This window comes from Sandaracinobacteroides sp., assembly GCF_057137845.1.
This window is the reverse complement of record NZ_DBNHFX010000166.1, coordinates 1-50,821: the sequence shown is the minus strand read 5'-3', so window position 1 is coordinate 50,821 and position 50,821 is coordinate 1. Positions and strand designations below refer to the sequence as shown.

The following is a 50,821-nucleotide window of genomic DNA, read 5'->3' as shown; positions in this document are numbered from 1 at the left end:
TGGTGCGGTCGAGAAGACTCGAACTTCCACGGCCTTTCGGCCACAGCGACCTCAACGCTGCGCGTCTACCAGTTCCGCCACGACCGCACGCCGATGTTCCAAGCGGGGGTTGCCCGCCAACTGGTGAGCGGCGGCACTAGCAGGCGCCGCCCGCCTGTTCAAGCGGGCATTTGCCCAAATCCGCAAACCGGTTTCAGCCCGCCTTGCGAACGAAAACGGTGCCGGCCGAATAGCCTGCGCCAAAACTGCAGATCAGCCCGGTATCGCCCGGATGCAGGTCGGTACCGTGCAGGTGGAATGCAATGATCGAACCAGCAGAAGATGTATTGGCATAGGTATCCAGCACGGTCGGGCTTTCGTCGGGGCTTGCCTCGTGGCCCAGCACCCGTTCGGCGATCAGCCGGTTCATGCCCGCATTGGCCTGATGCAGCCACAGACGGCGCAGGCCGGTGGCCTTGATTCCCAGTTCCTCCATGTGGCCGGTGATCATGTCGGCCACCATCGGCACCACTTCACGGAACACGCGGCGGCCTTCCTGCCGGAACAGCTTGTCGGGCTTGCCGACGCCTTCGGGGGCCGCGCGGTTCAGGAAGCCGAAGTTGTTGCGGATGTTGTTGGAAAACACCGTCTTCAGCCGGGTGCCCAGGATTTCCCAGTGGCTGGCCGGCGCCACCTCGCGGGCCTCGACCAGAATGGCGGTCGCCACGTCGCCGAAGATGAAATGGCTGTCCCGGTCGCGCCAGTTCAGGTGGCCCGAACAAACTTCGGGGTTCACCACCAGCACGCTTTTCGCATGCCCGGCGCGGATGAAATCGGCCGCCGTCTGGATGCCGAAGGTCGCCGACGAGCAGGCGACGTTCATGTCGAAGGCGAACCCCTCGATGCCGAGTGCTGCCTGCACTTCGATCGCGATCGCGGGGTAGGCGCGTTGCAGGTTCGAACAGGCGCACAGCACCGCATCCACGTCGGCCGGGGCGCGGCCGGCGGCTTCCAGCGCCTGCCGGGCTGCCTTTACCGCGATTTCCGCCAGCACCGACAATTCTTCGTCGGCCCGCTCGGGGATGCGGGGGCACATCAGTTCCGGATCGAGGATCGGGGCCTTCGACAGCACATACCGCGCCTTGATTCCGCTCGCCTTTTCGATGAACTCTACAGAAGATGGCTGCAACGCCGCCACCGCGCCTGCGGCGATCGCTTCGGCATTGGCGGCGTTGAACTGCCCGACATAGCGATTGAAGCTTTCAACCAGCTCGGCGTTCGAGATGCTGTCGGCCGGTGTGAACAGGCCGGTCGCGGAAATGACGGGGGTAGTCATCGAATCCTCCTCGCGCCCGCCATGTCAGACGGCGACGGGCGCTGCGATATGCGGGTGCGGGTCATAGCCGGTGATGGAAACATGCTCCACCGTATAGGAGAACATGTCCGCCGCCGGTGCAAGCGAAAGCGCCGGAAACGGCCTGGGGTCGCGCGCAAGCTGGGTTTCAACCAGATGCGCATGGTTCAGATACAGATGGACATCCGCCCCCATCCAGATGATCTCTCCGGGCAGAAGGCCCGCCTGATCGGCCAGCATCCGCACCATTAGCGCCGCCTCGAAGATATTGAACGGGAAGCCAAGGCCAAGGTCGCAACTGCGCTGATAGAGGATGCCCGAAAGCTTCCCCGCCCCTGACGCCTGCGGCTCGACGAAATACTGGTAGGTCATGTGGCACGGCGGCAACGCCATGTCGGCAAGTTCGGCGACGTTCCAGCCGGTGAAGATGTGCCGCCTGCTGGCCGGATTGTCGCGCAGGCCCTGCACCAAAGCCGCGATCTGGTCGTGCGTGGCGCCATCCGGCCCCAGCCATCGCCGCCACTGCTTGCCATAAACGGGGCCAAGATCCCCCCACCGGGCAGCAAAATCCGCATCGGCCAGAATGCGGGCCTCGAAAGTGTCGCGGTCCAGCCGCTCTCCGGTTTCGCGGATGTAGCGATCCAGCGGCCAGTCGGTCCAGATGTGGACGCCCTGTTCCACCAGCGGGCGGATGTTGGTGTCGCCTGACAGGAACCAGATCAGCTCCTTCAGCGCCGACTTCCAGAACACCCGTTTGGTCGTCAGCAGCGGGATGGTTCCATCCGACAGGTCGAACCGCAGCATCGCCCCGAACAGCGCCCGCGTGCCGACGCCGGTGCGGTCGCGCCGCTCGCTCCCTTGCGTCCAGACGCGGTGCATGAGGTCGAGGACGGCGGCTTCCGGATGCGATTGCATGATGCCCTGCTAGCCTGCCGAACGCCCGCCGTCCACGCCCGGTCCCATACGCGCGCGCCAATGCACATTCTGCCGCACCCATGCCGCTGCACCGGAAAACCGCTTGTATCGCCAACGCTTGGCTGTTCTAAGGCGGGCGGGGCCGGAATCGACGACAACCTTCACAGGTCGCGGGGGCAGTTTGCATTTCATTCGTCCGGCTTTGCCGATCGTGGCCGTTTGCGCCCGACCGGCGATTGCATCCCACAGGCGTCAGCGATGACCCCGGATCAACTGATCGGCGCGATGGCGCTGCTCGCGGTGCTGACGCGGGAATTGCTGTGGCTGTCGGCGGCAGGGATCGCGCTCTCCAGCCTCGATGATCTCGCTGTCGATCTGCTGTGGCTGGCATGTGTCGCCTTCGCGCCGTCGCCGCCGCTGCCACCGCCACCCGCGCAGCCGGGCCGCTTTGCGATTCTGGTGCCCGCGTGGGACGAATCGGCGGTTATCCAGCCTATGCTGCGGCACCTCCTCGCAACGCTCGATCACCCGAATACCCGCATTTTCGTCGGCTGCTATCCGAACGACCCGGCAACGCTTGCCGCAGTCGGCAGCGTCGACGATCCGCGAATCGAACTGGTGGTGCATGACAGGCCCGGCCCCACCACCAAGGCCGACTGCCTGAACCGGCTGTGGCGCGCCGTCGAAGCGCACGAGCAGGCGTCAGGGCTGCCGGTCAAGGCAGTCGTGCTGCACGATGCCGAAGACGTGGTCCACCCGCGTTCGCTCGACCTCTATGACCGTATGATCCCCGGCCTTGCCATGGTGCAACTGCCGGTGATGCCGCTTGCCGACCCGCGTTCGCGCTGGGTTTCCGGCCACTATATCGATGAATTCGCCGAAACCCACTGCAAGGACATGATGGTGCGCGCACTGCTCGATGCGCCGGTGCCTTCGGCCGGCGTCGGCACTGCGATCGATTGTGCTGCGCTGCGGCGGATCGCAGGGCCGGACGGCCAGCCCTTCGATGCCAACAGCCTGACCGAAGACTATGAGATCGGGCACAGGTTGCATCGTCTGGGCCTTCGCGGAAGGATGCTGCGTGTCCGGGTGGACGGCGCACTTGTGGCGACCCGCGAATATTTCCCGGCCGATCTCGAATCGGCTATCCGCCAGAAATCCCGCTGGCTGACCGGCATCGCCCTCTCCGGCTGGGACAGGCTTGGCTGGCATGGCACGTGGCGGGCGCGCTGGATGCTGATGCGTGACCGCAAGGGCCTGTTCACTGCGGCCGTCACCATGACGGCCTACGCCGCCGGCCTGCTGCTGATCAGCCAGCAGGCGTTGCGGGTGTCGCTTGCGGCGGAAACCGGCGTGTCGCTGCCGCCGCTGCTGCACAATGACGACGGGCTTCTGAAACTGATGCTGTGGCTGAACGCCGGCATTCTGGGCTGGCGGCTGCTGTTGCGCGCCTGCTTTACTTCGGCTGCGAATGGCTGGCGCGAAGGGCTGCGCGCCATTCCGCGCGCAGTCGTCGGCAACGCCATCAATTTCCTTGCCGCGCTGCGGGCGATCGACAGATACCGCGCCTCGCTCGACACGCCGACGGCACCGCACTGGGACAAGACCGCACACCGTTTCCCGGAAACGGCGGTGCCGCATGACTGAAAACACCGGCAACCGCGGGCGAGCCATGCGCGTCTATCAGATGGCGCTGATCCTTGCCGTCGGCTGGTTTGCAGGCCGCCTGCCCGCACTGACGGCCGCCAACACGCAGGAACAATCGGCCCTCGCACAGGCGTTCGGCATGGGCGCCGCAACCGCCGCGCCTGCACCCGCCCGGCCAGCCGACATGGCGGTCGTCGCCGATGTTGCAGCGCGCGTCGCAGCCGATGTCGCCGACCAGACCATCCGCCGGCTGCTCGCCGCCGGGTGGGCACCGCCGTCCACCAGCGCAACCGCCCGGCAAACGCACGCGGCGGGCGACACGCCGACGCCCGAACGGGTGCAGATCGTCCGCATCGTTGCCGAACAGCCAGCCCGGCCCGCCCCATTCTGGAGCCTGCCGCCCGCGCCTTCGGTTGCGGCGGCAGCGCCTGCCGCTACCCCGGCACCAGTTCCTGTGCCCGCCGAAACCGCCGCCACGCGGCACGCCCATGCGCTTGCATCATCGGCCTATGCGGTGTTGCAGGCCGGCGATCGGCGCCGGGCATCGTCGTTGCTGGCCGAGGCGCTGGCCGCCGCGCCCGGCGCCCCGCAGGCAGGGCAATGGGCGGCCGACCGGCAGCAACTGAACCGGCGCTGGCATGTCGGCGGCTATGTGCTTTCCCGCACCGGCGGAGTGCAGGATCCGCTTGCGGCGTCGCCCGTGCTCGGCGGCGGTCAGGCAGGCGTCGCCGTCGGCTATGTCGTCGATCCGCTGTCGCCGACGCGCGTTTCGGTGATCGGCCGGCTGACGGCGGCTGCCGGTCTCAATGGTGCGATGGATCGCGAAACCACCGAAGCGGCGCTGGGGCTTCGGGTGCAGCCGTTTGCGAAGCTGCCGCTTGCCGTCGATGTCGAACGGCGCTTCGCCCTTGGCCTCTATTCGCGCAACGCCTGGGCCGCGCGCCTGTCCGGTGGTACGACGCAGGATTTCCGCTTCGGGCCGCGCAAGGTATCGGTTGAAGCCTATGGGGAAGCAGGCGCCATCGGCCTCAGGCAGACCGCGCTCTATGCCGGCGCACAGGCCCGCGCCGGAACGCCGCTGATGACGCTGGGGCGGCTCGCCGTCGATGGCGGCGCCGGCCTGTGGACTGCGATCCAGCACGATTACGGGCAGACGGTATCAAGGATCGATCTTGGCCCTTCGGCGCAGTTCCGCGTGAAGCCGTGGCCGTTCCGCGCGCAGGTAGATTATCGCGTGCAGGCCAGCGGCAACGCGCAACCCGGCACTGGCCCGGTCATCACCGTTTCCGGCGAATTCTAGCGACTGGTGCAGCCCGGAGTGGTGGTCCCGACAGGATTCGAACCTGTGGCCTACGGTTTAGGAAACCGCCGCTCTATCCTGCTGAGCTACGGGACCATCCTTTGCATGTGGCCAGAGGCGCCAGGGGCGCGGGCCGGTCACGGCTCCTAGCGGGAAACCGGGACTGGCCGCAAGCCTTGCCCCCCGTAAACCCCGGTTCGGCCGGTTCAGGCGTCTGCGGCTGCGCGCGGGCGGAATGGCAGCGCCTGCACCGGGATGCCGTCGTCGATCAGGTCGATCGCGTCGGCGATGGTTGCTTCGCCGATCAGGCCAGGCTTTCCCGCACCAAGCCCGCCGCTGGCGTGGCGGCTGCGCGCCTCGGTCACGAAACGGTTGCCGACATAATCGCACCCGGCTTCGATTTCGGCCTGCGCCTCGGCCATGCGCTTCAGCGCGGCCTTGCGCTCGGTGTCGGTGACGATCTGGTTGCCCTTGGCGCCGACGGCGGGCGCCATCACCGCCTTGCCCACATCGCACGATGCACAGACCGGGCAGGACACCAACCCACGCCGTTGCTGCTCTTCGAAGTCGGCCGAGGTTCCGAACCATGCTTCGAATACATGGCCGTTACCGCAGCGCAGGTCGAATACGATCATCGGGTGCCCGGCCCGACTTTTGCCGCAGCCAGTGGCCGCGCATGATCAAGGCAGGGGATGCGCGCCCGCGCGTCGGCAACCTGCTGCAAATCGAGATCGGCGATCGCCGTGCCGGGCGCGGTTCCCATGTCCAACAACACTTCGCCCCACGGATTGACCACCAGCGAATGGCCGAAGGTTTCGCGCCCGTCGGCGTGCGTGCCGCACTGGGCGGCTGCCACCACGAAGCATCCGGTTTCGATGGCGCGGGCGCGCAGCAGCACGTGCCAGTGCGCTTCGCCGGTCGGGCGGGTAAAGGCGGCGGGCTGGGCGATCACCTGCGCGCCGGCGCGGGCAAGGGCGGCATGCAGCGCCGGGAACCGCACATCATAACAGATCGCAAGGCCAAGGCGGCCCCACGGCAGATCGGCAAGCTGCACGTCGCTGCCACCCAGAAACGACGCCGATTCGCGATACCGGTCGCCGTTGGGCAGATCGACATCGAACAGGTGCATCTTGTCATAGCGGGCGACGATGCCGCCGTCCGGCCCGATCACGAAGCTGCGGTTGGCAAGGCGCCCGTCCGGGGCGGCAACCGTGTCGCGGATTGCCAGAGAGCCGATCGCGATACAAACGCCGCGTGCGCGCGCAACCGCCGCCAGCGCCGCCAGCACCGGGTCTTCGGCTTCGGTCCGGGCGTGCTGCTTCAGGCGGTCGCTGTTGCGATCCAGAATGCCGCACATTTCCGGCGTGAAGATGATCTCGGCACCCGCATCCGCAAGGCTGTGGGCGGCTGCAGTCAGCTCGTCCGCGCTTCTGGCGGCGTCGATGCCGGTGCATGTCTGGATCAGGCCGACGCGAGTCATGTCGTCAGCAGCGGGTCCAGCCCGCCCGCTTCGTCCAGCGCGATCAGATCGTCCGATCCGCCGATGTGGCGGCCATCGATGAAGATCTGCGGAACCGTCGTCCGCCCGTTCGAGCGCGCCAGCATCTCGGCGCGCTTTTCGCCGCCCATGGTGATGTCGAATTCCTCATAGGCGGCGCCCTTCGATTGCAGCAGCGCCTTCGCACGCGCGCAATAGGGGCACAGCAGTTTCGTGTAGATTTCAATCCTGGGCATGGGCTTCCTGACCTGCTTCCTTGCCAAGATATGTGGCCGGTCCGGCAGGCGCAACCCGCGCATAGACCAGAACATCGACGCTTGCGGCCCCGGCCTTCAGCAGCCGTGCAGCGCAGGCAGCAGCGGTGGCGCCCGTCGTCATCACATCATCGACGAGCACGATCTCGGCGCCCCGGATACGTTCGGTCGCCCACGCATTCACGCTGATCGCGCCTGCAAGATTGGCCAGCCGCTGGTTGCGTCGCAGGCCGCGCGTGCTTCTGGTCGGGCGGACGCGCACCAGCCAATCAGGCCCCAGTTCCGCGCCCCCGGCCCGCGCCAGCGCCCGTGCCAGCAGCAGCGCCTGATTATAGCCGCGACGCGCCAGCCGCCAGCGATGCAGCGGCACTGGCACCAGCACGCGGCCCGGCCCGATCCAGTCGGGCGCAACCCGCGCCATGTCGCGCGCAAGCGTCGGCCCCCAAGCGTGGCGGCCATGCTTGAAGCGGACGACAATCTGCCGGGCCGACCCCTCGTACAGAAAGGGCGATCGCGCCTGCCGGAATGGTGGCGGGTCTTTCGCGCAGCCAAGGCACTCGGCCTCGGCGGCCCAGGCGATCGGCAGCGGGATGGCGCAACGGTTGCATGCCGCCCCGTCGGGCACCGGCAGCGCCGCCCAGCATGGCCCGCACAGCGCCAGCGCCGACGCGACCGGCGTGCCGCAGGCCATGCAGGCGGGCGGCATCAGCAGGTCGGCAAGATAGCCGAACGCCGCCTTCACGCTCTCGACAAATCGGACACCGGGGGCCATGGCGACTGCTCTAGCCACCGGACGCCGCCCTGACGAGATGCCAGACCATCTTCCTTTCGACCCCGTTGCCCGCCGTCGTGCGCGCCGTCGCGCCGCCGGTTTGATCGCCGGCCGCGATCAGCTTCTGCGCCACATCGACGAAGAATTGCGCGCGCGCGCGGAACTGCTTGGCGATCCGCCCGCCGGGCCGGGCCTCAGGATCGGGCTGATGCTGCCGCCTCCAGTGGGCGCCACCGGCCTCGACCCCTGTCCGGCCCTTGCCGACCGCTACGGCGCACGCTGCGGCGAAGAGGATCATCGCCATTTCGCCGACGAAAGCTTCGCCCGCATCACCGCCTTCATGACGCTGCATGGCGTCAACGACCTGCCCGGCGCACTGCTGCTGGCGCGCCGCGCTTTGCGAAAGGGCGGGCGTTTTCAGGCGGCACTTCCGGCAGGGTTTTCGGCGGGCGCCGTCCGCGAGGCGTTTCTTGCCGCCGACATGCAGGCGGGCCGTGGCGTGCCGCCACGCGTCGGGCCGACCGTCGATCCGGCCGAGGCTGCAGCGCTTCTGCAACGTGCAGGCTTTGCGCAGCCTGTTGCCGAAGTGGAAACCATCACGCTGCGCTATCGAACGCTGGCGGATTTCGCCCGTGATGCCCGTGCGCACGGCGATGCTGGCTGGCTTTCCAGCCGCCAGCGCGGCCTGACCACACCGCGCCGCTGGGCGCTGGCCGAAGCCGCATTTGCAGCGAACGCCGGAAACGACGGCCGCATTCCGGTCGAGGTGCAGATCCTCTATCTGTCAGGGATGTCTGGCTGAACTGCCTTCCCGGCATGGAAAAGCGGCGGCGCAATCCCCATCTTTGCCGGTAGCAGCACATGTTGCCGTACAGGTGGACCCAGATATGCAGCCGCCCCAAGCAGACCAATCCCGAATCCGCCTGAAGCGAGCCTATGAACCCGCAACCGTGGAAGACGGCACGCGCGTGCTTGTCGACCGGCTGTGGCCGCGCGGCGTCAGCAAAGCCGAAGCCCGGCTCGATGCGTGGATGAAAGACATCGCCCCCAGCACGGAATTGCGGAAATGGTTCGGGCATGATCCCGCCCTCTGGAGCGAGTTTCAGCGCCGTTACCGGGCGGAACTGCGCCAGCACGCGGGCCTTCTGGACGAACTGCGCGAAATGGCGTCGCAGAACCGGTTGACACTGGTGTTCAGCGCCCACGACGAACAGCACAACGACGCCGTCGTGCTGCGTGATGTGCTGCTGCACGGGGATGGGGCAGCATGACCGGGCGGTTCGAGATTGGCTGACGCGGACGTGCCCAATCCCTTCTTCACCATCGGCCACTCGACGATCGCCATCGACGCGTTTCTGGCCCTCCTGCACCAGCACGGAATCGGCCTGTTGGCCGACATCCGCAAGATGCCGGGCTCGGCCCGCAATCCGCAGTTCAACCAGGATGCCTTGGCGCCTGCGCTTGCGGCGTCGCAGATAGGTTATGAACATATGGCGGCGCTGGGCGGTCTGCGGCCGCACGCTATCGGCGTATCGCCGGAAACCAACGCGCTTTGGCAGAACCAGAGCTTCCACAACTATGCCGACTATGCGCTTTCGGGCGCGTTCCACGAAGCGATACACCACCTGTTAGCCGTGGGCCGCGAACGGCGGGTGGCGCTGATGTGTGCGGAAAGCGTCTGGTGGCGATGCCACCGGCGACTGGTCAGCGACAATCTGCTGGCGGCAGGCGCCGAGGTGTTCCACATCATGGGCACGGGTCGCCTCGACCGTGCGCGACTGACGCCGGGCGCGCAGGTGGGAAATAATGGGCGCGTCACCTATCCGGCAAAACCATGACGGCCGCCGACGAAAAACCGGACGATGAAACACTGGGCGGGCTGCTGCAACGCGTGCGCCAGTGCCGCATCTGCCGCGACCATCCGCGCCACGGTCCGCCGCTGGCGCATGAACCCCGGCCGCTGGTGCAGGCTTCGGTCACCGCGCGCATCTGCATCGCCAGCCAGGCGCCGGGCATCCGGGCGCATGAAAGCGGGCGGCCGTTCAACGATCCGTCCGGCGTGCGCCTGCGGCAGTGGATGGGTGTCAGCGACGCAGAGTTCTACAACCCGGCAGACATTGCGATCGTGCCGATGGGGTTCTGCTTTCCCGGCCTGAATGCCACCGGCAGCGACCTGCCACCACGAAAGGAATGCGCCGAAACATGGCGGCAGGCCCTGTTCGAGCGACTGCCGGCGATCGAACTGCTGCTGCTGATCGGCGCCCATGCGCAACGCTGGCATCTGGGCGCAGCCGGCGCCCGGACGATGGAGGGCACCGTGCTTCGCTCGCACCGGGGCGGGCCCGGCGCCCTGCCCCACATCGTCGCGCTGCCGCACCCTTCATGGCGCAACAGCGGCTGGCTGAAGCGCAACCCGTGGTTCGCCGCCGAACTGGTGCCGGCACTTCAGGTCCGCGTGCGCGAACTGCTGGACTGATGCCTGCTCAGTCGCCCGTCAGGATGCGGTCGATCAACTGTTTCACCGTCGGGATGAAGCCGTTTGAATAAAATGGATCCGTGCGGAAGCGGCAGGCCGAATGGCCGGCGAACATCAGTTCATATTCCGGGTCGGCGCCATGTGCGATCGCCTGCAGGGTCTTCTGGATGCAGAAGCTGCGCGGGTCGGCCAGATAGCCGGTGGTGTGGTCGTCATGGTCCTTCCAGGCGCTGAACGAACAGTGCGACAGGCAGCCCATGCAGTCCGCCTGGTCCTTGCGGATCACCTTCGATTCCTCGACACTGACAAAGACCAGCGTGTCGTCCGGTGTCTTCAGTGCGGTATCGAAGCCGGCGCCGTTCCATTCGCGGGCGCGCTGAAGATCTTCCTTCGAGACATAGTAGGTCTTGCGGCCGACCCCGACGTCCAGCAGGAACTGCCGGTCGCCGTCGGCCTTGGCGGAAAAGCCGATCTGTCGGGCGGAACGTGCCTCGAGGTTGCGCAGGAAGCTGTTGCGCACGGCCGACGAATAGAAACCTGTCGGCGAAAAACGATGCAGCAGCACGTCGTCGTCCTCGAGGGTGGGCAGCCGCGCCTTCCAGACGTCGGGGATCGGGCTTTCCTTGGTCAGCAGCGGGCGCGTCCCGAACTGGAACGCAATTGCGCCCAGTTCCGGGTTGTCGATCCAGTTCTCCCACTCGCGCAGATACCAGACCCCGCCCGCCATCACGATCGGCACGGTGTCGGCGATCCCACCCTCGCGCATGACGGAGCGCAGATCGCGCACGCGGGGATAGGGGTCTTGCGGTTGCAGCGGATCTTCGGCGTTCGACAGCCCGTTGTGGCCGCCGGCAAGCCAGGGATCCTCGTAGACGACGCCGCCCAGCCATTCCGGCGCCTTCGAGTAGGACCGCTTCCACAAGGCGCGGAACGCGCGGCCAGACGAAATGATCGGGTAATAGAAAACGCCGTGGCTCGCTGCGATTTCCGACAGGCGGTAGGGCATGCCGGCGCCGCAGGTGACGCCATGCAGCAGCCCCTTGGTGCCCGACAGCACGCCTTCCAGCACACGCTGCGCGCCGCCCATTTCCCACAGCACGTTAATGTTGATTGCGCCGCGCCCGGCACGGATTTCGTCGCCGGCGATGTCATAGGCGCGGCGCACCTGCTCGATGCCGCCGCGAATGCCATAGTCCACCAGTTCTTCGTGCCGGTCCTCGCGACGGCGGCCTTGATAGACCTGCGGAATGACTTCGCCGTTTTCGTCGTAGCTGTCGGCGTTGACGGCCGAAACTGTGCCGATGCCGCCCGCCTTTGCCCAGGCGCCGGCCGACGCATGGTTGGTTGCCGACACGCCTTTGCCGCCCTCTACCAGCGGAAGGAAGCTCTGTCCGCCGACGCTCAGTGCACTCAGAGCCTTCAACTCAATCTCTCCTTGCAGGAACCCCTGTAGCAGCCTTTGCCATGCGCGGCTGCCGCAAAATTTTCAGGCCGCCGCCCCATCGAAGGCCGCCGAAACCACTGCATTGCGAAGCTCGGCGATGCCGTGCCTTGCTTCGCTGCTGGTGGCCAGCAGCAGCGGGAACGCCGCCGGGCGCGACCGGGCCTCGGTCGACACCTGCTCGACCATCTGCGCCAGCGCAGTCGGCTTGATCTTGTCGCCCTTGGTCAGCACGATCTGGTAGCTGACGGCCGCCTTGTCCAGAAGCTCCATGATGTCGCGATCGACCGGCTTCAGCCCGTGGCGGCAATCGACCAGAACCAGCACGCGCTTCAACGTCGGTCGGCCGCGCAGATAGTCGTTCACCAGCCGCGCCCACTGGCGCACCATGTCCTTGGGCGCTTCGGCATAGCCGTAACCGGGCATATCCACCAGTCGCAGCACCGGCGGATCGCCGACCAGAAACAGGTTCAGTTCCTGCGTCCGTCCGGGCGTGTTGGATGTTCGCGCAAGCCCGCCGCGCCCTGTCAGCGCGTTCAGCAGCGACGATTTCCCGACGTTCGACCGCCCCGCGAACGCGACTTCCGGCAACCCGGCAGGCGGCAGCACATCGAGGCGCGGAGCCGACAGCTCGAACTCCACCGGCCCGGCGAACAGCCGGCGCGCCGCCTCGGTCGCGGCGTCGTCTGGTGCTGGCGCGCCCAACCTAGCGGGCGCCGCCCGGCGCGGGCGCGGGCGCTGGATATTTGCGCAGCAGCACCCACTGCTGCAGGATCGAAAGCAGGTTGTTGACGATCCAGTAGATCTGCAGACCGGCCGCAAACGGCGCCATCATGAACATGAAGATCCACGGCATGAACGAGAACATCTTTTTCTGAATCTCGTCCATCGGCTGCGGGTTCAGCTTGAACTGCAACCACATGGTGATCCCCAGCACGATCGGCAGCACGCCAAGATGCAGGAACCCCGGTGGATCCCACGGAATCAGCCCGAACAGATTGACCGGAGTCAGCGGATCAGGGGCCGACAGATCGTTGATCCACAGAAAGCCGGGCTTGTGGCGGATTTCGACCGTGATCAACAATGTCTTGTACAGCGCGTAAAAGATCGGAATCTGCAACAGGATCGGCAAACAGCCAGCAAGCGGATTGATCTTTTCGCGCTTGTACAGCTCCATCATTTCAAGCTGCTGCTTCTGCTTGTCGTCCTTGTGTTTTTCCTGAATCTCTTTCATCTTTGGCGCAAAGATACGCATCTTCGCCATGCTGGCATATTGCTTGTTGGCGATCGGGAACAGCACCGTCCTGACGATCAGCGTCAGCCCGACGATCGCCAGCGCATAATTGCCCAGCACCCCATACAACCACTGCAACAACGAGAAGATCGGCTGGGCGATGAACCAGAACCAGCCCCAGGCCAGCGCCCGGTCGAACAGCGGCGCGCCAAGCTGGTCGCGCACCTGATTCAGCAGCCGCACTTCCTTGGCGCCCGCGAACAGGTGGCTCGTCGTCGCCGTTGTCTGTCCGGGCGCCACAACCACCGCCTGCTTCATCCAGTCCACCTGATAGCGGTCGTGGTCGGCAGCGGTGAAGCGCGCCTCGATCGCCGATTTCTGGTCGGGGATCAGCGCCGCCAGCCAGTGCCTCTGGGTGATTCCCAGCCAGCCGCCGGTGGACTTGAATGTCTGCGGCCCGTTTTCGCGCAGCTTGTCGAAACTGACATCGCCTTCCTGCAGCGTATCGTTCAACACGCCGATCGGCCCGACGTGCACGTTGAAGCTGTTCTGCTCGTGGCCGGCGCCAGTGCGGTTCACATATCCATAGGCGCGCAGCGTGACCGGCGCCGTGCCGCGATTGACGATCCGCTGCTCTATTTTGAACAGGAAATTCTCGTCGACAGAAAGCGTCTGCTCGAACAGCACGCCGTCGGGAGCGGTCCAGCTCAGCGTCACCGGCTGCCCAACCGTCAGCTTCGGGGCAGACGCCGTCCAGCGCGCGTCGGTCGGCGGCGCGCCCGCGCCCGCCCAGCCAAAGCCCGCGAATTCGGCGTCAGGGGCGCCCGATGGCGCGAACAACCGCACCGGTGGCGAATCGGGATCGATCGTCTGGCGATGGTCCTTCAGCAGAAGGTCGTCGATCCGCGCGCCCACCAGATTGATGGAACCTTGCAGTCGCGGCGTATCGATGACGACACGCGGATTGGCAGCCACCAGTTCGGATACCGGCCGCGTGGCGCCCGCTGCTGCCGGAATGGTGGCAGAAGTCGCGGCGCCGGGCACCTGCACTGCATCGGCCGCCGGCGACTGCGCCTGCTGCTGCACTGCGGTCTCGGGGGGCTTCGGCAGGAACCGCTCGCTCACGAAGGTCCAGCCGAACAACACCAGCGCCGACAGCACGACGGCAAGGATCAGGTTGCGATTCTCGGTCGTCACTCGTCTCTCACTTCGACTTGTCTTGCTTCCACTGGCCCGGCAGCCGCCGGCCGATGAAACAGGTGAAACTCGTGTGGCACCGGGTCATGGCCGCTTCCTCCCCATGGGTGGCAGCGCCCTACCCGCCTGACCGTCAGCCACAGTCCGGCGAACAATCCGTGCCGCCTTAATGCCTCGATGCCGTAATGGGAACAGCTTGGCGAAAATCGGCAGCTTGGCGGCAGCACGACAGAAAAGCTGATCTGCCAGAGCCTGAACAGCAAGGCGACGCCGCGCGCCGGAAGCCCGGACAGTTTCATTGGGCGCCGCCCAGCTTGCGGCGGGCCTTTGCCAGCGCCTTTCGCATGAAGGAAAGCAGTTCCTCGAACGGAAGCTCGTCCGGCAGCGCGCGGGCGATGAACACATGGTCGGCGCCGGAGATCGCCATTTCCGGCATGATCTGCCGGGCGGCTTCCCGCAGCCTGCGCCGCGCGCGGTTGCGGGCAACCGCATTTCCGACCCGGCGACTGACGGTGAAACCAACACGGGGCTGCTCATGCCCAGCAGGCTTCAGCAGCAGCACGAAAGGCGGCAACGCAACACGCACGCCGGAATTGGCCGCCAGATAATCGGCGCGACGGGTGATTCGCCCAATCGAACGACGCGGCTCCAAACGACACGCGGCCGGCGCATGGCCAGCCGCGTTCATATCATCCGGCATCGCTGAAATCCCGGCCGTGGCCGAGAAAACTCGGCTCAGGCCGAGAGGACCTTGCGGCCGCGCGCACGACGGCGGGCCAGCACCTTGCGGCCACCGGGGGTCGCCATGCGGGAGCGGAAGCCATGACGGCGCGCGCGAACGAGCTTGGACGGTTGATAGGTGCGCTTCATAACTCTGCCTCGAAAACGGGGTATCGTGCCGGAAACCGAAAGGTCCCGGCGCGGGGACGGCGGTTCATAAACAAGCGGCTGCCAAAGGTCAACGGCGGCAGAAGCCCTGCACATTTCCGCCGTTTCGCGCTATCGGTCGGCGCATGACCCAGTTCGAACTCTCCGAGGATCAGCAGGCGATCCGCGAATCCGCCCGTCGGTTCACCCAGGCCGAGATCACGCCCAACGCCGCCATGTGGGACGAACAGCATCTGTTCCCGCGCGACGTGGTCCGCAAGGCGGCAGCACTTGGATTCGCCTCGATCTATGTGTCGGAAGAATCCGGCGGGATCGGGCTGGGGCGGCTCGAGTCCGCCCTCATCATGGAGGCGATGGCCTATGGCTGCCCATCGACTTCGGCGTTCATCTCGATCCACAACATGGCAAGCTGGATGATCGACCGGTTCGGCAGCGACCGGCTGAAGCGCAAATATCTGCCGGGCCTTGTGCCGATGGACATCATCGCCAGCTACTGCCTGACGGAACCGGGCGCCGGATCCGACGCCGCCGCCCTGAAGACGACGGCAACGCTGGATGGCGGCCATTATGTCGTCACCGGATCGAAGGCGTTCATATCCGGCGGCGGCGTGAACGACATCTATGTCACGATGGTGCGCACGGGCGGTACGGGCGCGGGCGGCATTTCCTGCCTCGTGATCGAAAAGGACATGCCCGGCGTCAGCTTCGGCGCGAATGAACGCAAGCTTGGATGGCGCAGCCAGCCGACGGCGCAGGTGCATTTCGACGGCGTGCGGGTGCCGGCGGAAAATCTGGTCGGCGAGGAAGGCCAGGGTTTCCGGATCGCAATGGCCGGCCTCGACGGCGGCCGCCTCAATATCGGCGCCTGTTCGCTGGGCGGGGCGCAGCGCGCCATCGACGAAACGCTGGCTTATGTCCGCGAGCGCCGGCAGTTCGGCAAGGCGATCGCCGATTTTCAGGCAACGCAGTTCACGCTGGCCGACATGGAGACCGAGTTGCAGGCGGCGCGCGCGTTGCTCTATCTGGCTGCCGCGAAGGTAACGGCTGGCGCACCCGACCGCACGAAATTCGCGGCGATGGCGAAACGGATGGCGACCGACACCGGATCGGCCGTCGTCGACCGCGCGCTGCAACTGCACGGCGGCTATGGCTATCTGATGGACTTTCCGATCGAGAAGCTGTGGCGCGACCTTCGCGTGCATCGCATCCTCGAGGGCACCAACGAGGTCATGCGCATGATCACTGCACGGGAACTCCTCCGCGCGGACTGACGCGCTACTGATCCTGCACCCGTGACGGCACGTCGCGCCCGCGCGGTTCGCTGCGTGGGCGGTCGGTCTGCATCTGCCGCTGCTCGCGCATGGGGGCGGCCGATGGCGGCGGGATCGAAGGCCGGGATATGGCAGGCGGCACAGGGCGCGGCCCGGCAGTCGACGGCCGATAGCCCGGCGCCATGCCACTGCCACCGCCGCTGCCACCGGGCGCCTGCCAGTTCGGCCTTCCCTGCCATTGGCCCTGACCCTGATTATGGCCCTGACCCTGATTATGGCCCTGCCCCGGATGCTGGCCCTGAACATGGCCGTGATTCTGGCCTTGATTCTGGCCGTGATTCTGGCCGGGCCTGTCGGGCCGCTGCCATCCGGGCCGTGGCGGCGGGTTCGGTTGGCTGGTGCCGGGGCGATAGGACGGCCGATAGCCCGGATAGGGCCGGCCCGACCAGTTTCCCGGCAATGTCACCCAACCGGCGCCAGCGCCCAGCCAGCGGTTTTCCCAGCCGCGCGGCGGGATCGGTGCCCAGCTTGCATAGCCGTTGCTGGAACCCCAGTTCACCCAGCCCGGCCCGAAGCGGGTGTCGGGCACCCAGAACCAGCCGATCCGGCCATCATGGCCCCAGCGCCCGTAATGATAGGTCGCCCAGCCCCACGGCTCGGACGACATCCACATCCGGCCATACCGGACGTCATCGCGCCAATAACCCATGGAATAGGGCTGCCAGCCGGCGGCAATCCCTGCCGGAACGAACACGCGGCCGAAATTGCCGAACACGACCCACTGGCCGTATCCCGAAAGCGGCCCATAGAAATCATCGACCGAACCAGCATCACGGCCCCACCAGCCCACCGGATAGGAACCGGCATAACCGCCATCCAGCGGCGCCTCGGACCAGCCGTAGGGCGACACGCATCCGGCAAGCAGCGCGCCGGCACCAACCGCGATCCAATACTGTTTCATGCCGTCCATTTTGCAACACCGATGTTGAACGGATGCTGACGATCCTGCCACGGATCGCGCGCCGACTGTTGCCAATCCTTGCCCAATGAACCTAGGCATGGCGCGAAACACCAGACGACGGGAGACGATATGGAAATCAGGCGCCTTTCGGCCGCAATCGCAGCGGCCCTGCTGCTGGGTTCGGCCCCCGGCAGCATCGCGCACGCCCAGGCGGCGGCATCCGCCACGGCCCAGAAAGCGGCATCCGCCACGGCCGCAACCGCCGACCAGCGGCTGAAGGCCCTTTACGACGTCGAATATCAGTGGCGCCGCGCCGACGAAGGCCGCCTGCCCGGCACCGGTCCCGAATCGATCGGCGACAGGCTGCCGCGCGTCGATCCGAAATCGCAGGCGGCACGGCTTGCCTATTGGGAAAACGCGCTGAAGCAGCTCGACACCATCCCCTTCGAGCAACTGTCGCCCGCCGAACGTATCAACGCCGCAGTGTTCCGCACGATGCTGAACAACGACGCCGAAGAAGTTCGCTGGAAGCTCTATGAAATCCCCTTCAATGCCGACAGCGCGTTCTGGAGCTGGGTAAGCCCGCTTCCCGGCAAGGGCTTCGCGACCGCCGACCAGTATCGCCGCTACATCAGCCGCCTGCGCGACGTGCCGCGCTATTTCGACGAAAACATCGCCAACATGAAGGCAGGTCTGAAGCGTGGCTTCAGCAACCCCAAGGCAACGCTCGTCGGCCGCGACCGGACGCTTGAACCCTACGTCGCCACGTCCGAGGCAAACCCGCTGTTCGGCCCGTTCAAGGTGATGCCGGCCAATATTCCCGCCGACGAACAGGCGCGGCTGAAGGCTGAGGCAATGGCCGTCATCCGCGACACGGCGGCGCCCGCCTATGCGCGGCTGTTCGATTTCATCCGCAACCAGTATATTCCCAACGCCCGGACGACGATCGGCGCCTCCGAGCTTCCTTCCGGCCGGCAATTCTATGCCTCGCAGGTCCGCGCCTACACGACGACCGACCTGACACCCGCGCAGATCCACGAGATCGGGCTGAAGGAAGTTGCCCGCATCCGGGCCGACATGGAAGCAACGAAGAAGGAAGCCGGGTTCAACGGCAGCCTGAAGGAATTCATCACCTTCCTGAAAACCGACCCGCAATTCTATGCGAAAACGCCGCACGAACTGCTGGCGAATTCGGCCTATGTCGTGATGAAGGCGAACGGGCGCCTGAAAGACTTTTTCAACATGCTGCCGCGCTACCGGCATGGGCTGGTTGCCGTGCCCGCCGACATCGCGCCCATCTACACCAGCGGCCGGGGCGGGCTGGAAAACTGCATGATGAACACCTACGATCTGCCGTCGCGCCCACTCTATTCGCTGCCCGCGCTGACGCTGCATGAATGCACGCCAGGCCACAGCTTTCAGGCGGCCTTGGCGCTGGAAGCCCCTGAGCGCCCGGACTTCCGCAAGCAGCTCTATTTTTCCGGCTATGGCGAAGGCTGGGGCCTCTACACCGAATGGCTGGGCAAGCTGATGGGGATCTATGAAACCCCCTACGAGGAGTTCGGCCGCGAGAGCTATGAAATGTGGCGGGCGGCCCGGCTGGTCGTCGATACCGGCATGCACGAATATGGCTGGACCCGCGACCGCGCGATCCAGTTCATGAAAGACAATACCGCCCTTTCAGACCTTGAAATAACCAACGAGATAGACCGTTACATCAGTTGGCCGGGGCAGGCGCTTGCCTACAAGCTTGGCGAAATCACCATCCGCAAGCTGCGTACGGAAGCCGAGGCAAAGCTTGGCCAGAAGTTCGACCAGCGCCAGTTCCACGACCTGATACTGGGAATGGGCGCAGTGCCACTGGCGGTGCTGGAATCGGAAGTCCGGCGCTGGATCGACGAAACGGCATCCGCCAACGCCAAGAGCTGACGCCACACCACAACGAAAAAGCCGCCCCGGACAGGTTCGTCCGGGGCGGCTTTTTCTTGCGGGTTGTCAGCGTGTCAGGCCGCCAGATCGGCTTCCAGACGGCCCATGTGATAATCGAAATCCCCGAACTGGGTTTCGATGATGGTCAGCCGCTTGAAATAGTGGCCTGCAGCCAGTTCCTGCGTGATGCCGATGCCACCATGGGTTTGCACTGCCCACTGGCCGAGAGCGCGCGCGCCCTTGTTGATCTTGGCCTTGGCCTGGCTCACCCACTTCCTGCGCTCAGGGTCATCGAGGCGCAGCGTGCCCATCAACGTCATCGATGCGGCCTGTTCCGCTTCCATGAACATGTCGACGAGGCGGTGCTGGATCACCTGAAACTCGCCGATCGCCTTGCCGAACTGCTTGCGCTGCTTGGCGTAGTCCAGCGTCAGTTCATGCAGCTTGCGCATCGCGCCGGTTGCCTCGGCGCACTGCGCAACCGCTGCATGATCGACCAGTTGTTCGATCAGCGGCAGCGCCCCGCCTTCGGCGCCCAGCATGGCATCCGGGCCGACCTTGGCATTCTCGAAATACACTTCGCTCGCCATGTAGCCGTCGACGCACGGATAGTCGCGCCGGACCACACCGCTGGCGTTCGCCTCGACGAGGAACAGCGACACGCCGCCCGCTTCGCGCTGGCTGCCGCCGGTGCGGGCAGAAACCAGAAGGTGCGTCGCATAAGGCGCCGCAACCACGACCGCCTTGTGGCCGTTCAGCGTCCACCCCGCGCCGTCGGCCTTTGCCGTCGTCGTCAGGTCGGCAAGGTTGTAGCGGCCCTGCGGCTCATAGAAACCGGCGCCAACCACAATATCGCCAGAAATGATGCCCGGAACCAGTGCTTCGGCCTGTGCTCCGCCCGTCGCAACCAGTGCGCCGGCGCCCAGCACCACGGTCGGGACATACGGCTCGACGGCGATGGCGCGGCCGAGTTCTTCCATCAGCACCATCGTGTCGATCGGCCCGCCGCCAAAGCCGCCATAGGCTTCGGGAAGCGCAGCACCCAGAATGCCAAGCTCCTGGGCGAGCGCCTTCCAGACACCCGGATCACGGCCGCCGTCATGCTTAAGCATGGCGACGCGCTTGTCGAAGTCGTAGTTGTCAGCGAGGTAGCGGCGCAGCGTATCGCGCAGCATTCCCTGCGTTTCAGAGAAATTGAAGTCCAAATCGTCCTCCGTTGAACTGGATGCGAATGCAGGCGGCGATCAGAGGCCGAGCACCATTTTCGCGATGATGTTGCGCTGGATTTCGTTCGAGCCGCCGTAGATCGAAGTCTTGCGCATGTTGAAATAGCTCGGGGCGGCGCGCTGGGCGAAGTCCGGGCCGATCGGATATGCGTTCGATCCTTCAGGGAACTGGCGGAAGTAGGGCGCGGCATAATTGCCGGCTGCTTCCAGCACCAGCTCGGTCAGGCGCTGCTGGATTTCCGTTCCCTTCACCTTCAACAGCGACGATTCCGGCCCCGGCCCCTTGCCCGACGCCTCTCCGGCGAGGGTGCGCAGTTCCGTGAACTCCAGCGCCGACAGATCGGTTTCCAGTTCCACCACCTTGCGGCGGAAGAACGGGTTCGACAGCAGCGGCTGTCCGTTCCCGTCCTGCTGGGCCCTGGCGATGTCCTTCAGCTTCTCGATGCCGCGCTTCGAACGCGCAACGCCGGCGATTCCGGTGCGTTCATGCGCCAGCAGGAACTTGGCGCAGGTCCAGCCCTTGTTTTCTTCGTACACGCGGTTTTCAACGGGAACCTTCACATTATCCAGCCAGACTTCGTTCACCTCGTGCTCGCCGCCAAGCGTGATGATCGGCTTCACGGTGATTCCCGGCGTCTTCATGTCGATCAGCAGGAAGGAAATGCCTTCCTGCTGCTTGGCGCCCGTGTCGGTGCGGACAAGGAAGAAGCCCCAGTCGGCGTGCTGGGCAAGCGTCGTCCAGGTCTTCTGGCCGTTGACGATGTAATATTCGCGGCCGTCCGCTTCCTTCACGCGTTCCGCGCGCGTGCGCAGCGATGCGAGGTCCGAGCCGGCGCCCGGTTCGGAATAGCCCTGACACCACCAGACATTGCCGGACAGGATGCCCGGCAGGTGCTGCGCCTTCTGTTCGGGGGTGCCGAAGGTATAGATCACCGGCCCGACCATGTTGATCCCGAACGGAAGCGGCGGGATCACTTCACCGCGCGCCGATTCCTCCGAGTAGATATAGCGCTGCGTGGCGGTCCAGCCGGTACCGCCATATTCCTTTGGCCACGCAGGCGCCGCCCAGCCCTTTGTCGCCAGAATGCGGTGCCAGGCCAGCATGTCGTCGCGGCCCAGTTCTTCGCCATGCTCTTGCAGATCGCGCAGGTGGGCGGGATAGTTTTCGGCGATGAACGAACGCACTTCGTCGCGGAAGGCGTTTTCATCAGGACTGAACGCAAGATCCATCGAATTCTCCTTGGTTGCTCGTGTCGGCTACCACCGGCTCCCGGTCATTCCTAGCTGCCAATATGGCGCGCCCCGCAGCATTTTTTTGCAGGTTCCGGCAAGCGATGCCAGCCGCCACTGGCGCAAGCGGAATGTTGCGCTAATAGGAACCTCAGCATGTGGCGCCTCTACCAGTTTCCCCTGTGCCCGTTCAGCCGCGCGGTTCGTTTCGCGATGGCCGAAAAGGGCGTGCCCGCCGAACTGGTGCAGGCGCACCCATGGGAACGGCCGGAAACGCTGTCCAGCCTGAACCCCGCCATCCAGACCCCGGTTCTCGAAAACGGCGATCTGGTCCTGTGCGACAGCAGCTCCATCGTCGAGTATCTGGACGAAACCGTCGAGCGGCCGCCGCTGATCGGCGCCGGCGCTGCCGAACGCGCCGAAGCCCGGCGCCTGAACCAGTGGTTCGGCCAGCGCTTCTACCCTGAAGTTACCGCGCCGCTTCTGGCCGAGCGCATGTACAAACGCATCATCACACGCGAAATGCCCGACGGCATCGCCATCCGGAACGCCAACCGCGCATCGGAACTGCACCTGCAATATATCGACGACCTCCTCGACGAGAACCGCTGGCTGGCCGGTCCCACCTTCGGCATCGCCGACATCATGGCAGCCGCGCAGATTTCCGTGGCAGATTATCTGGGCGGCATAGACTGGGGCGGCCATGGTGCGGCAAAAATCTGGTATTCGGCGCTGAAATCACGGCCCAGTTTCCGCGCCATCCTCGCCGACCGGATGGAAGGGATCCGCCCTCCTGCCGACTATGACAAGCTCGATTTCTGAGCAGCTCGCCGCGCAGGCGGCCGAACTCGGGTTCGTCGCCTTCGGCATCGCACCGGCAAACGCCATACCGCTTGCCGCCCGGCGGCTGGAGGACTGGCTGGCCGAAGGTCGCCACGGCGACATGCTGTGGATGGAGGAACGCGCCGGGCAGCGCGGAAGCCCGGCCGGGCTTTGGCCCGAAGTGCAGTCGGTGATGGCACTGGGTTTTCCCTACACGCCGCCGCTTGGCGCGAACCGGCACATCAACCGCCCCGATCGTGCGACGATTTCCGTCTATGCGCAGGGGCGCGACTATCACGACGTGGTGAAATCGCGGCTGAAGGCGCTGGCGCGCTGGTTCGTCGAGCAGACTTCGGCCGAGGTGAAGGTGTTCGTCGATACCGCGCCCGTGATGGAAAAGCCGCTTGCCGAAGCAGCCGGGCTGGGCTGGCAGGGCAAACACAGTTGCGTGCTAAGCCGCAAGGCCGGAAGCTGGCTGTTTCTGGGCGCCATCTACACAACGGCAAACCTTCCGCCGCTGCGCGAACCCGGCACCACCGCAAGCTGCGGCAGTTGCACATCCTGCATCGACTCCTGCCCGACCGGCGCCATTGTTGCGCCGTGGAAGGTCGATGCGCGCCGCTGCATTTCCTATCTCACGATCGAGCACAAAGGCCCGATCGACGAGGAACTGCGCCCGCTTTTGGGGAACCGCGTTTATGGCTGCGACGACTGTCTGGCTGCATGCCCGTGGAATAGCCACGCCAGATACCCCGCAGACCCTGCCCTGCTGCCCCGCGCCGAACTGACCGCGCCACGCCTGGCGGACTTTCTTGCCCTCGACGACGCAGCGTTTCGCGAGGTGTTTTCGGGGTCGCCCATAAAGCGCACGGGGCGCAACCGTTTCGTGCGCAATTGCCTCTATGCGGCTGGAAACAGCGGCCTTGCAGAACTGGTGCCGCATGTCGAGCGGCTGACCGACGACCCCGACCCCGTCGTCGCAGAGGCCGCACACTGGGCGCTTTCCTGCCTGCGCAGCTGAGGTTCCGTCCCGTTACAGCCGTTCAGGCTCGGCGCACGGCGGGTTCGGCGCGCCGCGCTCCCAGTTCGTCACCCGTGTGTCCAGGTCGTCGATCAGCGCCGAAACCTGCTTCAGGCGCGGCCTTTCGGATATCAGGATTTCGCGGAACAGCCGCCCCTTCCAGTGACGGGTGTCCAGCGTCATGCCGGGCACCGCCGAGGCGACGATATCGACCAGCCGTTCGGCCGCATGAATCCTCCCCCACAGATAGTCGTTTTCGCGGTAGGCGCGGCTGAAGAAGGCGGCGAAGGCATTCAGTTGCCAGCCCTTCAGCGTGTTGCGCGTGCCGCCTTCCATCAATGCCACCGCATCATCGGGCGATATCCGATCCACCTTCAGTTCCTCGAAACCGTCGAAGCCGTCGTCGCGGACCAGCGGCAGGATCGCGATGTCGAAGAACGGGAAGCCCAGCCACGCCCGGATCAGCGCCCGGCGCATGCCCCGGTCGAACCCCTGATCCTGCACCGCCGCCACCAGCACCCGGTCGGCATGGGCGTCGAGGTCGGAAAGCCCGAGCGCCGCCGCCATGCGGTCGATCAGCAGGCCGCCCGCTTCGGCACGGTCGTCGTCGGTCTGGCTCTCGACCAACGCGCGGGCGGCTTCGCGAACCGGCGGCACCAGCCCTTCGTGCAGGCCGGCCCGGTGCGCCTCGAACGGGGCGACGGCGCGATGCAGTTCGGCCTTCAGCACTTCGGCCGCCTGTCGCTCGGCTTCGTCGTCGGATGCTGCAATTGCCAGATTCATGTGGCGAATGAAGAAGCGCAGGCGGCGCAGCCGGAAACCGATATCCAGTTGCTTCAGCAGGCGGACATAGCCGCTCCGGTCGGAGGCATTGCCGATTGCCGATTCATGCGCGAAGGCGTCGCGCCGGCGGGCAGCCAATAGCAGCCCGTCGCGCAGGCGACCGGCCTCGTCATGGTCCAGCCCCGCCGCCTGCGACGCCAGCCGCGCGGCTTCTTCCAGCACCAGTTGCAGCTTCAACTGGGCATAGGCGCCAAAGGCAAAGCCTGCTTCGCGCGCTGCAAGCGACTGAATGCGCGAGCGCGCCTGCGCCAGCCGCTCGGCCGTCGGCGGCAGCATGAAAAAGCGCAGGCCGACGCCCTGCAGGATCGCTGCGTCCACCTCGGGGCGCATGGCGTCGATCACCGAACGCATCCTTATCGAATGCGCCGCCAGATGGGCGATTTCCTCAAGGCTGTCGCGGATCGGCTGTTCGCGCGGAATATCGGCCATCGCGCGGAAAATGGTGGTGAAAAACCCCGGCTCGCGGTTGTCGAACATGTCGGTCGGGCCGCCGACACCGGGTTTGGGATCGATATAGACGAAACGCCGGTCCACCTCGCGATGTGCCGGGCGCAAGCGGATCGCAGCGATCGCCGGTCCGAACGGAGCGTTGTTCAGCACGCTGCCGTCGATCAGCGCCACATCCTCAGGCTTGCGGTCTGACTTCAGTTGGCTGGAAACAAAGGCCGCGCGGCCGGGCCAGTCGCGGCCCGCGCGCGCAAGCCTGCGGTCGATTTCGCCGATCGTCGCCGGCGGGAAGGCGCCCGGAAAGCTTGCCGTCGCGCGCGCCGCCAGCAACAGCGCCGGCCGATCGCCGACCGGCCGGCGTGGCGGCAGCGCGTCCTCGGGGGTTCCGGCCATCCGCATCGGCCCGTGGATCATCGTCAGCGCCGGGCTTTCGAAGCTGAACATGCGCCGATGTTCGCGCTCGGTAACGACCGGCGGCGAATTGATCGTCAGTTCCACCCGCCTGCCGTGATAATCTGTCACGGTGACGAACAGGCTCAGCGGCAGGGCCGGCGGCAATAGCGGAGGCCCGGCAGGCGCCGCCTCCATCGCGTCCATCGCCTCGTCCAGCATCGTCGTCAGGCCGTCGCCGGAAAATGGCGGCTCGAACCAGCGGTTGCGCACGAACTGCGCCAGCTTCAGCGTCACTTCGGCGCGAACCTCGGGCACGTCGACAGAAGCGAGGCTGGCCGAATGCCGCGCCGCGAACCATGCGACCGGCTCCTTGTAGAACTGCCGCAGCCGCTTCCAGAATGCGCCGCGCGGGCGGGCTTCGGGATCGAGCAGGTTTTCAACGTCGGCCTTGTCCAGCCACATGTCGGTCAGCGGCTCCAGCGTCTGCCCCTGCGTCAGCGCGTTCGAAAGCAGCACCGCATTCAGCCCGCCCGCCGATGCGCCGGCAAGAATATCGCAGATGATCGCCAGATCGGCGGTGGCCGCGATTTCGCTCAGCAGGTCGTGCCAGACGGTTTCGCTGTCGCCATCCAGCGGTGTGGCCGACTTGCGCGCCTCGCTTGCACGCAGCAGCTTCCACAGTTCCTTGGTGATGCCGTGCATATACACGGCCAGACTGACGCCGCCGTAGCAGACCAGCGCCAGCCGCAGTTCCTTTTCGCGGATCATGCCCCGGTTACGGCAGCTTCGGCGCCGGGCTGCGCGTCGGTCCGCACTGGGTCATGCCCGGCACCTGGTCATACTCCGGGCAGGATCTGGTCCGGCGGGCGATGGCCGTCGGAAAAGGCGCGGATGTTCGCGATCACCTTTTCGCCCATCGCCTGCCGTCCTTCGAACGTGGCCGACGCCATGTGCGGCAGCACCACGACGTTCGGAAGCTTCATCAGCTTTGGCGGGACGGTCGGTTCCGCCTCGAACACGTCCAGCCCGGCGCCGGCGATGCCGCCGCGCGCCAGCGCCTCGATCAGTGCCTCCTCGTCGATCAGGGCGCCGCGTGCGCCGTTGATCAGATAGGCGTGCCGCTGCATCCGCAGCAGCCGCTCGGCGTTGATCAGGTGGTGGGTTTCCGCAGTTTCGGGGCAGTTCAGGCTGACAATGTCCACCCGCTCCAGCATGGCATCGAGCGTCGGCCACCACGTCGCTTCAAGTGACTGTTCCACCGCCTTCGGCAGCCGGTTACGGTTGTGATAGTGGATCGAAAGCCCGAATGCGCGCGCGCGGGCCGCCACCGCCTGACCGATCCGGCCCATGCCGACGATCCCCAGACGCTTGCCGCCGATCCGGTGGCCCAGCATTCCGGTTGGCTTCCAGCCGCCCCATTTCCCGGCCCGCACCAGTTTTTCGCCTTCCGACATCCGCCGTGGAACCGCAAGGATCAGTGCCATCACCAGATCGGCGGTATCCTCGGTCAGCACGCCCGGCGTATTGGTGACGGTGATGCCCTTTGCCCGCGCCGCCGCCAGATCGACATGATCATAGCCCGCGCCGAAACTGGCGATCAGCTTAAGGTCGGGGCCGGCATGATCCAGCAGCGCGGCGTCGATCTGGTCGGTGACGGTCGGCACCAGCACATCCGCCGTGGCGACCGCCGCCAGCAGGTCATCGCGCGTCGGCGGAACATCGCCAAGATTCAGCGACACGTCGAACAGTTCGGCCATGCGTGTCTCGACCGCCTGCGGCAGGCGGCGAGTGACGGTCACGCGGACCTTGCGATCATATTTCTGGAAGCGCGTTGCAGACATGGCTTCATGCTAGGCGCGAGGGCCAAGGTCTTGCAAGCGGCGCATTGCCTTGGCAGGAGGCTGGACATGCGTGCGCTGCCTTTCCTTTCCGCCCTCTGCCTGTGTCTGCCGACCCCTTCCTTCGCCCAACAAGAGGGGGAGCAAGCCGCAGATGCCGCCGCGACGCCGACCAGCAAGGACGCGCTGAAATATCGTTCCGGGCTGCCGGTGCCACGGTTCGGCTCGCTCCGGTCGGGCAAGGCCTATCTGCGCTCGGGGCCGGGCAAGCAATATCCTGTCACCTGGGTGTTCGTGCGGCCGGGCACGCCGCTTGAAATATTGTCGGAATGGAACGTCTGGCGGCGGGTGCGCGATTCCGAAGGCACCGAAGGCTGGATGGACCGCGCCATGCTTTCCACCGACCGCACCATCCAGATCACCCGCCAGACCCGCGAACTGCGCGCCCGCCCTGATCTTTCGTCGCCGGTGGTGCTGCGCGCCGATCCGGGCGTGGTGATGCGCGTGACGATGTGCGCCGACCGCTGGTGCCGTGTCGAGGGGGAGGGACGTTCTGGCTACATCCTGCGCGAACAGGCCTTCGGCATCTATCCGACCGAAACCATCGGCTGAACCCGGCACGGCTGGATGATCCCGGCAACGGTCCTGCTGCTGGCGACCCTGACGCCCATCCTTGCGCTGGTGATGCTGGCGCTTGGCTTCACCATCGTGCGCCAGCGCCGCCAGATCCGCGAACTGGCCTGTGAAGCCCGCCACGACCAACTGACGGGCCTGCCCAACCGGCGCGCACTGGCGGCGCATTGGCCAACCATGCCCGCCGGTTCGGATATCCTGCTGGTCGATCTGGTCGGCTTCAAGGGCGTGAATGACAGCTTCGGCCACATCGTCGGCGATGCGCTGCTGCGCGAAGTGGCCGCCCGGCTTGCGGCTGCAGTGCCGCCGCCGGGCCTCATCGTGCGCTGGGGCGGCGACGAATTCATCGCCGCCGTTCCACCCGGCCGCGCCGGGATCCAGTTGGGGCTGTTCGAACAGGCGCTGGCGATGGCGTTCGACCTGTCGGCAGGTGGAGGCCCCCGCAAGGTGCACATCGGCGCGCGCACCGGCCAGTCCAGCGGCGAGCCGACGCTGGAAGCCGCAATCCGGTCGTCGGCATCACGCCTGATGCATGGCCGGGCGGCCGATCAGGCAGACTGATCCGCGATCACTTCAAGGTCGTGCAGCAGCGCGTGCAGCGCCGTGCCCGCAAGATCCTCGGCGATCAGGCCGGCGCCTAGCCTGCATCCAAGCTCCCCGTGCAGCCAGGATGCCGCCGCCGATGCCTCGAAGCCATCCATGCCCTGCGCCATCAGGCCGGTGATCATCCCGGCCAGCACATCGCCTGACCCGGCGGTCGCCAGCCAGGGCACGGTGTTGCAGGCGATCACCGCCCTGCCGTCGGGTGCGGCAATGCAGCCGTCCGACGCCTTCAGCACCACCGTCGCGCCTGTCCGGCGCGCGGCCTCGCCGGCGCGCTCCAGCCGGTTGCCGGTGATATCGGGAAACAGGCGCGCGAATTCGCCGTCGTGCGGGGTCAGCACCACCGGCCGCGCATGGCGGGCGATCAATCTGGCCAGATGCGCTGCGTCGTCGGCAAACGCAGTCAGGGCGTCGGCGTCCAGCACCAGCGCCCGGCCCGCCTGCAACGCAGCAACGGCCGCCGCGCGCGACTGCGGTCCACCCCCCGGCCCGACGCACCCGGCACGGATCTTTGCGCCCGCCATCAGTTCGCCGAACCCATCCGGTTCCGCCGGGGCCAGCATTACCGCCGTCAGATGCGCTGCATGCACCCGCAGCGCATCGCGATCGCCAACCAGCGTGACCGCCCCCGCCCCGACGCGCAGCGCCGCAGACGCCGCCATGCGGGACGCACCGGTCATGAACTCAGGCCCGGACCAGACCAGCGCCGCCCCGCGCGCATATTTGTGGGTGCCAGCCGCAGGGCGCGGCAGCCGCCACAGCCCGGCGCCGTTCGCGAAAAGCCGGGTGTCTGGTGGCGGCAGGCCGATGTCGGCCACCGTCAGCCGCCCTGCATGGGCCTTGCCAGGCAGCAGAAAATGGCCGGGCTTCGCTGCGTGAAAGCTGATGGTCGCCGTGGCGCGCACGGCGCAGCCCATGATCGCGCCGTTGTCGGCATCGATGCCCGACGGCATATCGACGGCAAGGACCGGCACCCCGGCAGCATTCACGCGCGCCACCATCCGGGCCGCCTTGTCATCGAGCGGGCGGGAAAGGCCCGTGCCGAACAGAGCGTCGATCAGCAGGTCTGCCTTGCCCCAGTCCTCGTCGGTGGCGACAGGCCCATCCCACAGTGCAGCCGCACGCGCGGCATCGCCAGTCAGGCCCACACCCGTTGCGGCAACCGCCACCCGATATCCGCGCTGCCGCAACAATGCTGCGGCAACATGGCCATCGCCGCCGTTGTTGCCGGTGCCGGCCAGCACCAGTATCCGCCCGCCCGTCGGCGCCATACGTGCTGCTTCGTCGGCCACGCAGGCGGCTGCGGCCTGCATCAGCGCAAAACTGTCATTTCCGGCGGCGAACCAGCGCTGCTCGGCTTCGCGCATGGCGGCGGCAGTCAGCAACGGCTGCGCTGGCGGGATGGCGCGTAGGCTGGTCATGCCCCACGGTTACGGCGGCAGGCCATGCCGGCGCAAGGCGGCACTGCCGTGCACATGGCGGCAACAGGCGCACGGCAAAACGCCCGGCACTATGGCCGGGCGTCTGGTTTGCCGAAGCTGAAGGCGGGGCGCTGCGCCCCGACACTTGTTACTTCTTCAGGCCGGAAAGGCCGCCGAAGCGCTTGTTGAACTTGGCCACGCGGCCGCCATCGGAAAGCTTGGCGGCGCCGCCGGTCCAGGCGGGATGGCTCTTGGGGTCGATGTCGAGGGCCAGCGTGTCGCCTTCCTTGCCCCAGGTGGAACGGGTTTCGAAGACGGTTCCGTCGGTCATCTGCACCTTGATGGTGTGATATTCGGGGTGAATGCCAGCCTTGGCCATCGAACGATCCTTGCTAATGGCTGGTTCCGACCAGCCGGGAAAGTGGGGGCGCATACCGGCGAACGCGGCGAATGGCAAGGCCGGGCGGCGATCGGCGGGCCTGCGCCGGGCTTTTCCGGTGCTGGAATCCAGCCTAGGGATACAACTATGCCGATAATTGGAACCGCCATCTCAGACGATCGCGAAAGCGCCGCCAACCGTACCGCCATGGCCGAACTGGTTGCCGAACTGCACGAACGATCCGCCACCATCGCGCTGGGCGGGCCGGAAGCTTCGCGCGCACGCCATGTTGCCCGCGGCAAACTGCTGCCGCGCGAACGTGTGGAGCGCCTGCTGGATCCCGGAACCGCCTTTCTGGAAATCGGCCAGTTCGCCGCCCACGAGGTATATGGCGAAGACGTGCCGGCCGCCGGCCTGATCGCCGGCATCGGCCAGGTCTCTGGCAGGCTGGCGATGATTCTTGCCAACGACGCTACGGTGAAGGGCGGCAGCTATTATCCGCTGACAGTGAAAAAGCACCTGCGGGCACAGGAAATCGCCGCGCAGAACCGGCTTCCCTGCGTGTATCTGGTGGATTCGGGCGGTGCCAACCTGCCCCGCCAGGACGAAGTATTTCCCGATCGCGAACATTTCGGGTGGATCTTCTTCAATCAGGCGAACCTCAGTGCAGCGGGGATCGCGCAGATCGCCGCCGTCATGGGCAGTTGCACGGCGGGCGGCGCCTATGTGCCGGCGATGGCCGATCAGTCGATCATCGTGCAGAATCAGGGGACGATCTTTCTGGGCGGCCCGCCGCTGGTAAAGGCCGCCACCGGCGAGGAAGTGACAGCCGAGGATCTTGGCGGCGGCGACGTGCATGCGCGGCTGTCGGGCGTCGTCGATCATCTGGCCCATGATGACGCGCATGCGCTGGCGCTGGTGCGCGCAGCGCTTGCAACCGTTCCCGCAGGCGAAACCCCGGCCCGCGCCAAAGTGCGGCCACCGCGCTTTGCCGCCACGGACCTGAACGCACTGGCGCCGACCGATACCCGCCACCCGATCGACGTGCATGAAATCATCGCCCGGCTGGTCGACGGTTCCGCGTTCGACGAATTCAAGCCGCTCTATGGTGCAACGCTGGTGACCGGGTTTGCCCATATCGAAGGGGTGCAGGTCGGCATCATCGCCAACAACGGCATCCTGTTTTCCGAATCGGCGCTGAAGGGTGCGCACTTCATCGAACTGTGCTGCCAGCGGAAGATCCCGCTATTGTTCCTGCAGAATATTTCCGGTTTCATGGTTGGCCGCGCCTATGAAAACGAAGGCATCGCCAAACATGGCGCCAAGCTGGTGACGGCAGTGGCGACAGCCGGCGTGCCGAAGATCACCGTGGTGATCGGCGGCAGCTTCGGCGCCGGCAACTACGGCATGTGCGGGCGGGCCTATTCGCCGCGCTTCCTGTGGATGTGGCCGAATGCGCGCATCAGCGTGATGGGTGGCGAGCAGGCGGCAAGCGTGCTGGCGACGGTAAAATCCGGCGGCTTTGCCAACCCGCGCGAGGAAGAAGCCTTCAAGGCCCCCATCCGCGACCAGTATGAACGGCAGGGCAACCCCTATTACGCCAGCGCCCGCCTGTGGGACGACGGCATCATCGCGCCGGAAGACACCCGCCGCGTGATCGCCCTCAGCCTGTCGGCCGCCTTGAACGCCCCCATCGCCGAAACCCGTTTCGGCCTGTTCAGGATGTAGAACATGGTCGACACCAGCACCGACAGCCGCGGCCTCGCCCGCGTGACACTGAACCGGCCCGACAAGCATAACGCCTTCAACGCCGAAACCATCCTTGCACTGACCCGCGCCTTTGCCGCCCTCGCCGACGACCGCGCGGTGCGGGCGATTCTGCTTTCAGGCGAAGGCCCAAGCTTTTGCGCCGGAGCCGACGCGCAGTGGATGCGCGCCTGCGCCACCCTCTCCGACGACGAGAACCGCGCCGACGCCATCCGCCTGTCGGACATGCTGGCAACGATCGACACCTGCCCGAAGCCGGTGATCTGCGTGGCGCACGGCAATGTGTTCGGCGGCGGCGTCGGCCTGGTTGCCTGTGCCGATCTGGTGGTGGTGCAGCGCGGGGCGAGGTTCCGGCTTTCGGAAGTGCGGCTTGGCCTGACGCCAGCCACCATTTCGCCGTTCGTGGTGGCCAAGATCGGCGCTGCGCAGGCACGACGCTGGTTCCTGACCGCCGAAGATTTCGACGCCGAACAGGCGGTCGCGATGGGCCTTGCCCACGTCGCAACCGACACCCCCGATGAACAGGTGGAACATTGGGTTGCGCAACTGCTGCTGGGCGCGCCTGGCGCGATCGCCGACGCCAAGGCCCTCGTCCGCGATGTCGTCGACCGCCCGGTCAGCTTTTCGCTCCGCTCGGACACCGCCGACCGCATCGCTGCACGCCGTTCCAGCGCCGAAGGCCGGGAAGGGCTTTCGGCGTTCCTGGAAAAGCGCAGGCCAGACTGGACCAACGCATGAAGAAGATCCTGATCGCCAACCGGGGCGAAATCGCCTGCCGCATCATTCGCACCGCGCGCCGGATGGGGGTGGCGACGGTCGCCGTCTATTCCGAAGCCGATGCAAGGGCGCTGCACGTTTCGCTGGCCGACGAGGCAGTCGCCATCGGCCCGGCACCGGCGCGCGAAAGCTATCTGCTGCCCGAGCGCATCCTCGAAGCCGCCCGGCAGACCGGGGCCGACGCCATCCATCCGGGCTATGGCTTCCTGTCGGAAAACGCCGACTTCGCCGAGGCAGTCGGTGATGCAGGCCTCAGGTTCATCGGCCCTTCCGCACAGGCGATCCGGGTGATGGGCCTGAAAGATTCGGCCAAATCCAGGATGAAGGCAGCCGGCGTGCCGATCACGCCCGGCTACATGGGCGAAGACCAGTCGCTGCCACGCCTTGAGCGCATGGCCGAAATCATCGGCTATCCGCTGCTGATCAAGGCGGTTGCAGGCGGCGGCGGCAAGGGCATGCGGCCGGTGGCGGCCAAGGCCGAATTCACCGAGGCGCTGCTGGCCGCCAAGCGCGAAGCGGCAGCGGCATTCGGCAACGACGGCGTGATGCTGGAGAAGCTGATCACCCGGCCCCGCCACGTCGAAGTGCAGATCTTCGGCGATCAGCATGGCAATGTCGTCCACCTGCACGAGCGCGACTGCTCGTTGCAGCGGCGCCACCAGAAGGTGATCGAGGAAGCGCCGGCGCCCGGCCTGTCGGAACATCTGCGCCATGTGCTGGGCATCGCCGCAGTCACCGCCGGTCACGCCATCGGCTATGAAAATGCCGGCACCGTCGAGTTCATTCTGGATATGGACGACCTCGACGACCAGGGCGACCCGAAGTTCTATTTCATGGAAATGAACACCCGGCTGCAAGTCGAGCATCCGGTGACCGAAGCCATCACCGGTCTCGACCTGGTCGAATGGCAGATCCGCGTTGCACGCGGCGAACCGCTGCCGCTTGGCCAGGACATGATCGTCCTGAACGGCCATGCCGTCGAAGCACGGCTTTATGCGGAAAACCCCGACAAAGGCTTCCTGCCATCGGTCGGCACGCTGTCGCGGCTGGCGTTCCCGGATGCCGCCCGGATCGACACCGGCGTTGCCCAGGATGCGGAAATCACCGTCCACTACGACCCGATGATCGCCAAGGTGATCACCCATGCCCCCACGCGCGAGGAAGCACTGGCAAGGCTGGTGCGCGCGCTCGACCGGACCGAAGTCGAAGGCGTGCACACCAACCGCGCCTTTCTGGCCCGGCTTGCGGCCCATCCGGCCTTCGTCGCGGCAGAAGTGGATACCGGTTTCATCGCCACCCACGAAGCCGATCTGTTCGCCACCCGCCCTGCCCCGCCGGGCGTGATCGCAGCCGTCGCCGAGTATCTGGCCGGAGGAACGGCTTCGCAAGGGTTTGGCGCGGCGTTCCGGCTGAACCTTCCGGCCGCAACCCACGGCGCCTGCTGGACGCCCGACAGCCAGGAACACCGCTTCACGGTCGGCGACAATGGCATACAGGTCGACGGGGAGCAGCAGGCGCCCGATCGGCAGGCGGTGCTGGTGCCGGTCGATGGCGGCATCGAGGCGCGGCTCAGGGGGGAATCATGGCGCTTGCTGAAGGAAAACCCGGCGTGGTCGGGCGCCAGTGCGGCAGGCCCGTCAGACGGGCAGATCGTCAGCCCGATGCCGGGCAAGGTGATCGGCGTACACGTGAAGGAAGGCGACCGCGTCAGCGCCGGAGACCGGCTGCTGGTGCTGGAAGCCATGAAGATGGAACACCGCCTCGTCGCCCCCTTCGACGGACGGGTCGAACAACTGAACGTCGAGGCGGGCGCGCAGGTCGCCGAAGGCGCGCTGCTGCTGGCGCTCGTACACGAAGACTGACCACCAGACCACAGATCAGGACAGGAACGACATGCTGAACCAGTTGCGCTTCCACCATGGCGAGGAAATCGGAATGCTGCGCGACAGCGTGCGCGCCTTTGCCGAGGCCGAGATCGCCCCGCGCGCCGACGAGATCGACCGCACCAACAGCTTCCCCCGCGATCTGTGGCCGAAGATCGGCGCGCTGGGTCTGCACGGCATCACCGTGCCCGAAGCCGATGGCGGCGCAGGGATGGGCTATCTCGCGCATGTGGTCGCCGTCGAGGAAATCAGCCGGGCGTCCGCCTCGGTCGGGCTTAGCTATGGCGCGCATTCCAACCTCTGCATCAACCAGATCGCCCGCTGGGGAAACGCCGAACAGAAAAGCCGGTATCTGCCCAAACTGATCTCGGGCGAGCATGTCGGCTCGCTTGCGATGTCCGAGCCGGGCGCTGGGTCGGACGTGGTGTCGATGCGCACCAAGGCGGAAAAGCGCAACGACCGCTATGTCCTGAATGGGAACAAGTTCTGGATCACCAACGCCCCGCACGCCGACACGCTGGTCGTCTATGCCAGGACCGACCCCGACGCCGGCCCGCGCGGCATTACCGCGTTCCTGATCGAGCGCGGCATGAAGGGATTTTCCTCCGCGCAAAAGCTCGATAAGCTGGGGATGCGCGGCTCGGATACGGCGGAACTGCTGTTCGAGGACTGCGAAGTGCCCTTCGAGAATGTGCTGGGCGAAGAAGGTCGCGGCGTCGAAGTACTGATGTCCGGCCTCGACTATGAACGCGTCGTGCTGTGCGGCGGCCCGCTGGGCATCATGCAGGCGTGCATGGACGTGGTGCTGCCCTACGTCCACGACCGGCGGCAGTTCGGCAAGGCCATCGGCGAGTTCCAGTTGATGCAGGGCAAGATGGCCGACATGTATGTCGCCCTCTCGACGGCGCGCGCCTATGTCTATGCCGTTGCGCAGGCGTGCGATCGCGGCGAAACCGCGCGCAAGGATGCTGCGGGCGCTATCCTCTATTCCGCCGAACGCGCGACATGGATGGCGCTGGAGGCCATCCAGACGCTGGGCGGCAACGGCTATATCAACGACTATCCGACCGGCAGGCTGCTGCGTGATGCCAAGCTATACGAGATCGGCGCCGGAACCTCGGAAATCCGCCGCTTTCTGATCGGCCGCGAACTGTTCGCGGAAACCGCATAAGGCGGCACAGTGCGGTTGCTTGGCGCAATCCTTGCTGGTGGAACGGCCAGCCGGTTCGGTTCGGATAAGGCACTCGCCGAGATCGACGGCCGCCCGCTGATCGCGCATGTGGCAGACGCCCTGTCGCGCGACTGCGACATGCTGGTGGTCTGCGGGCGGGAATGGGGCGGGCATCATGCGCTTGCCGACCAGCCGTCGCCCGGCCTCGGGCCGATGGGCGGGTTGGTGGCGGCACTTTCCTACGGCCGGCAACAGGGTTTCGATGCAGTGCTGTCGGCCCCGTGCGACGTGTTCGGCCTGCCCGATGATCTGGCGGAACGCCTGTCGCCCGGCCCGGCGGTCGCGCAGGGGCAGTGGCTGGTCGGGCTGTGGCCGACGGCGCTTGCGCCGATGCTGGTTCAGGCCCTGTCGGCCGAGGGGGCGCTGCCGGCGCGCCGTTTCGTCGAACAAAGCGGCGCGCGGGCAGTTGTGTTGCCGCCGTTTCGCAACATCAACCGCCCCGGCGATCTTTGCACCGAAACCGGCGGCTGATCTTCAGGCCGGAGGGTCGGCAATCATTGCGGTGAACTTCACCTGCGCCGCAACCTCGCCGTCGACCAGCGCGCGGCCTTCGAACTTGCAGACGCTGGCACGACGCTGGACGAACCAGCTTTCCAGCCGCAACAGGCAGCCGGGCTCGACCGGTTTGCGGAACTTCGCTTCCTCGATCACCATGAAATAGACCAGCTTTCCCGACCCAGCCAGCCCGAGTGACTCGACCGCGAGGACGCCTGCCGCCTGTGCCAGCGCCTCGACGATGAGGACGCCCGGCATGATCGGCCTGCCCGGAAAATGGCCCTGAAAAAAGCCTTCGTTGATCGTCACCGCCTTGATGGCGGCGATGCGTTCGCCCTCGATCAGCTCTTCGACACGATCGACGAGGAGCATCGGATAGCGATGTGGCAGGCGCGCAAGCACGCCTGCCACATCAAATGCCTTGGCGGACAAGGTCGGCCGCTTACTGCTTGCGCGGCGCCGCTGCTGCCGGCTGGGCCGGTTGCGCGGGCGGCGTCGTCGAAACGCGCGGCAGCGAAGTGTTCAGGCGGGTGATGACGTCGTTCGTCACGTCGATCGACGCCGTGTGCTGCAGCGTCGCGCCTTCGGCGAGCGCGATCGAAGCGCCACGCTCGCGCATCACCTGCGTGATGATCGGGTTTGCCGCGTCGGTGATCTGGCGGATCACATATTGCCGCGACGCCTGGATATCGCCTTCGAGACGGCCGAGTTCCTGCTGCGCCTGCTGCTGCCGCTGGCCGAACGCCTGCGCGCGCTGTTCCAGCGCCGGACCAGTCAGCGACTTGTTCGCCTGCCCGGACTGAATGGCGTCGGCCTCGGTCTTCAGTTGTGTCTGCAGCGTGCTGGCGCGGGCCTGCAGGCCGGTGATCTTGCCCTGAATCTCGGTGCCAGCAGTCTTGCCGGCGGCGCTGTCGTTCACGATGCGGTCCATGTCGACGATCACGATCACCGGCGGCGACAGTTGTTGGGCAACCGCCGGGGCGGCGGCAAACGCCAGAGCAATGGCGGCAGAAGCGGTCTTGAGCATGCTTGTCATCAGAATTGGGTCCCTACGTTGAACTGGAATACCTGGGTGTTGTCGCCCTCGACCTTCTTCAGCACCTTTGCGAGGTCGAAGCGGAACGGACCGAAGGGCGAGTTCCACGACACGCCGACACCGACCGAAACGCGCGGGCTGGCACTGTTGCCATAGGCGAATTCCTTGAAGCCGATGCTGGTGTTGTAGACGATGTTGCCATCGGAATCCTTGATCGGATTGCCGCTGGAATCGAGTTGCGGCGTCTTCGTCGTCGGCTGATCGATGAGGTGCGGGAACTTGACGTTCCAGAGCGCACCGACATCGACGAACACCGACGGCCTGAGGCCCATTTCACGGCCGCCCGAGCCAAGCGGAATTTCCACTTCGGCTTTGGCCCGATACATGAACTTGCCGCCGATCGAATCGTCGCTCCAGCTCTGGCGGTCCTCGACCAGCGGGTCGTCGTAACCCACCTGCTCGCCCTTGCGGTATTTGCGGATCACGCGCGGCCCGACGCCGCGAATGCCGAAGCCGCGAAGATAGGGTTCGCCAAGGAAGAAGCGGTCGGTCAGGCGGACATCCTGGCCGAGACCGATGATATTCCCGGCCTCGCCACCCAGATTCAGCACGAAGCCCGCCGGCAGACGCCAGTAGCGGTCGTAGTTGACGCGCGAGCGCAGATACCGGACCGACCCGCCAAGGCCAGCCAGATCCTGATTGATCACGAAGCGCTGCCCGCGCGTCGGCCGCAGGCGGTTGTCCAGCGTGTCGTTGACGAGGCTGTAACCGATCGACGAAGTGGTGAACCGGCCCAGCGCGTCGCACAGGTAGCGCCCGGCTTTCAGCGGGTCGCAGACCAGTTCGCCGGTCACCGGATCCGCCGAGAAGAACGCGTCCTTGTTCAGCGTCACATTGTCGATCGACAGGCCATACCGCAGTTGCGCCTGCCAATATTCATTCAGCGCCGTGCCAACCCGCAACTGGAAGCCCGTCGTCACCTGTTCGTAGGTGGTCGAGCGATTGCCATCGTTGTTGTAGGTGAAGCTGTTGTAATCGCGGCGGAAAATATTGAAACCAAGTGCAAGGTTCCGGTCGAACAGATACGGCTCCATGAAGCCCACTTCGACCGACTTCGAATAGGAGCTGATATTCGCCGACAGGTTCAGTTGTTGCGCCCGGCCACGGAAGTTCCGCTGCTCGATCGAGAAGCTGAAGATGAAATGCTCGATCGACGAGAAGCCCGCCGACACCTGCAACGACCCGGTCGGGCGTTCCTCGACGTCGATCTGCAGCGCAACCTTGTCGGGCGCGGTGCCCGGCGTCTGCTTCACTTCCAGCTTTTCCTGGAAGAACCCGAGGCTCTGGATACGGTCGCGCGAGCGCTTCACCTTGACCGAGTTGAACGCATCGCCTTCGGCCAGACGGAATTCGCGGCGGATCACTTCGTCGCGGGTGCGGGTATTGCCGTTGATGGTGACCGATTCGACATAGACGCGCGGGGCTTCGTTGATCACGAAGTTGATCCCCATCTCGCGCTTGTCCTTGTCGCGCTCGAAGTTGGGGCGGACGTCGGCAAAGGCATAGCCCAGGAGGCCGACGGCTTCGGTCAGGCTGTCGATGGTGTCTTCGACCTGCTTGGCGTTATACCAGTCGCCTTCCTTCATCGGCAGCAGCTTGCGGAAATCGTCCGCCTGCACGTCGCGGATGTCGCTTTGCAGGTCCACCTTGCCGAACTTGTAGCGGTCGCCTTCCTCGACCACATAGGTCACGATGAAGTCGCGCTTGTCGGGCGTCAGTTCGGCAACCGACGAAACCACGCGGAAATCGGCATAGCCTTCGGTCAGGTAAAATTGCCGCAGCTTCTGCTGGTCATAGGCCAGCCGGTCCGGGTCATAGGTGTCGCGCGACGAGAACAGCCGTGTCAGCCGTGCCTGCTGCGTCGCCATTTCTCCGCGCAGCTTCTTGTCCGAGAAATGGTCGTTGCCGATGATGTTGATCTGGCGGACCTTCGATTTCGGGCCTTCCGAAATCTCGAAGATCAGGTCCACGCGGTTCTGTTCGAGCTGGACGATCTTCGGCTCGATCTTGGCAGAGAACCGGCCGCCGCGACGATAAAGTTCGAGGATGCGGGCCACATCGGCGCGCACCCGCGAGCGTGTATAAATCTGCCGTGGCGCAACCTTGATCTCGCCACGGATCTTGTCTTCCTTGATGCGCTTGGCGCCTTCGATGATCACCCGGTTGATCACCGGGTTTTCGCGCACCTGGATGGTGATGTTGCCGTCGCCGTCGTCGCGGATCTGCACATCGGCGAACAGCTCGGTCTCGAACAGATCCTTCAGCGCGCGATCGAGGCGGACGCGGTCGTATGTTTCACCGACACGCAGGTCGATGTAGGTGCGGACGGTGTCGGCCTCGAGCCGCTCGTTGCCGACGATGTTCAGCGAGCGCAGCACGCGCGCGGCCTCTGCGGGCGCAGGCTGCGCCGCCGCCGGTGCCGCTGCCTGTGCAGGATTCGGATTCTGGACCGGACTTTGGGCAGCCGCCTGCGCCAGGGCCGGCGTCACCGCGACAGCCACCGACGCAAGCAGCATCGGCAGCAGGGCCGCGCGCCGGAGCATGGTCATCCTGTCCGGGCCTTGGCCCGCTGCCACCTTATTGATCGTCACGTTAAACCCGGTTTCCTGCTACGAAGTCAGCTGACGACGCTTGCAAGCCGTTCCCACAGTCCGATCGATTGCAGATCATTCCACGTGAGGAAGAGCATCAACGACATCAGCAGCGCAAATCCCGACATGAACGCCCATTCCTGCACCCTCGGATCGAGCGGTCGACGCCGGATTCCTTCAAGCGCGTAGAGGAACAGATGCCCTCCGTCCAGCATCGGGATTGGCAGCAGGTTGATGAACCCGAGGTTTATCGACACCAGCGCGATGAAACTGATCAGCGCCGGCAGCCCCATCGTCGCGCTCTGCCCTGAAAACTGGGCGATTTTCACCGGCCCGCCCAGTTCGGCAACGTTGCGGTGCCCGGTGATCACCTGCAGAATCGTGTCCCACATCATGCGGGTGGTGTCGATCGTCTCGACGACGGCCCAGCGCAGCGCCTGCACCGGCCCGTGCCTGACGACCACCAGATCGCCCGACGCCACGCCCAGCACGCCATGCCGGAACTCGTTGCCGAAGCGATCCTCGCTCTCCACCACTTTCGGGGTGACGGCAATTGTCTTCATCTGCGCCCCGCGCTCGACCTCGATCTCGAGCGGCGTTCCCGGATTGATGGTGATGACTCGCGCCACGTCCTCGAACCGTTCGACGCTGGCGCCGCCGACCGCCAGCATCCGGTCGCCCGGTTGCAGCCCGGCCTGTTGCGCGGGGGATCCAGGCATCACCTGCCCGATCACCGGCGGCGTGATCTGGTGCCCATAAGTCATGAAAAAGACGGTGAAGATCAGGATCGCGAACAGGAAATTGATGGCAGGCCCCGCAGCGACCACCAGCGCCCGCTGCCACAGCGGCCTGAAGTGGAACAGGTCGGCGCGATCTTCGGGCGCTATGCGATCAGCCAGCGACGGGTCGGGCTGGCTGGCGCCATTGGCGTCGCCGGCGAACTTGGCGTAGCCACCCATCGGGATCGCGCCCAGTTTCCACCGAGTGCCGTTGCCATCCGTCCAGCCGATTATTTCAGGACCGAAACCAACAGCGAAGGTTTCCACCCGGATTCCGAACAGCCGCGCCACGCCGTAATGGCCGAATTCGTGCACAAAAACGAGAAGGCCGATGACGATCGCAAAAACTGCGACGGTGTAAAGCAGGCCCGGAGATGCCAGTGTTTCCATGTTGAAACGATTATCCCGCCAGCCTGCTCCCCGCAAATCGGGATTTATGGTTAAGTTCAACAAAGTGTAGCGCGCGTGAACGTGCCTCGCTGTCGGCGGCAGCCACGTCCGCAAGCGTCTCCGGGCTGAACGGCCGCAGCGCCGCCAGTGTTTCAGCAACGATGTCGGTGATGGCAAGGAACGGCAGCCGCTCGTCCAGGAACGCAGCTACCGCCACCTCGTTGGCGGCGTTCAGCACGCAGGGGCGGCACCTTCCCTGCGCCAGCGCCTGTTCCGCCAGCGCCAGCGCCGGAAACCGATCGCGGTCCGGCTCCTCGAACTCAAGGCGTCCGACTGCGGCAAGGTTCAGCTTCTGCGCCGGCGTCGCGATCCGTTCGGGCCACGCCAGCGCATGGGCGATCGGCACGCGCATGTCGGCCGGCCCAAGCTGCGCCAGCACCGACCCGTCGACATATTCGACAAGGCCGTGCACCAGGCTTTGCGGGTGCACCAGCACGCCAAGCTGTTCGGGCTTCAGGCCGAACAGGTGCAGCGCTTCGATCAGCTCCAGCCCCTTGTTCATCAGCGTCGCCGAATCGACGGAAATCTTCGCGCCCATCGACCATGTCGGGTGGCGGACCGCCTGTGCCGGAGTCACGGCTTCCATTTCCGCCTTCGTCCATGTGCGGAACGGCCCGCCCGACGCAGTAAGCACCACGCGCGACACCCGCTCGCGGCTTTCGAGCACCTGAAAGACGGCGTTGTGCTCGCTGTCGACGGGAAGCAGCGACGCCCCCGTCCGCTGCGCGACACCCGTCATCAGGCTGCCTGCGCAGACCAGCGCCTCCTTGTTGGCGAGCGCGACCGACGTTCCTTCCTCGAGGGCGGCGAGCGTCGGCGGCAAGCCGGCGGCGCCGACGATCGCGGCCACCACCAGATCGGCCTCCATGCGGGCCGCATCCTCGACGGCCGCAGCACCAGCCGCGACGGCGATGCCGCTACCGGCAAGCGCGTCGAACAAGGATTGAAGCGCCGTTTCATCGGCAATGACCGCAGCCCTTGCGCGATGCTTTCGTGCAAGTTCGGCCAGCTTCTGCCAGTCACGCCCCGCCGTCAGCGCGACGATTTCGAACCGTTCGGGGTTGCGGGCCACCAGGTCCAGCGTCGAAGCGCCGATCGACCCGGTCGCCCCCAGGATCGTCAGACGTTTCACGCAAGCCACCCCTGTTGCCACAGCACCCACTGCACCGGCGGCCGGGTGACGGCCCACAAACCAACGAGGCAGGCGACGGGAACCAGCCCGTCCACCCGGTCCATGATGCCGCCGTGGCCCGGCAGCAGCTTGCCGGAATCCTTGACGCCCGCACGCCGCTTCAGCCAGCTTTCAAAGAAATCGCCCGACTGCGCGACGACCGCCAGCAGCGCCCCCAGAATCAGCATCAGCGTCCACGTCTGTTCCCAGTCGCGCCATACGGCGAAGGCAGCGGAAAACAGCCCGGCCCCGATCATGCCGCCGATCAGCCCGGCCCATGTCTTGTTCGGGCTGGCGGCAGGCCAGATCCTTGGCCCGCCGATCGCGCGCCCGGTGAAATAGGCCAGAATGTCGGTCGCCCATACGAGGCCCATCGCCCACAGCACCAGATCAAGCCCATCGTGCTGCTGGCGCATCGCGATCAGCGCGACGGCCGGCAGCCCGGCATACAGCAAGCCAGAACCCAGCCAGCCGCCGCCACGCCTGCCCGCCAGCAGCATCAGCAGCAACGCCGCCGAGATCAGCGCGCCGATTGCAATGCGCGGCTCGCCCCAATGTGTGATGGCGGAAACGGCAAGCAACACGGCGGCGGCGACAAGGCGCCAAGGCTTGCCGACCGCGTGCATCGCCGCCCATTCCCAAAGGATCATCACCACGCCCAGCGCGATCATCGCCGAAAACGCCAGCCCGCCCATCCAGATGTTGCCAAGCGCCACCGCCGCCAGCAGCACACCGACGGCGACGCGCGGCCAGAGGTCGGATTTTTTCGCAGCCGGTTGCTCAGCGTCCGCCATAGCGGCGCTCCCGCGATGCGAAGGCCTCGGCGGCCTCGCGCAGCGTATCTTCGTCGAAATCGGGCCATAAGGTCGGCGTGAACCACAGTTCGGCATAAGCCGCCTGCCACAGCAGGAAATTCGACAGCCGCTGTTCGCCCGATGTGCGGATGATCAGATCGACCGGAGGCAGGTCTGCGGTGTCGAGGCAGCCGCCGATCAGCGCCGGATCGATATCCCGCGGGGCCACTGCACCTGCTGCGATGCGCTCGCCGATCGACCGCATCGCCCGCGCCAGCTCATCCTGCCCGCCGTAATTCAGCGCCACCACCAGCCGGAAACGGCTGTTTCCGCTGGTCGCCGCAAGGGCGTTTTCCAGCCGCTCCACCACGTCGCCCTTCAGCGAACGCCAGTCGCCGATCAGCCCCAGACGGGCGCCGTTCGCGTGCAGTTCCTCAAGTTCGGCCAGCAGATGATGGCGAAGCAGGCTCATCAGGTCCGAGACTTCGTCGGCGGGCCTGCTCCAGTTTTCGGACGAAAATGCGTAGAGCGTCAGTGTTTCGATGCCCAGCCGGGGGGCAGCCCGCACGATCCGGCGCACGGCATCGACCCCGGCGCGATGCCCCGCCACCCGTGGCAGCCGCCGGGCCTTCGCCCAGCGGCCGTTCCCGTCCATGATGATGGCAACATGGCGCGGCCCGCCATCGACGGGCGACAGTTCGCCACGGGCGGCCGGGCTTTCAGGCTGCGCCGCCGGGCGCGCGGAACCGGGCCACTTCACTTGCCGAGAATTTCCTTTTCCTTGGTCGTCGCAGCCTGATCGACGTCGGCGATGGCCTTGTCGGTCAGCTTCTGCACATCGCCTTCCAGACGCTTCAGTTCGTCCTGGCTGATCTGGCCCTTTTTCTCGGCGGTTTTCAGCACGTCGTTGCCGTCGCGCCGGACGTTGCGGATCGCCACCCGCGCCTTCTCGGCATACTGGGTTGCCAGTTTCGCCAGTTCACGGCGGCGTTCTTCCGTCAGGTCGGGGATGGGCAGCCGCAGCGTCTGCCCTTCCGAGATCGGGTTCAGCCCGAGGCCGGCCGAACGAATCGCCTTTTCCACCGGCTGCACGTTCGACTTGTCCCACACCTGCACCGCCAGCATCCGCGGCTCGGGCGCCGTCACGGTCGCGACCTGATTGAGCGGTATGTTGGCGCCATACACCTCGACCGTCACCGGATCGAGCAGCGTCGTCGAGGCGCGGCCGGTGCGCAGCCCACCAAGATCGTTCTTCAGCGTTTCCACTGCGCCCTTCATGCGGCGCTCCAGATCGGATTTAGTGGCGTTCGCGTCGAAATCAGCCATGTCAATTTCCTCGAAACCTTGTGGGCGTGCGCCGCCCGCTTCGCAAGTGCCCGTCAGGCGCGGGCGTCGTCTCCGACTGTCGTCGACACTCCCGTGCCCGACAGCACCCGTGCCAGATTGCCTTCCTCGCGGATATTGAAAACCACGATCGGGATGCGGTTGTCGCGGCAAAGCGCGATGGCGGCGGCATCCATCACTTTCAGATTGTCGGCCAGCACGCGGCCAAAGCCGATGCGATCATAGCGCACCGCTTCCGGGCTGCCCTTGGGATCGCGATCATAGACGCCGTCGACCGATGTTCCCTTGAACAGCGCATCGCAGCGCATTTCGGCGGCCCTGAGTGCAGCGCCGGTGTCTGTTGTGAAATAGGGGCTGCCGGTTCCGGCCGCGAAGATCACCACCCGGCCCTTTTCCAGATGCCGTTCGGCGCGGCGGCGGATATATGGCTCGCAGACCGAAGCCATCGGAATGGCCGACATCACGCGGGTTTCAACGCCAAGCTGTTCCAGCGCATCCTGCATGGCAAGCGCGTTCATCACGGTTGCCAGCATGCCCATGTAATCGGCGGTTGCGCGGTCCATTCCCTTGGCAGCGCCCGCCATGCCGCGAAAGATGTTGCCACCTCCGATGACGAGGCAGAGTTCCAGTCCCTGCGCCTTGGCTGCACGGACTTCGCCGGCCACACGGGCGACGGTGGCGGGATCGATCCCGAACGCCTGATCACCCATCGCCGCCTCGCCCGACAGCTTCAACAGGATACGCTTGAAGGGCGGGCTGGACATGTTTTGCCTTTGGTTGTTGGGGTCGCTGGCTCCGGGGCTTAGCCGCCCCGGCCTCCGGCCTCAAGCCCGAAGGCGGCGCCGCGCCGCAGGTCGTGCCTTTGGCGCGGCGTTCGCGTCAGGCAGTGCCGGCCGCCGCCGCTACTTCGGCGGCAAAGTCGGACTCGGCCTTCTCGATGCCCTCGCCAAGCTGGAAGCGAACGAACTTCGCCACCATCAGGTTGCCCGACAGACGCTTCGCTTCCGAGGCAATGAAGTCGGCCACCTTCGACTTGCCGTCGATCACGAACACCTGGCTCAGCAGCGCTTGTTCGCCGGCGAACTTCTTCACTGCGCCGTCGACCATCTTTTCGATGATATCGGCAGGCTTGCCGGAACCGGCGGCCTTTTCAGCCGCGATCGCGCGCTCGCGCTCGAGGAGGGCGGGGTCGATGTGCTCGATCGAAAGCGCCAGCGGGTTGGCGGCGGCCACATGCATCGCCACCTGCTTGCCGATCGTCATCAGCGCGTCCTTGTCGGCGATGTCGCTGTCGATCGCGACCAGCACGCCGATCTTGCCAAGGCCCGAGGCCGCAGCGTTATGCACATACGACGCAACGATGCCGGTTGCTTCCAGCACTTCGGCGCGACGCAGCACCTGCTGCTCGCCGATGGTGGCGATGTTGTGGGTCAGCACGTCCTGCACGCTGCCGCCGCCGGCGGGATAGGCCGCGGCCAGCAGGTCGTCGACATTGCCGCCCTTTTCCAGCGCCAGTTCGGCGATTTCGCGAACGAAGCCCTGAAATTGCGCGTTCTTGGCAACGAAGTCGGTTTCGGCGTTCACTTCGACGACTGCGCCGCGATTGCCGGAAACGGCTACGCCGACCAGTCCTTCGGCTGCGGTGCGGCTTGCCTTTTTGGCGGCCGAGGCAAGACCCTTGGCGCGCAGCCAGTCGATCGCCTTTTCGATTTCACCCTCGACTTCGACGAGCGCCTTCTTCGCGTCCATCATGCCCGCACCGGTCAGGTCGCGAAGCTCCTTGACGAGAGCAGCGGTGATGTTGGCCATGGCTTGGCTCCTTCATGTAGGGAAGGGGACCACGCACCGCGCGGCCCCTTCAGGTCAGCAGGCGGCACCCGAACGGCGGGCGCCGCGATGATCCGGGGCTGATCAGGCGCCCAGTGCGGCGTCCGCTTCCGGCTCGGCCTGGGCGCCGAGGTCGACACCGAGGTCGGCCATGCGGCCCTGCTTGCCGGAAAGCACGGCGTCGGCCACCGCATCGCAGTAAAGCTGGATGGCGCGGCTGGCGTCGTCGTTGCCGGGCACCGGGAAGGCGATGTTCGACGGATCGGTGTTGGAATCCAGAATGGCGATCACCGGGATGCCAAGCACATTGGCTTCCTTGATGGCCAGTTCTTCCTTGTTCACGTCGACCACGAACATCAGGTCAGGCAGGCCGTTCATGTCGCGGATGCCGCCCAGCGACGCTTCGAACTTGTCGCGCTCGCGGGTCATCTTCAGCACTTCCTTCTTGGTGAAGCCGTGCGTGTCGCCCGAAAGCTGCTCTTCCAGCGTCTTGTAGCGCCGGATCGAGGCAGAGATCGTCTTCCAGTTGGTGAGCATGCCGCCCAGCCAGCGATGGTTGACGTAATACTGGCCCGAACGACGGGCGGCGTCGGCCACCGGTTCCTGCGCCTGGCGCTTGGTGCCGACGAACAGCACCTTGCCGCCCGCTGCCGCAGTGGCGCGCACGAAATCCAGCGCGCGCGAAAACAGCGGCACGGTCTGCGAAAGGTCGAGAATGTGAACGCCGTTGCGCTCACCGAAGATGTAGGGCTTCATCTTCGGGTTCCAGCGGTGGGTCTGGTGGCCGAAATGCGCGCCAGCTTCCAGCAGCGCCTGCATCGACACGTCAGGTGTCGTCATGGTCTTGTCTCCTAACCGGTTGCTCCGCCGCGAAGGTAAGCCCGGCATGTGGCACGGGCACCGGAAGGTTTCCCCTCGCGTGTGGGATGGCTGGCGGCCCTAAAGCCCGGGCCCGCGAAAGTCAAGATTGCACAGGCCCGGCGACGGGCGCACAAGGAACGGGATGCGCCTTGCCCGCCGCCTGCGTATGTCCGCCAGCCTCCGCCAGCTTGGCCCCGGCCTGATTACCGGCGCCGCCGACGACGATCCATCCGGCATCGCCACCTATTCGCAGGCAGGCGCCCGCTATGGCTTCATGCTGTTGTGGACGATGCTGCTCTGCTACCCGCTGATGTCGGCGGTGCAGACGGTCAGCGCCCGGATCGGCCGGGTAACGGGGCGCGGGCTGGCGGCGAACATGGCAGAAGTCCTGCCGCGCCCGCTGATGCTGGGGCTGGTGGTGCTGCTGTTCATCGCCAACACCTTCAATATCGCCGCCGACCTTGCAGTGATGGGAGACGTGGCGCGGCTGATCACCGGGCTTCCCGCACGCTGGATGACGATCGGCTTCACCATCCTTTCGTTAACGCTACAACTGTTCGTGCCCTACCCACGCTACGCCAGCTTTCTGAAATGGCTGACGCTAAGCCTGTTCGCCTATTTCGGCGTGCTGTTTCTGGTGAAGGTCGATTGGGCGCAGGTGGCAGGCGGGCTGCTGGTGCCGCGCATTCCGGGCACCGGCGCGCTGACGATGATCGTCGCCTTGTTCGGCACGACGATCAGCCCCTACCTGTTCTTCTGGCAGAGCGCGCAGGAAGTCGAGGAAATGGGCCGGCACAAGGAAACGCCCCTCGTCCGCGACGTCGCTCCGGCGCGGGCGGAATACCGCCGCATCCGGTTCGACACGCTGGCCGGGATGGCGATCTCCAATCTGGTGTCGATGGCGATCATCATCGCCACGGCAACCACCCTGCACGCACATGGCAAATTCGACATCCAGACTGCGACCGATGCGGCGAACGCTCTCAGGCCGATCGCCGGAGACTATGCCTTTTTCCTGTTCAGCGTCGGCATCATCGGCACCGGCCTGCTGGCGGTTCCCGTGCTGGCCGGTTCGGCCGCCTATGCGGTGGGCGAATCGCAGGGCTGGAAATCCGGGCTGGAACACAAACCTTGGGAAGCGCTGGGCTTTTACGGCGTCATCATGACGGCGACGCTGGTCGGTGTGATGATCCAGTGGTCGGCCCTCGATCCGATCAAGGCCCTGTTCTGGAGCGCGGTGCTGAATGGCGTTGTCGCGGTTCCGATCATGGCCGCGATGATGGTGGTTGCAACCCGGCGCAAGGTGATGGGCCACCTGACCATTTCCCGGCCGCTGGCGATGTGGGGCTGGGCGGCAACAGCGGTGATGACTGCGGCCGTCGTTGCCATGGCGCTAACGGGCGGGTTCATCCCGCAACCCTGAGGAAACCCCCCAGGCGATCAGCGCCTGACCGGCAAAATACAGGCTCCAGATCGCATAGCCCGACCAGGCGACCCCCGACAGGCTGTCCATCTCGGCAAAGATCAGCAGATCCGACGCAAGAAACAGCAACGCCCCGAACGCCGCCATCGCAAAGCGCGACATGAGGGCAGCCGCCACCATCGAAGCCAGGAACAGCGTATAGACGGCCACGCCGGGTGCCCATTCACGGCTGGCCAGAAGATAGGCGAACGCCATGTTTCCAACGACGAAGGCCAGCCCGGCCGCCGCCTGTTGCAGGCCGGTGCCGGGGCGGCGATTGCGCAGGTACAGCAGGATCGCCACCACATGCCCGACGGCGAACACCGCAGCGCCCGCCGCAAACGCCACTTCCAGCACCATGTCGGCCGCTGCCCCAAGCGTCAGCACCAAGGCCAGCAGCCGGTGGTCGGTGCTGTCGCCCTGGCGGGCGGCCCAGGCTGCCAGCAGCCCGACGCCCGCCCCCTTCCAGGCGATCGCCGCCCAGTCGGGCAGGTTCAGATCCCAGCCCGCCATATAGCTGACGCCGGCGACCAGAGCCGCCAGAAACAGCAGCGGCGCCTTCACACCTTCACGCGCAGTTGGCCGAGGAAGTCACGCTTGCCGAGTTCCACGCCCTTGGCGCGCAGGATGTCGTAGGCGGTTGCCGCGTGGAAAAAGAAATTCGGCTGCGAGAACGACAGCAGGAAATTCTCGGCCGTGAACGGAATCTTCGTCTCGCGCATCTCGAATACGGTCACGCGACCGATCGCGGCTTCCAGTTCGTCGGCGGTAACGGCCGCCAAGCCTTTTTCCGTCCGCGCCAGCAGGTCCTTCATACCGGCCAGCGTGTCGGGCATTTCACCGCCGAAGGCATCGAAACTGCCGGTGCGCACTGCCTCGATCGCGCCGAGGCTGTGGTGTGCCACCGATTTGATCTGGAATGTGAAGGGCAGCATCGTGTCGTGAATGCAGGCGTGCGCCACATCCACTTCGCTGGCGCCGGTTGCCGCACACCATTTTTCCGCTTTGCCAAGGGTCGCGGAAACCGATCCGACAATCTGCCGAACCGTCGGCACAAAGGCATCATAAAGCGTGACCGGCATTCCAATTCTCCCGTTGTTGCAAACCATGTCTAGGCTTGTCGCCGACTGCTCGGCAAGCCCGTCAGGCAACCAGCCGCAACGATGCGCCCAATGCGGAAATCGTCGCCGACCGCACCCCCGCCAGCGCGCCGATCTCCATGTCGACGCCCGCCCCCAGCAGAAAATCGCTGCCCAGCCGGATTACCGCCTCGCCGCCGCCTGCCAGCGGCAGCCTCGCCTCTGCTTCGGAACGGCCGCCGCGTGGCAGGAACGCCGCCAGTTCCTCGGCCAGCGCCGCGCCAGCGCCTGCCGCCAGCTCAATCGACAGTCTTGCCCGCGTCGTCGCTGCCAGCGCCGCCAGCGACCGCGCGCCCTGAATTGCCAGCCGTGGGCTTTCGTCGCCCTCGCGCCACTGCAATTCCACGTCCAGCAGCAGCGCGTCGCCGGCGGCCTGCGCCGCTTCCAGTTGCGCCTGCGCTTCGGCGTTGAAGCAGCTCGCGCCCCATTTTCCCGCCTGATCGGTAAGATCGGCCAGCATGTATCGCCTGTCGGGGCCTTTTCCCTGCGGCACCCGCCAGCGAACATCCTCGACGAGGCCCGCCATCCGGGCCGAAGTGCGCGTTCCGGCCGGTGCGCGCCGTGCCAGCGCCTGCGTCGAAGATTCGACCGCCATGGCCGCCAGCACGGTCGCGTGGGTTTCAACCGGATGCCCGGAAAACCAGAAGCCGAAGGCATCGCGTTCGTGGCCCAGCCGTTCGCCCGGCGACCATGGTCTGGCGTCCGCCAACGGCACCGGCTCTGCAGCGCTGTCGCCACCGAACAGGCCGCCCTGCCCCGTCGCCCGGGATTCGGCGGCGCGGGTCGCCGCCGCCATCAGCAGTTCGGCTGCGGCATGCACGGTTGTACGATCAACACCGAAACAATCGAATGCGCCCGCAGCCGCCAGCGCCTCCATCTGCCGGCGGTTCAATGCGCGCGGATCGATCCGGTTGACGAAATCCTCGATGCTGCGGAACGTCCCGTTGGCGCGCCGTTCGGCGACGATATCGTCCATCGCACCTTCGCCGACACCCTTCAGCGCACCAAGCGCATAACGAACCGCTATCCGCCCCTCGTGGTCGGCCAACGTGAAGTCGGCGTCGCTCATGTTGATGCAGGGGCCAAGCAGAACCATGTCCAGGCGCCGCATGTCGTCGACGAAGACCGCCAGCTTGTCGGTCAGGTGGATGTCATAGGCCATCGAACCGGCATAGAATGCGG

The 50,821-nt window shown here is 65.8% G+C and carries 50 protein-coding genes, 2 tRNA genes and 1 pseudogene; 18 read left to right on the top strand and 35 right to left on the bottom strand.

Annotation, left to right across the window (positions count from 1 at the left end):
• The 3 genes from AC16JP_RS09630 to thyA all read right to left on the bottom strand — a co-directional run bounded on the left by AC16JP_RS09630 (position 1) and on the right by thyA (position 2,248).
• Positions 1–87 (bottom strand) — tRNA-Leu (locus tag AC16JP_RS09630).
• 106 nt (positions 88–193) lie between these two features.
• Complete coding sequence (locus tag AC16JP_RS09625) at positions 194–1,315, bottom strand: beta-ketoacyl-ACP synthase III (protein ID WP_484340396.1); 1,122 nt, start codon at positions 1,313–1,315, stop codon at positions 194–196.
• A gap of 24 nt (positions 1,316–1,339) precedes the next feature.
• Positions 1,340–2,248, bottom strand: a complete 909-nt coding sequence (gene thyA, locus AC16JP_RS09620; protein WP_484340395.1) for a thymidylate synthase — start codon at positions 2,246–2,248, stop codon at positions 1,340–1,342.
• A 258-nt stretch (positions 2,249–2,506) separates the two neighbouring features.
• Between thyA and AC16JP_RS09615 the strand changes: the two genes are divergently transcribed.
• Entirely contained in the window at positions 2,507–3,895 is a 1,389-nt protein-coding gene (locus AC16JP_RS09615; RefSeq protein WP_484340394.1) for a glycosyl transferase family protein, read from the top strand.
• Positions 3,888–5,195 carry a hypothetical protein gene (locus AC16JP_RS09610; RefSeq protein ID WP_484340393.1) on the top strand — a complete coding sequence of 436 codons (1,308 nt, stop codon included), beginning with the start codon at positions 3,888–3,890 and terminating at the stop codon, positions 5,193–5,195. Before AC16JP_RS09615 ends, AC16JP_RS09610 begins: the two co-directional genes overlap by 8 nt.
• 19 nt (positions 5,196–5,214) lie before the next feature.
• On the opposite strand, the gene AC16JP_RS09605 is transcribed toward AC16JP_RS09610, so the two are convergent.
• The 5 genes from AC16JP_RS09605 to AC16JP_RS09585 all read right to left on the bottom strand — a co-directional run bounded on the left by AC16JP_RS09605 (position 5,215) and on the right by AC16JP_RS09585 (position 7,719).
• A tRNA-Arg gene (locus tag AC16JP_RS09605) sits at positions 5,215–5,291 on the bottom strand.
• 110 nt (positions 5,292–5,401) lie between these two features.
• Entirely contained in the window at positions 5,402–5,830 is a 429-nt protein-coding gene (locus AC16JP_RS09600) for a DUF1178 family protein (RefSeq protein WP_484340392.1), read from the bottom strand.
• Complete coding sequence (locus AC16JP_RS09595; RefSeq protein ID WP_484340391.1) at positions 5,827–6,675, bottom strand: carbon-nitrogen hydrolase family protein; 849 nt, start codon at positions 6,673–6,675, stop codon at positions 5,827–5,829. Before AC16JP_RS09595 ends, AC16JP_RS09600 begins: the two co-directional genes overlap by 4 nt.
• Complete coding sequence (gene grxC, locus AC16JP_RS09590) at positions 6,672–6,929, bottom strand: glutaredoxin 3 (RefSeq protein WP_484340390.1); 258 nt, start codon at positions 6,927–6,929, stop codon at positions 6,672–6,674. Before grxC ends, AC16JP_RS09595 begins: the two co-directional genes overlap by 4 nt.
• Positions 6,916–7,719, bottom strand: a complete 804-nt coding sequence (locus tag AC16JP_RS09585) for a ComF family protein (RefSeq protein WP_484340389.1) — start codon at positions 7,717–7,719, stop codon at positions 6,916–6,918. Before AC16JP_RS09585 ends, grxC begins: the two co-directional genes overlap by 14 nt.
• On the opposite strand from AC16JP_RS09585, the gene AC16JP_RS09580 reads away from it, so the two are divergent.
• The 4 genes from AC16JP_RS09580 (at position 7,718) to AC16JP_RS09565 (ending at position 10,195) form a co-directional block, all read left to right on the top strand.
• Positions 7,718–8,521 carry a methyltransferase domain-containing protein gene (locus AC16JP_RS09580; RefSeq protein ID WP_484340388.1) on the top strand — a complete coding sequence of 268 codons (804 nt, stop codon included), beginning with the start codon at positions 7,718–7,720 and terminating at the stop codon, positions 8,519–8,521. The genes AC16JP_RS09585 and AC16JP_RS09580 overlap by 2 nt on opposite strands.
• Positions 8,522–8,606: 85 nt before the next feature.
• The gene (locus AC16JP_RS09575) at positions 8,607–8,990 is read left to right on the top strand and encodes a DUF488 domain-containing protein (protein ID WP_484340387.1); all 384 of its coding nucleotides are present in this window, start codon (positions 8,607–8,609) and stop codon (positions 8,988–8,990) included.
• Between the two features lie 15 nt (positions 8,991–9,005).
• The gene (locus AC16JP_RS09570) at positions 9,006–9,557 is read left to right on the top strand and encodes a DUF488 domain-containing protein (RefSeq protein ID WP_484340386.1); all 552 of its coding nucleotides are present in this window, start codon (positions 9,006–9,008) and stop codon (positions 9,555–9,557) included.
• Positions 9,554–10,195 (top strand): uracil-DNA glycosylase family protein, encoded by a 642-nt coding sequence (locus AC16JP_RS09565; RefSeq protein ID WP_484340385.1) that lies wholly within the window; start codon positions 9,554–9,556, stop codon positions 10,193–10,195. Before AC16JP_RS09570 ends, AC16JP_RS09565 begins: the two co-directional genes overlap by 4 nt.
• Before the next feature lie 7 nt (positions 10,196–10,202).
• Here the strand turns inward: AC16JP_RS09565 and AC16JP_RS09560 are convergent, their stop codons facing one another.
• From AC16JP_RS09560 to rpmH, 6 genes and pseudogenes are all read right to left on the bottom strand, one after another.
• Complete coding sequence (locus AC16JP_RS09560) at positions 10,203–11,618, bottom strand: NAD(P)H-dependent flavin oxidoreductase (RefSeq protein WP_484340384.1); 1,416 nt, start codon at positions 11,616–11,618, stop codon at positions 10,203–10,205.
• A gap of 63 nt (positions 11,619–11,681) precedes the next feature.
• Positions 11,682–12,341, bottom strand: coding sequence for a ribosome biogenesis GTP-binding protein YihA/YsxC (yihA, locus tag AC16JP_RS09555; RefSeq protein ID WP_484340383.1), 660 nt, complete (start codon positions 12,339–12,341; stop codon positions 11,682–11,684).
• 1 nt (position 12,342) lies between these two features.
• Positions 12,343–14,067 (bottom strand): membrane protein insertase YidC, encoded by a 1,725-nt coding sequence (gene yidC, locus AC16JP_RS09550; protein ID WP_484340382.1) that lies wholly within the window; start codon positions 14,065–14,067, stop codon positions 12,343–12,345.
• Between the two features lie 74 nt (positions 14,068–14,141).
• Positions 14,142–14,366 (bottom strand): annotated as a pseudogene (gene yidD, locus AC16JP_RS09545) (membrane protein insertion efficiency factor YidD); the annotation flags it as partial.
• Positions 14,363–14,719, bottom strand: coding sequence for a ribonuclease P protein component (rnpA, locus tag AC16JP_RS09540; RefSeq protein WP_484340381.1), 357 nt, complete (start codon positions 14,717–14,719; stop codon positions 14,363–14,365). The gene rnpA and the pseudogene yidD, both read right to left, overlap by 4 nt.
• A gap of 83 nt (positions 14,720–14,802) precedes the next feature.
• Positions 14,803–14,937 (bottom strand): 50S ribosomal protein L34, encoded by a 135-nt coding sequence (gene rpmH, locus AC16JP_RS09535; RefSeq protein ID WP_484340380.1) that lies wholly within the window; start codon positions 14,935–14,937, stop codon positions 14,803–14,805.
• A 143-nt stretch (positions 14,938–15,080) separates the two neighbouring features.
• Between rpmH and AC16JP_RS09530 the strand changes: the two genes are divergently transcribed.
• On the top strand, positions 15,081–16,226 hold the full coding sequence (locus tag AC16JP_RS09530) for an acyl-CoA dehydrogenase family protein (protein ID WP_484340379.1): 1,146 nt from the start codon (positions 15,081–15,083) through the stop codon (positions 16,224–16,226).
• A 4-nt stretch (positions 16,227–16,230) separates the two neighbouring features.
• On the opposite strand, the gene AC16JP_RS09525 is transcribed toward AC16JP_RS09530, so the two are convergent.
• Positions 16,231–17,187, bottom strand: a complete 957-nt coding sequence (locus tag AC16JP_RS09525) for a DUF6600 domain-containing protein (protein ID WP_484340378.1) — start codon at positions 17,185–17,187, stop codon at positions 16,231–16,233.
• A 129-nt stretch (positions 17,188–17,316) separates the two neighbouring features.
• On the opposite strand from AC16JP_RS09525, the gene AC16JP_RS09520 reads away from it, so the two are divergent.
• Positions 17,317–19,116 carry a DUF885 domain-containing protein gene (locus AC16JP_RS09520; protein ID WP_484340377.1) on the top strand — a complete coding sequence of 600 codons (1,800 nt, stop codon included), beginning with the start codon at positions 17,317–17,319 and terminating at the stop codon, positions 19,114–19,116.
• A 74-nt stretch (positions 19,117–19,190) separates the two neighbouring features.
• Here AC16JP_RS09520 and AC16JP_RS09515 read toward each other — a convergent pair whose 3' ends face one another.
• Together AC16JP_RS09515 and AC16JP_RS09510 are read right to left on the bottom strand one after the other, a co-directional pair.
• Entirely contained in the window at positions 19,191–20,321 is a 1,131-nt protein-coding gene (locus tag AC16JP_RS09515) for an acyl-CoA dehydrogenase family protein (RefSeq protein ID WP_484340376.1), read from the bottom strand.
• A 39-nt stretch (positions 20,322–20,360) separates the two neighbouring features.
• Complete coding sequence (locus AC16JP_RS09510; protein WP_484340375.1) at positions 20,361–21,572, bottom strand: acyl-CoA dehydrogenase family protein; 1,212 nt, start codon at positions 21,570–21,572, stop codon at positions 20,361–20,363.
• Between the two features lie 156 nt (positions 21,573–21,728).
• Here AC16JP_RS09510 and AC16JP_RS09505 point away from each other — a divergent pair, with 156 nt between their 5' ends.
• The gene (locus AC16JP_RS09505; RefSeq protein ID WP_484340374.1) at positions 21,729–22,394 is read left to right on the top strand and encodes a glutathione S-transferase family protein; all 666 of its coding nucleotides are present in this window, start codon (positions 21,729–21,731) and stop codon (positions 22,392–22,394) included.
• Positions 22,375–23,415 carry a tRNA epoxyqueuosine(34) reductase QueG gene (gene queG, locus AC16JP_RS09500; RefSeq protein WP_484340373.1) on the top strand — a complete coding sequence of 347 codons (1,041 nt, stop codon included), beginning with the start codon at positions 22,375–22,377 and terminating at the stop codon, positions 23,413–23,415. Before AC16JP_RS09505 ends, queG begins: the two co-directional genes overlap by 20 nt.
• 12 nt (positions 23,416–23,427) lie before the next feature.
• Here the strand turns inward: queG and AC16JP_RS09495 are convergent, their stop codons facing one another.
• Both AC16JP_RS09495 and AC16JP_RS09490 read right to left on the bottom strand, forming a co-directional pair.
• The gene (locus tag AC16JP_RS09495) at positions 23,428–25,866 is read right to left on the bottom strand and encodes a patatin-like protein (RefSeq protein WP_484340372.1); all 2,439 of its coding nucleotides are present in this window, start codon (positions 25,864–25,866) and stop codon (positions 23,428–23,430) included.
• Positions 25,867–25,934: 68 nt separating this feature from the next.
• Complete coding sequence (locus AC16JP_RS09490; RefSeq protein WP_484340371.1) at positions 25,935–26,939, bottom strand: 2-hydroxyacid dehydrogenase; 1,005 nt, start codon at positions 26,937–26,939, stop codon at positions 25,935–25,937.
• A gap of 66 nt (positions 26,940–27,005) precedes the next feature.
• Between AC16JP_RS09490 and AC16JP_RS09485 the strand changes: the two genes are divergently transcribed.
• Both AC16JP_RS09485 and AC16JP_RS09480 read left to right on the top strand, forming a co-directional pair.
• Positions 27,006–27,548, top strand: coding sequence for an SH3 domain-containing protein (locus AC16JP_RS09485; RefSeq protein WP_484340370.1), 543 nt, complete (start codon positions 27,006–27,008; stop codon positions 27,546–27,548).
• Positions 27,549–27,563: 15 nt separating this feature from the next.
• A complete protein-coding gene (locus tag AC16JP_RS09480) occupies positions 27,564–28,130 on the top strand; it encodes a GGDEF domain-containing protein (protein WP_484340369.1) in 567 nt (188 codons plus the stop codon).
• Here AC16JP_RS09480 and AC16JP_RS09475 read toward each other — a convergent pair.
• Positions 28,118–29,593: an NAD(P)H-hydrate dehydratase gene (locus tag AC16JP_RS09475; RefSeq protein WP_484340368.1), complete on the bottom strand. Its 1,476-nt coding sequence runs from the start codon at positions 29,591–29,593 to the stop codon at positions 28,118–28,120. The genes AC16JP_RS09480 and AC16JP_RS09475 overlap by 13 nt on opposite strands.
• Positions 29,594–29,741: 148 nt before the next feature.
• Positions 29,742–29,972, bottom strand: a complete 231-nt coding sequence (gene rpmE / locus AC16JP_RS09470; RefSeq protein ID WP_484340367.1) for a 50S ribosomal protein L31 — start codon at positions 29,970–29,972, stop codon at positions 29,742–29,744.
• Between the two features lie 147 nt (positions 29,973–30,119).
• On the opposite strand from rpmE, the gene AC16JP_RS09465 reads away from it, so the two are divergent.
• Genes AC16JP_RS09465 through mobA form a run of 5 tightly spaced genes read left to right on the top strand, consistent with a single transcriptional unit; the run spans position 30,120 to position 36,101 of the window.
• Positions 30,120–31,700: a carboxyl transferase domain-containing protein gene (locus tag AC16JP_RS09465; RefSeq protein WP_484340366.1), complete on the top strand. Its 1,581-nt coding sequence runs from the start codon at positions 30,120–30,122 to the stop codon at positions 31,698–31,700.
• Positions 31,701–31,703: 3 nt separating this feature from the next.
• Positions 31,704–32,477, top strand: a complete 774-nt coding sequence (locus tag AC16JP_RS09460) for an enoyl-CoA hydratase-related protein (RefSeq protein WP_484340365.1) — start codon at positions 31,704–31,706, stop codon at positions 32,475–32,477.
• Entirely contained in the window at positions 32,474–34,378 is a 1,905-nt protein-coding gene (locus AC16JP_RS09455; protein ID WP_484340364.1) for an acetyl/propionyl/methylcrotonyl-CoA carboxylase subunit alpha, read from the top strand. The genes AC16JP_RS09460 and AC16JP_RS09455 overlap by 4 nt, the downstream gene beginning before the upstream one ends.
• 31 nt (positions 34,379–34,409) lie before the next feature.
• Entirely contained in the window at positions 34,410–35,570 is a 1,161-nt protein-coding gene (locus AC16JP_RS09450) for an isovaleryl-CoA dehydrogenase (RefSeq protein ID WP_484340363.1), read from the top strand.
• A 9-nt stretch (positions 35,571–35,579) separates the two neighbouring features.
• On the top strand, positions 35,580–36,101 hold the full coding sequence (mobA, locus tag AC16JP_RS09445; protein ID WP_484340362.1) for a molybdenum cofactor guanylyltransferase: 522 nt from the start codon (positions 35,580–35,582) through the stop codon (positions 36,099–36,101).
• A gap of 3 nt (positions 36,102–36,104) precedes the next feature.
• Here the strand turns inward: mobA and fabZ are convergent, their stop codons facing one another.
• The 11 genes from fabZ to rpsB all read right to left on the bottom strand — a co-directional run bounded on the left by fabZ (position 36,105) and on the right by rpsB (position 47,017).
• Entirely contained in the window at positions 36,105–36,536 is a 432-nt protein-coding gene (gene fabZ, locus AC16JP_RS09440; protein ID WP_484340361.1) for a 3-hydroxyacyl-ACP dehydratase FabZ, read from the bottom strand.
• A gap of 31 nt (positions 36,537–36,567) precedes the next feature.
• Positions 36,568–37,161, bottom strand: coding sequence for an OmpH/Skp family outer membrane protein (locus AC16JP_RS09435; protein WP_484340360.1), 594 nt, complete (start codon positions 37,159–37,161; stop codon positions 36,568–36,570).
• Positions 37,161–39,770: an outer membrane protein assembly factor BamA gene (gene bamA, locus AC16JP_RS09430; protein WP_484340359.1), complete on the bottom strand. Its 2,610-nt coding sequence runs from the start codon at positions 39,768–39,770 to the stop codon at positions 37,161–37,163. The genes AC16JP_RS09435 and bamA overlap by 1 nt, the downstream gene beginning before the upstream one ends.
• A 68-nt stretch (positions 39,771–39,838) precedes the next feature.
• On the bottom strand, positions 39,839–40,981 hold the full coding sequence (gene rseP, locus AC16JP_RS09425) for an RIP metalloprotease RseP (RefSeq protein ID WP_484340358.1): 1,143 nt from the start codon (positions 40,979–40,981) through the stop codon (positions 39,839–39,841).
• A gap of 10 nt (positions 40,982–40,991) precedes the next feature.
• Positions 40,992–42,173 (bottom strand): 1-deoxy-D-xylulose-5-phosphate reductoisomerase, encoded by a 1,182-nt coding sequence (gene dxr / locus AC16JP_RS09420; protein WP_484340357.1) that lies wholly within the window; start codon positions 42,171–42,173, stop codon positions 40,992–40,994.
• The gene (locus AC16JP_RS09415; protein WP_484340356.1) at positions 42,170–43,006 is read right to left on the bottom strand and encodes a phosphatidate cytidylyltransferase; all 837 of its coding nucleotides are present in this window, start codon (positions 43,004–43,006) and stop codon (positions 42,170–42,172) included. Before AC16JP_RS09415 ends, dxr begins: the two co-directional genes overlap by 4 nt.
• Positions 42,993–43,661, bottom strand: coding sequence for a polyprenyl diphosphate synthase (gene uppS, locus AC16JP_RS09410; RefSeq protein ID WP_484340397.1), 669 nt, complete (start codon positions 43,659–43,661; stop codon positions 42,993–42,995). Before uppS ends, AC16JP_RS09415 begins: the two co-directional genes overlap by 14 nt.
• 101 nt (positions 43,662–43,762) lie before the next feature.
• The gene (gene frr / locus AC16JP_RS09405) at positions 43,763–44,332 is read right to left on the bottom strand and encodes a ribosome recycling factor (RefSeq protein WP_484340355.1); all 570 of its coding nucleotides are present in this window, start codon (positions 44,330–44,332) and stop codon (positions 43,763–43,765) included.
• A 53-nt stretch (positions 44,333–44,385) separates the two neighbouring features.
• The gene (gene pyrH / locus AC16JP_RS09400) at positions 44,386–45,114 is read right to left on the bottom strand and encodes a UMP kinase (RefSeq protein ID WP_484340354.1); all 729 of its coding nucleotides are present in this window, start codon (positions 45,112–45,114) and stop codon (positions 44,386–44,388) included.
• Between the two features lie 115 nt (positions 45,115–45,229).
• Positions 45,230–46,159 carry a translation elongation factor Ts gene (tsf, locus tag AC16JP_RS09395; RefSeq protein ID WP_484340353.1) on the bottom strand — a complete coding sequence of 310 codons (930 nt, stop codon included), beginning with the start codon at positions 46,157–46,159 and terminating at the stop codon, positions 45,230–45,232.
• Positions 46,160–46,261: 102 nt separating this feature from the next.
• Positions 46,262–47,017, bottom strand: coding sequence for a 30S ribosomal protein S2 (rpsB, locus tag AC16JP_RS09390; RefSeq protein WP_484340352.1), 756 nt, complete (start codon positions 47,015–47,017; stop codon positions 46,262–46,264).
• A 163-nt stretch (positions 47,018–47,180) separates the two neighbouring features.
• Here rpsB and AC16JP_RS09385 point away from each other — a divergent pair, with 163 nt between their 5' ends.
• Positions 47,181–48,461: an NRAMP family divalent metal transporter gene (locus AC16JP_RS09385; RefSeq protein ID WP_484340351.1), complete on the top strand. Its 1,281-nt coding sequence runs from the start codon at positions 47,181–47,183 to the stop codon at positions 48,459–48,461.
• Here AC16JP_RS09385 and AC16JP_RS09380 read toward each other — a convergent pair.
• From AC16JP_RS09380 to AC16JP_RS09370, 3 genes are all read right to left on the bottom strand, one after another.
• Entirely contained in the window at positions 48,432–49,064 is a 633-nt protein-coding gene (locus tag AC16JP_RS09380; protein ID WP_484340350.1) for a lysoplasmalogenase family protein, read from the bottom strand. The two genes, AC16JP_RS09385 and AC16JP_RS09380, sit on opposite strands and share 30 nt — an antisense overlap.
• Positions 49,061–49,582 carry a DUF1993 domain-containing protein gene (locus AC16JP_RS09375; RefSeq protein WP_484340349.1) on the bottom strand — a complete coding sequence of 174 codons (522 nt, stop codon included), beginning with the start codon at positions 49,580–49,582 and terminating at the stop codon, positions 49,061–49,063. The genes AC16JP_RS09380 and AC16JP_RS09375 overlap by 4 nt, the downstream gene beginning before the upstream one ends.
• 61 nt (positions 49,583–49,643) lie before the next feature.
• The coding region (locus AC16JP_RS09370) for a helix-hairpin-helix domain-containing protein (protein WP_484340348.1) at positions 49,644–50,821 on the bottom strand (1,178 nt) is incomplete at its 5' end.

Excerpts from the sequence above, each read along its gene's own strand:
- AC16JP_RS09625 (WP_484340396.1), bottom strand. The coding sequence starts at position 1,315 with ATGACTACCCCCGTCATTTCCGCGACCGGCCTGTTCACACCGGCCGAC.
- thyA (WP_484340395.1), bottom strand. The coding sequence starts at position 2,248 with ATGCAATCGCATCCGGAAGCCGCCGTCCTCGACCTCATGCACCGCGTC.
- AC16JP_RS09615 (WP_484340394.1), top strand. The coding sequence starts at position 2,507 with ATGACCCCGGATCAACTGATCGGCGCGATGGCGCTGCTCGCGGTGCTG.
- AC16JP_RS09610 (WP_484340393.1), top strand. The coding sequence starts at position 3,888 with ATGACTGAAAACACCGGCAACCGCGGGCGAGCCATGCGCGTCTATCAG.
- AC16JP_RS09600 (WP_484340392.1), bottom strand. The coding sequence starts at position 5,830 with ATGATCGTATTCGACCTGCGCTGCGGTAACGGCCATGTATTCGAAGCA.
- AC16JP_RS09595 (WP_484340391.1), bottom strand. The coding sequence starts at position 6,675 with ATGACTCGCGTCGGCCTGATCCAGACATGCACCGGCATCGACGCCGCC.
- grxC (WP_484340390.1), bottom strand. The coding sequence starts at position 6,929 with ATGCCCAGGATTGAAATCTACACGAAACTGCTGTGCCCCTATTGCGCG.
- AC16JP_RS09580 (WP_484340388.1), top strand. The coding sequence starts at position 7,718 with ATGGCGACTGCTCTAGCCACCGGACGCCGCCCTGACGAGATGCCAGAC.
- AC16JP_RS09585 (WP_484340389.1), bottom strand. The coding sequence starts at position 7,719 with ATGGCCCCCGGTGTCCGATTTGTCGAGAGCGTGAAGGCGGCGTTCGGC.
- AC16JP_RS09575 (WP_484340387.1), top strand. The coding sequence starts at position 8,607 with ATGCAGCCGCCCCAAGCAGACCAATCCCGAATCCGCCTGAAGCGAGCC.
- AC16JP_RS09565 (WP_484340385.1), top strand. The coding sequence starts at position 9,554 with ATGACGGCCGCCGACGAAAAACCGGACGATGAAACACTGGGCGGGCTG.
- rpmH (WP_484340380.1), bottom strand. The coding sequence starts at position 14,937 with ATGAAGCGCACCTATCAACCGTCCAAGCTCGTTCGCGCGCGCCGTCAT.
- AC16JP_RS09530 (WP_484340379.1), top strand. The coding sequence starts at position 15,081 with ATGACCCAGTTCGAACTCTCCGAGGATCAGCAGGCGATCCGCGAATCC.
- AC16JP_RS09525 (WP_484340378.1), bottom strand. The coding sequence starts at position 17,187 with ATGAAACAGTATTGGATCGCGGTTGGTGCCGGCGCGCTGCTTGCCGGA.
- AC16JP_RS09520 (WP_484340377.1), top strand. The coding sequence starts at position 17,317 with ATGGAAATCAGGCGCCTTTCGGCCGCAATCGCAGCGGCCCTGCTGCTG.
- AC16JP_RS09510 (WP_484340375.1), bottom strand. The coding sequence starts at position 21,572 with ATGGATCTTGCGTTCAGTCCTGATGAAAACGCCTTCCGCGACGAAGTG.
- AC16JP_RS09505 (WP_484340374.1), top strand. The coding sequence starts at position 21,729 with ATGTGGCGCCTCTACCAGTTTCCCCTGTGCCCGTTCAGCCGCGCGGTT.
- queG (WP_484340373.1), top strand. The coding sequence starts at position 22,375 with ATGACAAGCTCGATTTCTGAGCAGCTCGCCGCGCAGGCGGCCGAACTC.
- AC16JP_RS09495 (WP_484340372.1), bottom strand. The coding sequence starts at position 25,866 with ATGATCCGCGAAAAGGAACTGCGGCTGGCGCTGGTCTGCTACGGCGGC.
- AC16JP_RS09490 (WP_484340371.1), bottom strand. The coding sequence starts at position 26,939 with ATGTCTGCAACGCGCTTCCAGAAATATGATCGCAAGGTCCGCGTGACC.
- AC16JP_RS09485 (WP_484340370.1), top strand. The coding sequence starts at position 27,006 with ATGCGTGCGCTGCCTTTCCTTTCCGCCCTCTGCCTGTGTCTGCCGACC.
- AC16JP_RS09480 (WP_484340369.1), top strand. The coding sequence starts at position 27,564 with ATGATCCCGGCAACGGTCCTGCTGCTGGCGACCCTGACGCCCATCCTT.
- AC16JP_RS09475 (WP_484340368.1), bottom strand. The coding sequence starts at position 29,593 with ATGACCAGCCTACGCGCCATCCCGCCAGCGCAGCCGTTGCTGACTGCC.
- rpmE (WP_484340367.1), bottom strand. The coding sequence starts at position 29,972 with ATGGCCAAGGCTGGCATTCACCCCGAATATCACACCATCAAGGTGCAG.
- AC16JP_RS09465 (WP_484340366.1), top strand. The coding sequence starts at position 30,120 with ATGCCGATAATTGGAACCGCCATCTCAGACGATCGCGAAAGCGCCGCC.
- AC16JP_RS09460 (WP_484340365.1), top strand. The coding sequence starts at position 31,704 with ATGGTCGACACCAGCACCGACAGCCGCGGCCTCGCCCGCGTGACACTG.
- AC16JP_RS09455 (WP_484340364.1), top strand. The coding sequence starts at position 32,474 with ATGAAGAAGATCCTGATCGCCAACCGGGGCGAAATCGCCTGCCGCATC.
- AC16JP_RS09450 (WP_484340363.1), top strand. The coding sequence starts at position 34,410 with ATGCTGAACCAGTTGCGCTTCCACCATGGCGAGGAAATCGGAATGCTG.
- AC16JP_RS09435 (WP_484340360.1), bottom strand. The coding sequence starts at position 37,161 with ATGACAAGCATGCTCAAGACCGCTTCTGCCGCCATTGCTCTGGCGTTT.
- bamA (WP_484340359.1), bottom strand. The coding sequence starts at position 39,770 with ATGACCATGCTCCGGCGCGCGGCCCTGCTGCCGATGCTGCTTGCGTCG.
- rseP (WP_484340358.1), bottom strand. The coding sequence starts at position 40,981 with ATGGAAACACTGGCATCTCCGGGCCTGCTTTACACCGTCGCAGTTTTT.
- AC16JP_RS09415 (WP_484340356.1), bottom strand. The coding sequence starts at position 43,006 with ATGGCGGACGCTGAGCAACCGGCTGCGAAAAAATCCGACCTCTGGCCG.
- uppS (WP_484340397.1), bottom strand. The coding sequence starts at position 43,661 with ATGGACGGGAACGGCCGCTGGGCGAAGGCCCGGCGGCTGCCACGGGTG.
- frr (WP_484340355.1), bottom strand. The coding sequence starts at position 44,332 with ATGGCTGATTTCGACGCGAACGCCACTAAATCCGATCTGGAGCGCCGC.
- pyrH (WP_484340354.1), bottom strand. The coding sequence starts at position 45,114 with ATGTCCAGCCCGCCCTTCAAGCGTATCCTGTTGAAGCTGTCGGGCGAG.
- tsf (WP_484340353.1), bottom strand. The coding sequence starts at position 46,159 with ATGGCCAACATCACCGCTGCTCTCGTCAAGGAGCTTCGCGACCTGACC.
- rpsB (WP_484340352.1), bottom strand. The coding sequence starts at position 47,017 with ATGACGACACCTGACGTGTCGATGCAGGCGCTGCTGGAAGCTGGCGCG.
- AC16JP_RS09385 (WP_484340351.1), top strand. The coding sequence starts at position 47,181 with ATGCGCCTTGCCCGCCGCCTGCGTATGTCCGCCAGCCTCCGCCAGCTT.
- AC16JP_RS09375 (WP_484340349.1), bottom strand. The coding sequence starts at position 49,582 with ATGCCGGTCACGCTTTATGATGCCTTTGTGCCGACGGTTCGGCAGATT.